Raw genomic sequence first — 57,671 nt, 5'->3', positions numbered from 1 at the left:
GGGTGCTGTCGCCGATCTGAAAAGACGTGGCTACAACCCGCAACCGTTACGAAGGGTACATATCAAGAAGAGTAACGGCAAACTCCGTCCGTTAGGAATACCTACAATGAAAGACAGGGCCATGCAGGCATTATACCTCATGGCTCTGAACCCGGTAGCAGAAACTACCGCCGACAGACACTCTTACGGCTTCCGTAGGGAAAGGTGTACGGTCGATGCGATAGTACAATGCCATACGATACTTTCAAAAGAGGTATCTCCGCAATGGATACTCGAAGGGGACATCAAAGGTTGTTTCGACCACATCAGCCATCAATGGTTACTCGACTATATCCCTATGGATAAGGTCATGCTCCGTAAATGGCTGGAAAGTGGATTCGTATTCAACCGGCAACTGTTTCCCACCGAGGAAGGTGCGCCGCAGGGCGGTATCATATCGCCGACACTCGCGAATATGGCACTCGACGGCCTGCAAGCAATGCTTGCAGAAAATTTCAAACTGAGACGTACCAAAATGGGATATTTCAATCCTATGGTAAATCTTGTGCGATACGCAGATGATTTCATTATTACCTGTTCCGACAGGGAAATTTTGGAATCGCAAATCAAACCCGCAGTCAGCGAGTTTCTTCAAGCACGGGGGCTTACCCTATCAGAAGAAAAGACGAAGATTACTCACATTGATGAAGGATTTGACTTTCTGGGTTTCAACATCAGGAAATACAAAGGTACGCTGCTTATCAAACCGTCAAAGAAGAACGTCAAGGAGTTCCTTGCCAAAATTAAAAGTATTGTTCGTAAGAACCAAGCTATTAGGCAGGACAAACTTATCGGACTTCTAAACCCCGTCATAACCGGTTGGGGCAACTATTACAAGGGTTGCGTAGCCGCCAAAACCTTCAAGAACGCAGACGCACAAATCTTCTACAAACTGTGGGCGTGGGCATTACGCCGCCACCGCCACAAGGGTAAGAAGTGGGTTTACAACAGGTATTTTCTGTCGAAGAAAGGCCGGGCGTGGACATTCGGTACGATGCTGAAGAACAACGGGAAACCATTTCCGTACACACTGAAGTATCTATCCGATATTGATACGAAGACCAAGCCTATCAAAATCCGCAGCAAAGCCAACCCATTCGACCCGGAATGGCGACCATACTTTGAGATGCGTAACAGGATGAAAATGTTAAGCTCTCTCAAAGGCAAACAGGGCTTTCTCAGAATGTGGGAGAAACAAAATCAGCGTTGTCCGTTGTGCGGCGAGATAATCGACGCGGATAAAATCTGGACTATTGCGGAGTTATCCGACAAGTCCGGCAAATCCAAAATCATCGCCCATGACAGATGCAGTCGTACACTTACCCGTAAAATTAGAGCTTATGAGCCGGTTTCATAATAGAAACTTTGAGTTGCTTGAGCCGTATGATGCGAAAGTATCACGTACGGTTCTTAGAGGGGAAGGGAGCAGTAATGCTCCCGACCTACTCGACCTGTTTTTGGATAACAGCGACGAAAACCTCAGGCAGTTCGAACGTACGGCCCGTAACATGCAGTCGCTCGCGCAGTACAGCCGTTCGAACCAAATCAACAAGGAATGGATCGACGATTACCTCAATGAGGCGCACTCCTTCTCTCTGACCTCGATACGCGCCCATTTCAATGTCATGGCATGGGGCGAAGGGAGCGAGGAGCTGAAGCAGATCCGTAACGATGTAGGGGCGCAGCTGGCGCTTATGGGGTGCACGCCGCGTCATAATACTGTGGATGTTCCGACGCTTTTCTGGGCGGCGATCCCCGGCAACGAAGGGGATTTTCCCGCCGAAGAAAGTTTCTATACGTTTCTCGAACAGGGCTTGTGTCTGTTTAACGAAGAGACGAACTATCGCTCATCTTTGTCGCCTTTCGGCATTAAGATGGCGGATCGGGTGAGCGGTATCCCCATTCACCTCGACATCTCCGACTACCCGATGAAAAAAGGATGGATAAGCAACCGGAACCGTGTGGTCATCGGGCCTTCAGGGGGAGGCAAAAGTTTTATCCTCAATCATATATGCAGGCAATATTATGAACAGGGCGCACATATCGTGATTGTCGATACGGGAAACTCCTATCAAGGATTGTGCTCGCTTATCCGGCAGAAAACCAAAGGTCGGGATGGAATATATTTCACCTATCAGGAGGATGCCCCCGTTGCCTTCAACCCCTTCTTTGTCGAAGACGGAGTGTACGACGTCGAGAAGCGCGAATCGCTCAAGGCGCTGTTGCTGACTTTGTGGAAGCGCGAATCCGAGGAACCGACACGTGCGGAAGAGGTGGCCTTGTCGAATGCCGTGAACCTATACCTCTCGCAACTCAAGACCGGCACTGCGGTCACACCTTCGTTCAACACCTTCTACGAGTTCGTCGCAACGGATTACCGCCGTCTGTTGGAAAAAAAGCGCGTCCGGGAAAAGGATTTCGATATTGAAAATTTTCTGAACGTTCTCGAACCTTACTATCGTGGCGGGGAGTACGACTACCTCTTGAACTCCGACAAGCAGTTGGACTTGTTGGATAAGCGATTCATCGTCTTCGAACTGGATAATATCAGCGAAAACAAAGTCCTTTATCCTGTCATTACACTGATTATCATGGAGACCTTCCTTACAAAAATGCGGCGGCTGAAGGGTATTCGCAAAGTTCTACTGCTCGAAGAAGCATGGAAAGCTATCGCCAAGGCGGGCATGGCGGGATTTATCAAGTATTTGTGTGCGCCCGTACAAGCTGCTTAGTAAATATCCCACTGGCAAGGGATTAGGTAAGTGTTCTTTGAAAAACCTATCATCACCCGACTTATCCGAAAGGGAAACCGGACGGGGAGTGTAGCATGTCGGGAACGTCGTAAGTCAGTCAGTTACCAGACTGCCACTGAACGGCAAGATGAAACGATGGATATGAGGATGAAAACCGAATTGTTTGAACGACAGTCCGAGCTGCTCTACTTGAAGGCTATGACGTAAGGTAACTGAAATCGTCATACTGCGGTACTGCTCCGGTGTATAGGTACGGACGCAAGCAAGAACTTGCCGCAGAGCAGCCATGATAAATGGTAAAGGACGGAAATCGCATCCGACAATCCATCATGCCAACAGTTACTAAGTAAGTAAACGGGGATTACCTAAACCGGAACGCCGTAAGGCTATGAGGTGCAGACCTCTGAATATCCGGCACGGTAACGGAGCCTCCGTAGTAGTCCGGGCAGGGTAACGCCCTGCACATGGCGAAGGGAGGCAGCTAATTTTCTTTAATACAATTTAATGGATAATGTGAGAGACATTATGAGAAGTCCGGAAGGAGTATTAAACAGTCTGAACGAACACAGTAAGGATTCGAGCTACAAGTTCGAACGCCTTTACCGGATTCTGTTCAACGAAGAGTTGTTCTATGTTGCCTACCAAAAGATCGCATCGAACGGAGGCAGTACGACCAAAGGCTCCGACGGTCGCAGTATCGACGAGATGAGCCTTGCCCGGATCGAAACGCTGATAGCCTCGTTGAAAGACGAAAGTTATCAGCCTCACCCGTCGCGGAGGGTGCATATCCCGAAGAAAAACGGGAAAACGCGCCCTCTGGGAATACCGGCTTTTGAAGACAAGCTGGTGCAGGAGGTAGTCCGCATGATTCTGGAAGCCATTTACGAGGGACATTTTGAGACCACCTCGCACGGTTTCCGACCTAAACGGAGCTGTCACACTGCATTACTTCATATTCAAAAGACGTTCAGCGGGGCGAAATGGTTTATCGAGGGCGACATCAAAGGGTTCTTCGACAACATTGACCATGATGTACTTGTCGGAATCCTGCGGGAGCGCATTTCAGATGACCGTTTTATCCGTCTGATACGGAAATTCCTGAAAGCGGGATACGTCGAGGATTGGACGTTTCACAACACTTACAGCGGAATGCCGCAGGGAGGTATCGTCAGCCCGATTCTGGCGAATATATACCTCGATAAATTAGACAAGTACGTGAAAGAGTATATCCGACATTTCGACATGGGAACCAAACGCAGGCCGGGCAAAGAGAGCAACGATTTGGCCAATGAACGAAAACGGACTGTGCGGAAACTGAAAAAGGTAAAAGACGGGACTGAGAAGGCGGCTTTGGTCGCAAGACTCAAAGCCATCGAACAGGAACGTGCAGCATTTCCAAGCGGAGATGAAATGGACGGAAGTTACCGCAGGCTCAAATACATCCGTTACGCCGACGATTTTATTCTGGGTGTAATCGGCAGCAAAGAGGATGCACTGCGGATAAAGGAGGATATTAAATCATTCCTATCCGAAAGCCTCGCCCTCGAACTGTCCGAAGAAAAGACGCTGATAACCCATACGGGTAAATCGGCGAAATTTCTCGGATATGAGATTACGGTAACACGGAACAATCATCAACGACGGGATGTGCAAGGACGTCTGCGACGCACCTACGGCAAGCGTGTCCGGCTGAATGTCAGCATGGCAACGCTGCGGGACAAACTTCTGGAATACGGAGCTATGGAAATCAAGCTCCGCAACGGGAAAGAGATTTGGAAACCCAAATGCCGTTCAGGATTGATATTCAACGACGATCTTGAAATCCTCGACCGATACAATCGGGAAACAGTGGGATTTTGCAACTATTACCTGATCGCCAACAACTGCGTCGTACTGCACAACTTCAGATATATCATGGAGTACAGCATGTATAAAACATTTGCGGGCAAATATAGGAGCACGGTACGAAAAATCAACAAAAAGTACCGTCTCAACAAACTGTTCACCGTAAAGTACGAGCAGAAAGGGGTAATCAAGTCCCGAACCTTTTACAAGACAAGTTTCAAACGCCGGACAACGGCGTTCAACGGAAGCTGCGACATCGAACCGTACTCTATTGCAGACGTGAGCCGAACCAATTTGACGGACAGGCTCAAAGCGGAAAAATGCGAATTGTGTGGGGCAACGGGCAAGCTGATTATGCACCATGTCCGCAACCTCAAAGACCTGAAAGGGAAAGAGAGTTGGAAACGGCTCATGTCAGCCCGAAAACGCAAGACCATTGCGTTGTGTCCGAGTTGCCACAGGCTGCGGCATCTGGGAAAAGTTTAGACTGAAAAAAAATTAGTGGAGAGCCGGATACGCCGAGAGGTGTAAGTCCGGTTCGGGGGCGAGTTCTTGGAAACCTGCCGTAGAAATACGGTAAGGCGCCGGGTACTTAGCCTACATAAAACCTGCCGCAAGTATTTCGGCGAGTGTATGTGCGTAACGCAGGAGTTGGACGACCTGCTGTCGTCGCCCGTCCTCAAGGAGAGCGTCATCGCCAACTGCGACTGCCGCATCCTTTTGGACATGCGTAAGTATGCTAACAAGTTCGACGAGATTCAGGAGTTGTTGGGATTGAGTGATAAGGAACGCAATCAGGTGTTGTCGATCAATCGGGCCAATGACCCCAAGCGCCGCTACAAAGAGGTGTGGATCGGACTCGGAGGCGTACACTCTGCTGTCTATGCTACCGAAACGAGTCTTGAGGAATACCTCTGCTATACCACCGAAGAGACTGAAAAACTGGAGTTGCAACGTCTCACGGAGAAGCTCGGCGGCAATATCGAGCTGGCCATACGCCAGTTGGCCGAGCAAAAACGCAATGAAGATCATTAACCTAAAATCCGAAAATCATGTTCATATCCAAAAAAGAACTCGCCGCGCGAGACGAACGGCTGCGCCGGGCGCAGGAAGAGATCGAGTCGCTGAAACAGACCATCCGGGAGTTGCAATCCGAGGTTGCCGATGACCGTATCTGCGGCTGCTGAAAGAACGAATACGGAGAGCGGATCACGATCCGCAAAACGGCTCCGGGATATGCCGCGACGCTTTTCTGCGGCGAACGTCCCGTGCGGGACATGGTCATTCTCAAACGCGATGACAGTCTGTGGCTCCATGTCTTGTACGGACAAACCGGCGGATGCGTCGTTCATCACACGACCAACGATATTCTGCATATCGGATGTTTCGGGCTTTTCGTCCGCGACGACCGGCCGCAGCGTATAGGGACGGAAGTAATCCTTCAGGCTCCGGTGCGATGGGACGGCGAATAGGCTTCGGCCTGCTGGCAGCGATGCTGCTGGCAGGTCATCCGCTTCGGGCGCAGTGGGTCGTGAGCGACCCCTCGAATCTGGCGCAGGGTATCGTGAATTCCACCAGGCAGGTCGTCGAAGCGTCCCGGAACGGAAGTACGCTGCTTCAGAGTTTTCAGCAGACGGTAAAGATTTACGAGCAGTCGAAGAAATATTACGATGCGCTGCGGTCGGTGCATAACCTCGTCAAAAGCGCCCGTCGCGCGCAGCAGACGATGCTGCTCGTGGGCGACATCTCCGACATATACATCTCGAACTTCCGGTCGATGCTCGACGATACGAACTATTCGGCCGAGGAACTCACGGCAATGGCCGCAGGCTATACGAAGCTGCTGTCGGCGAGTGCCGACCTGCTGAACGACCTGAAGCAGATCATCACTCCGTCGGGGCTTTCGATGACCGACAAGGAGCGGCTGGATATTATCGACAGGATCTATTACGAGATGCTCGAATACCGCAATCTTACGGAATACTATACGCGCAAGAATATCTCCGTGTCGTTCCTGCGCAGCCGTCAGCGCGGGGATTCGGAGCGTGTGCGGGCCTTGTACGGCGGCCATAACGACAGATATTGGTAACCTATGACGATGCCATTAGCCGTAGAGTGGACGAACCTGCATCAGATTCTCCGCTCGTTGTACGCCGATATGTTGCCGTTGTGCAGCGATATGATGGGCATTGCCAAAGGACTCGCCGGATTGGGCGCCCTGTTTTTCATCGCATACCGGGTCTGGAAATCCCTCGCCGCCGCGGAGCCGATCGAGGTATTCCCGCTGCTGCGGCCTTTTGTGCTGGGGCTGTGCATCATGGCTTTCCCGACCCTCGTGCTGGGGCCTTTGAACGGCCTATTGTCACCCATCAGCAATGCCACATCGCATTTGGTCGATCGACAGGCGTTCGATCTGGAGAAATACCAGACACAGAAGGATGAATTGCAGCGTCAGGCGATGCTCCGCGATCCGGAGAAAGCCTATCTTATCAGTAATGAAGAGTTCGACAAACGGCTTGACGAATTGAGCTGGAAGCCTAAAGACCTCATGGCGATTGCCGGGATGTATGCCGAGCGAGCCGGGTATCAATTCGGTCAGAAAGTCCGTGAGGCATTCCGAACGTTTCTGGAAACGCTCTTCCAGGCGGCATCGCTGACCATCGACACCGTGCGGACGTTTTTCCTGATCGTTCTGGCGTTACTGGGGCCCGTGGCCTTCGCCTTCTCCGTGTACGACGGCTTTCACAATACGCTGGCGTCTTGGCTGGCACGCTATATCTGCATCTATTTGTGGCTGCCCGTCAGCGACCTGTTCGGTGCGATCCTTTCGCGCATCCAGATTCTGATGCTCCAGCAGGACATCGAACGACTGCAAGACCCGACGTTCATACCCGACGGAAGCAATACGGTCTATTGCATTTTTATGATTATCGGAATCGTCGGATATTTCTGCGTGCCGACCGTTGCGTCGTGGATCATTCAGGCCGGAGGCGCCGGAAGTTACGGCGATAAAGTCGCAGGCGCAGGACGTGCCGTGGCGATGGGCGCTGCCGGAGTCGCCGGAGCGGCGGTCGGAAATGTCGGAGGCCGTATAAAAGGGGCTTTGAAGAAACGATAAAACGTAATAAAATATGGAATTCAAAACATTGAAGAATATAGAATCGTCCTTTCGCCACCTGCGGCTCTTCAGCATGCTCTTTCTGGGAGCCTGCACGCTGATCTCGGTGGCGGCAGTGTGGACATCCTACCGCTTCGCGGAAGCCCAGCGGCAGAAGATCTACGTACTGGATCAGGGCAAGTCGCTGATATTGGCCCTGTCGCAGGATATGGCCCAGAACCGTCCCGTCGAAGCCCGCGAACACGTGCGGCGCTTCCACGAGCTCTTCTTCACCCTCTCTCCCGACCGCGAGGCCATCGAAGGCAATGTCCGCAGGGCGCTGTACCTTGCGGACGGAAGCGCCATCGCCTATTACCAGAGCCTCGCAGAGAAGGGATATTTCAACCGCATCATCGCCTCGAACGTATCGCAGAATGTCGTCGTGGACAGCATCCGATGCGATTTCGACTGCTATCCTTATGCCGTGGAGACCTTCGCACGGCAGAAGATCGTCCGTGAAAGCAATGTCACGGAACGGACGCTCGTCACGACATGCCGTCTGCGGAATGCCGTACGCTCGGACAACAACCCGCAGGGATTCCTGATCGAAGACCTGCGCATTCTCGAAAATAAAGACCTCGGAAGTTATGAGCGCTAAGGATTTACAGACGCGGGCCGAAGCGTGGCTGAAGGCCCGCATGAAACGTCTTACGCCGCGCCAGCGGCTCGGGCTGGTTACTGTGCTGCTGCTCGTCTATGCGGCGGTCGCCCTGATGATTCTGTTCGGTGGAATGCGGAGTCGGGAGACGTCGATTCCCGCCGTCGAACACCTCCGGCAGCCACTACTGCCGGAAAGGAGCCTGTTACCTCTAAACACGAGTGAAGATGACACGCAGGAGCGATAACGGAGCAGTTGAAAAACTGTCGCAATTTCTCACACCGCAGCACCTCCGGCAACTTAAGTTCGCCGGCGTCGTGACGGTGATGACACTGCTGTGCGGCATTTTCCTATGGTACCTGTTCACCCCGAAACCGGCTCCGCAGCAGGCGGGAGCGGGCGGATACAATGTTACGATTCCGGAAGCGACGGTAAAGCCGGCGGAAACGGACAAACGCAAGGTCTACGAACAGGAGCAGTACGAGCAGCAGCGGCGCGAGAAACTACAATCGTTGGGTGATGTTATGGACGACCGCTTGCCTGTGACCGGGGAAATGGCGGATGCTACAGTTCCGGCAGCACCGACGGCGATCGACGAATCGGATGCTGCCTACCGGAGGATATCGGGTGAAATGGCGGCTTTCTACACCCCGGCCCCTTCTTGCGGCAATACCGAGGTCGAAGCACTGAAAGAGCAGGTCGCGGCCCTGCAATCCCAGCTCGACGCCGAGCGGCAGCAGCCCGATCCGCTGGAGCTGGCCGAGGAGCAGTACAAGCTCGCACGGAAGTATCTCGGCGGCGGAACGGCCGCGGACGAAGAGGCCGGGCCGACGAAGCAGCGAAGGGATTCGCGTCTGTCCGTCATGCAGCCCGTTCGGGAGGGTGAGGTCGAAGCCTCGACGCTCGATCCGCGGGCGGATTTCGCTGTCGAGCGCAACTTGGGATTTCTCACGGCGGCAGGTGGCGTTGCGCATGCCGATATTCCGACCGTCAAAGCCTGCGTAGCTCAGACACAGGTCATACGTGCCGGAAGCACGGTACAGCTGCGGCTGCTGGAAGCCGTGCGTATCGACGATACGGTGATCCCCCGCAACACCCCGTTATACGGTCTTGCGACGATCTCCGGGATGCGGCTGCAAGTCACGGTGTCGTCCGTCGAATACGGCGGACGGATCTTCGCTGTCGAAGCCGTAGCTTACGACCTCGACGGCCAGCCGGGGCTGAACGTCCCGAACTCCCGCGAACGGACGGCCCTCAAAGAGGCGCTGGCGTCCGTAGGACAGACTGCCGGGACGAGTGTAAACGTCACCCGTTCGGCCGGGCAGCAGGTGTTGTCCGAGCTGGCGCGCGGAGGATTGCAGGCTTCGTCGCAGTATGTCGCCGGGAAGCTCCGCGAGGTGAAGATAACCCTCAAAGCCAACCATCAGCTATTATTGATTTCAAAACAGCAGTAAAATGAAAAGAGACCTTATTTATCTGCCCCTGATCGTCTCCGCAATCTGGGCAGCACACGCTACGGCGAAGGCCATGCAGGACGGGCCGCAGCAGATCGAACCCCGAAAGATCGAAGCGGGATTCACCAAGACTGTACACATCCTCTTCCCGTCGCCCGTCACGTATATCGACATCGGCTCGATGGACATCATAGCAGGCAAGGCCGACGGGGCCGAAAACGTCGTGCGGGTGAAGGCGGCCGTGCGGAATTTCGCAGCAGAAACAAACCTGACGGTCATCACCGAAGACGGCGGATTTTTCACTTTCGATGTCTATTATGCCGAGAATCCGGCTGTCTCGACCGTCAATCTTACAGTGCAGGATCAGCAGACGGAAGGTGTGAAGAAACCGGATGCCGCAGGCGATTATCAGCCGACGGCCCCAGCATCCGAAAGCCGGGTGCTGCTGCGCGAGGTAGGGCGCGAGAAACCCGCGACCGTAAAGCGCATGTTGAACGACATATACCGGCAGAACCGCACGGATGTGAAAGGCATTCGCACGAAAAAGTACGGCATCGGGGTCGAAGTGCTGGGGATTTACGTGTTCAATGACGTGATATACATTCACTCCTGTATCTCGAACGACACGAATATCTCTTTCGAGGTGGATGCGCGGCGATTCATCGTAGCGGATCGCAAACTCGCCAAGCGCACGGCACAGCAGCAGACGCCGCTCGAAGTCCTGCGCGTATGCAACGATCCGGCAGTCGTGAGGGGACACCAGCGTCAGCGGACGGTATTCGCACTGCCCAAACTGACGATCTCTGATGACAAGGTGCTTTTGCTGGAAATCATCGAGAAGAACGGAGCCCGGCATCAGACGGTGGAAATACCAGCCGAAGAGTTGTTAGAAGCAAAACTGCTGTAACGGGAAAAATAAGATTCGATGCTCGTACACTTTCTAACGGCTATTTGCCTGACAATGGGAATATTGTCGGTACTGGTCGCCATCGGACTATGTTGGTTGATCCTCTTTCCGGAGTATCCGAAACACAGATATTGCTCCGGGGTTGAACCCAATTAAAAGTGCCCGGTAAAACCGGGCACTTTTAATATTTTACAACTTACAATTCTCTGGTGTGGCAGGCAGGTCATTCCACGACTTGTCCGCCATAGTGCAATGTGCATATTTCACGATGTATCTGCCGGCATAGCAGCTCGATAACCCGTTCGGAAAGATCGTGCCGCACCGTGTGCATGAAGCGGCGGTTCTCGATGCGGCTGAACAGGCTTGTGCCGTCTTCGGCGACGGCGCAGCAGATTTGCGCCTCGCGGAAACGGTCGTAATCGGTGAAATATTCCACATCGGGAGCGATACGTATATAAGATTTCATAGGTTCGTCAGATGATGTTTTGACACAATTCGGGGTGGCGGTATGGCGGGAGCCGCGGGCGTCCGCCCGTTCGCGTCTGCGGCAGTCATGCCGCAGACGGAAACCGGGACTTATTTATGGTGTCGCAAGGTCGTTGAATCGCAGTTCGATAGTTGTCAGCAACAATCCCGGCGGACAGGAATAAGTGCCCCTTATGTCCGATTCTTCGGAGAAGATATGCACGGTATAACGGTGTTCGCCTCGTTGCCGGGAAATCCGGATACTCCAAGTATGGCCGTTTCGGCGTGCGAAAAAAATGTGATTCCCCGCACCTGCCTGGATCAGATCGAAAACGGCGATTCCATGCCGGCGAAGATCGTCGATAAATTCTTTCAGCATGATTCTATTCGGTTTTATGGGGACGGCCTGCGGGCCGTCCCCGATCAGAATTTAGGCGGCTTTCTTTGTCGTTTTCTTGGTGCTCTTACCCGTTTTGCCCTCTTTCTTGGCGGCTTTGGTCTTGGCTTTCTCCTGTGCCTCGGCAACGGCAATACGCTCGTCGAGACGGTCGTTGCGCTTCGTGTATTCCTCGTCGAACTGCGCTTTCACAACCTCGTATTTCTCTTTGTGGTGCAAGGCTGCGAATTCCATCAGCAGTTGCTTCCCCGTTTTGTCGAAACCGATGTCGGATGTAAGGCTTTTTACAAGAAAATCGCGGGTGATGAGATCGCGTTGTTCGTCGGTCAGCGCATTGACGACAGCGATTTTCTGTTCGGATGTCAAATAATACGCTTCGGGAAATCCCACGGCGGCGAGGTGTTCGCGCCGCAGGCTTCCGAGCATGATGTAATAGAGAATGTTGTCTTCCAGCTGGGTAAACGGCGTCGGAGCGATCTCCTCGTCGCGGACGATCTGCCGGACGGCTTCGACGGTTTTTTCGTGTGCGAGTTCCGTGTTGCGGATTTTCTTCTCCTCAAGGCGGGCGATCAGTTCTCCGGTCGATTCCCTGCCTTTGGCGGCTTGGTTCACATAGACCAGCCGGGCGTTGTCGCGCGAGGTTTTGACGAAAATCCGGATCGCCCCGGCGTCGTGCTTGGCCAGCAGGTCGGCGGTCTTTTCCTCGGCGGCCTTTTTCTGCTGTTCATAGATCTGCATTGCCACGGTATAGTCGGCATCGGTGGCATAATCCGCCGGACATGGTTCTGCGGGCATAGCGGGCATTTCCTGCACCTGCCCGTATTCGAACGCCTTGCATTCGACCCCGTTTTCGGTCATATGCTCTACGGCCTTATCATGGTCGTCGCATCCGTAACGGTCTTTGCAAAGGATGAATTTCGGGTTTTGCGCGAGCAGTTCTCCGCTTTTTCGCTCGATGAATTCGCGGTTTTTGGCTTCGAGACATTCCCGGTTCGTACACCGTCCGCTTCCCGTGGCGAACATATCGTATAGATTGGTGTTGTGCTTGCATTTGGCGCACGCCGTTTGGTCGAAGCGGTACCGGGCCAGATCGTTCGTATAATGGGCGTCTACCATCCGCTTGAACTCCTTTACGGAGTATTTCCGCCACCCCTCCTCGTCTTTGAGGCGGTCTTTGCAGATCGTCTTTTGCAGGTCTTTCCCGTACCGTGCCAACTCCATGGCGAGACCCAATGTAATAGAGTTTTCGCGCAAAAGTTTTTTGATGTCGGGAATCAGTTCGTTGAGTTTCATCCGGTAGTAGATATACTGCTCGCTTTTGCCGAAGCGTGCGGCCACGGCGGCGGCGTCCCCGCCGAGGGTCTGCATGGCGGCTTTGTAGGCTTCGGCCTCGTCGAGCGACGGCATCTCCTCGCGCTGAATGTTCTCCGAAAGCGCGAGGTCGAAGATCGCCCGTTCGTCGGCGGGAGCGGCATCGACGATTGCCTCGATCTCGGTCTGGCCGAGCAGTTGCACGGCGCGGTAGCGGCGTTCTCCGCAGACGATGATATAACCGCCTTGTTCTGCGGCTCGCACCCGGATGGGCTGAATAAGGCCGTGCGTGGCAATGGAGGCGGCCAGTTCCGCGAGGGCATTCTCGTCGTAACTCCGCCGCGGATTGTTGGGGTTGGGGCGGATTTTGTCAATGGAGAGCAAAACGGTCGATTTCGTGCTCTGGGCGGCGGTTGCGGTCGTGGTGTCGGTTTCGTTCGTTTTCATGGTGTGATGGTTCATTAGAATTGATATGTTATTGTGGAATTAATTGATCAGATGATATGCTGTACCGCTGGCAAGGTATTCCCATGCGTTACTTTCAGCCAGTTCTGCGAAATACTCCTCGCTGCGGCAATACCGGGCATCGTCGCGGCATGCCCGGAAAAAGGTGTCCAGACAACATTCGATCAGATCGTAGAAAGTCGTATCGTCCGGATGCGTGAAGAAGCAGTATATCGGATCGAGGATCATATTGTCCATATAATACCCTGTCAGCGGACATTCCGTCGTACAGAATAGGCGGCTTCGGCGGCGTCTTCTCCCTTTGTAGTAGATTTTCGGGACGAACAGATGCGATCCGAAATTGTTGTGTAGATAGGCGGCGAGCCGTGCTCCATGCAGATTTTCAATAGTATCTTCGTAAGGCGAATACCAGCTGAAAGAGTAGGAATAACCGTCGTATTCCCATTTATTGCACCGTATGCCGAGTAGATCACAGAAGGCATTCAGCGTTTGTTTGTTCTCCGCATTCCATCCGTATTCCGGTTCATCGTTGAGCCACTTGCGATATGCCCGTGCCCGTGCTTCGGGCGAAAGTTCGCCCAGCGAGAAAATTTGGTAGGTTACGGTTTCCGTTCTCATGATCTTGAAAGGTATTTGATCAGTTGCTTGTGGCGGTCATACGGTATTTTGAACAGCAGGTAGGTAATGCCTATGCCGTTACGGGATGCGTTGTGAAGGAGTTGCCGCAGATCGGGGTCTTCCCCGGCCGTGACGCCGAACACCTCCGGCATGTATTTTTCCGGCAACTGCGTGCGCATCATGTAGTCGAAATCCGCCGTGCGCTGTATGATTTCTTCGTATGATTTCATAATAAAGTCGTTAAGAATGAGAGGATCGAATCGCCGGACATGGCATGCGCGTTGTCCCAATTCCGCCATTGCTGTCCGTCCTTGTTTTGTAACGAGAGGTTGAAAAGAGGGGCTTTCCCCTGCGACCATTTGCCGGAATAAATCCGGATGCTGAAAGTGCGTACATGGCCGCTGAAATCGAAAAAGGCGGTGTATTTTTCTTTGCCGTTGATCTCCAACAGGAGCGCGGCGATAGCTGTTATCTGTTCGTTCATGCTCTCGGGTGTTGTGGGGCGGGCGGATGCACGCCCCGGATTGAATGTTATTTGAGATAGGCGGCCAATGCGCTGCGCACCTCTTGTTCTCGGCGTTTGGAGAAAATCCACCCGGCGCACCGGGTGCCGTCGTGCGTAAGGTAGGCGCGGAACAGCCCGTTCAGATCGCGGAGCGTGTCACGCAGGGGTTTCGTATCGCCGAATACGGCGATCGACTTTTCGGAGTATTCCACGATCTCGACACGTGCGTCGGCCACGGTTTCGGGGGCAGCGGTCTGCACGGGTGCAGGGTTTTCGATACACACGTTCTCGGGATTTCCGGCCACGACGGCGAAACGCTTGATAATGCCCTCTTTGTCGCGGCACGATTCCTTGCTGACCTGCCAGCCCGAATAGCGGTGCGTGCCAAGGTAATAGCCGTGCCCCATGCTGTACTTTTCACGGTGTTCGTACTCGGCATTACGCTCGGCCAGGTGTGCCGTGCCCTCGAACCGTGCCGCGGCCTTGCGCATTTCGGGAAACAGATCGCGCGTGTGGGTCGAGAAGCCGAGAATCACCGTGCGCACGATACGCGAGCCGAAATAGTCCGTATAGGGGTCGCATTCGCTTTCATGCTGTTCACCGATGATGACGGCCACGGCATCGTCGGGAACGATCTGCCGCAGACGCTCCGCGCCGATGGTGCGTAACCGTTCCGCGTCTTCCGCCGCCGCACGTCGGGCGGCTTCCTGCTCGGCTTTGAGGGCGTCGGCACGAGTGCGGAGCGCCGCGACTTCGGCGGCATCCATAAATTCGGGGTGCTCGTCGTCGTAATAGTGCCCGATACCGAATTTGTCCCGCAAGGGGCGGATCAGATCCGCGGAGTGCTCCTCGGCGGTTTCGGGGTCGATCAATCGGTAATTGTAACCGGATTGTGTGTGTGCGATTCCGGCCACGACCATGCGCTGACGCATGTTGTAAGGGCCGTCGAAAATGACGATCTGATTCTCCCGCACGCTTTGTACGTCGGTGTCGTAACTCTTTCCTGCGAATAGCAATGTGACTTTTCCCATAGTTGTAAAGTGTTGAATGTTAGTAAAACAGCCGCAGAAGAAACCGCACGAGGACAACCACGGGGGAAAGGACGAGACGCACGATGTCCCGACACCGCCGCAAGAGCCATAACGAGAGGCAGAAACCCAAAAAACCGCCCGCACCGAGATAGATGCCCGCGAGAAATTTGAACGCCGCAAACGCGCCGAAAAGCACAGCCGCGAAACTTGCCGCAGACCTCCAAAACCCGCAGATGCCGGTGGGAGCGGTGCCGCTCCGTTTCAAAATTTCCCGTATGTCTTTGTGCTGTTTCATAACTACGACCTTTTTTTTATGCCGTATGGGCCGCGTTTGCCTTGCTTCCGTTTCTGTGGGCTATATTTCAGAGGGGCGGAATACAAACAAGATTTCAGGACAAAAAAATCAGCCGCAACTTACATATTGCGGCTGATTTATTTGTCTGAACCCGAAGGGCCCCGATCTTGGTTGTTTTCCGACCCCCTGCCATAGCTTCGCCCACGGAAACGGAAGCAAGGCAAACAAGACCCATAACGTGATAAACGGGGAGTAGGTAGTCTCGGAAACAGCACAAAGACATACGAGGAATTTTCAACCCGGATATAAAAAAGCAGATATATCTGAAACATATCTGCTTATCTGTCTTTGGCCGGATTGTATCTTGCTATCGGTAGCCAATAATTTCAAAATACTGCGAGCCGTAAATCCTTTGCCGTAGGCGGCGGTTATTTCCATTTTGGAAACAACCGATTCTGTATCGGGATTTTCAGCGTTCGACCGTTCCCAATGGCATATATTTATTCTAATTGGATATCCCATTTTGTGATTTCGAATTCGAGGTCACAAATTGCGGCCTCAAACCGATTGCGAACCGTCGGATCATTCTGTCGTATCCGCCTCCGGGTGTTCGATCCCTTCGGCTGTTTTTTCGGCCAATGCCTGTTTTGCCGTGAGCGGCGATACGATTCTTTTTCCGGTCTGGGCTTCGATCTCGCGGCGGGTATTCCCGGCGATACGTCCGCCCTGTGCCGCCACGGCACGGTTCGCTGCGGTCGTCCGCGGTTTTCGCTCTTTCGAAATTTCGGTGGTCGTCGCTTCGGCAAGCATGTTGAGCACCAGCTCCAGATTGGTCATGTTGTCGCGCAGGCTTTCGGTTTTCAGTCCCTTGTACTGCTTGTACTGGCGCGTGGTCATACCCGACCAGCCCAGCGTAATAATATCGGTCAGCGTGGCGTATTCCTGTCCCTTTTTGATGCCGCGGCGTTCCCATTCGTCGGTCAGTTCCTTGCGTACCTCGATGGATTTCAGCCGCTGGTTGATCCAGTTCTCGGAATAGCCTTTGCGGTGGTAGTATTCCAGCATCCGGTCGATGCCCTGTTCCGGGTCGTCGATCTCCTCCAACCGTTCGCGGGCAAGCGAAGAGAGCCACAACTTGAACGGCTCGGCTTTCGGCGAGGGAATCGACTGCACCAGTCGGAAAAGCTGCTCTACGTCAGCCACATCGGTTAGGCGCATCTTGCCATCCGGAGCGGTCATTTTCAAACCGTGACAATTTGTCACGGTTTCATTCCCTTCAGCTTTCAGCCGTTGTTTGAGTTTGCGCCAGTAGGCTGCGGCATCTTTACTTTCGGTCAAAACTGCGATAACATCGACAATCGAAACGTACCACTTGCCCGCTTCGTCGTCCCAGACGGTGCGTACCTTACGCTCTTCAAAAAGTTGTATCGCTTGCTTTTGGGTCATGGCTCTTTTTACTTTGATTGCTTAAAACCGATGGGCCGGGGCTGTTTGCGGGCCTTTGGAACTTTGACCGACAGGGCTGCGATGGCCTCGTAGATGTTGTCAAGCTCCTTGCGCATGTCTTCCGAAAGGTCGTTCACCGCCTCGGCATTGTCCTCGTCCGCCCGCTCCAGCAGAGCCAGCTTCGCCCGGATTTCAGCCAATTCCGAAGTAACGGTTGTAGCTGTCGTAATATAATTGCGCATGGCGACAAATGCTTTCATAATAGAGATACTTACTTGTATTGCCATTCCACTGCGCAATACCGCAGAAAGCATCGCAACTCCCTGTTCGGTAAAAGCATAAGGTAGGGATGTCTTCGGCCGCTTCACTCTGGATGTCGTCACAAATTGTGATGACATATTTTTCCATTCAATTTCGGAAATGCGGAACATGAACTCTTCCGGAAATCGTTCGATGTTACGTTTTACGGCCTGATTCAATGCACTGGTCGTAACTTGGTAGAGCGCCGCAAGGTCGAAGTCGAGCATCACGCGCTGGCCGCGGATTTCGTAGATTTTACTTTGTATGGTTGTGAGTTCTTCCATCAATAAGTTTGGGCAAGTTCTTTCCTTCAACACAAATATAGTCGCTTTTTTGCAAAAAGAAAGACGAAACCGCTCCGTTTCGTCTTTTCTATTCTTTTTTCGCAGGATAATTTATCGGTGCGAAGAATTCAGCGATTGTGATGTTATATAATTTACAGAGTTTCAGTATAGATTGTGTGTTTGGAATGGAGGTTCCTGATTCATACCGAGAAATATCTAAATGTGTAAACTCAATAACTTCTTCTTGAGAATACCCATGATCCGAACGTAATTGTTGCATACGTTCTATCAAGAGCCGTTGAAAAGTAGTATCTCTATATTTGGGAACCTTTGTTCGCATTTTTTGCAAAGGAAAGGTGATGTCTAAAATTTTATACACGTGATTTCACGTGTATTCGAAAAATTTGATTATATTTGCATACGTGGATTTCTAAATACAGAAATTATGCTACATTTGCGATTGAATAGTTCGGCGTAGCCGACGGACATAATCATAAAGGGTAAACAACTCTTTATACCTACTTGTAAACTTGGAGACCTCTTCGGAGGATGTTTAATCAGATGGTATAATGGTTGTCAGCTCCGGTTATGTCCTGTTTGTTGTTTGCAAGCAGGGCTTGACTGGGGCGCAGGACAGCTTCCATCTGAAGGTAACTCCAAGACCGACAAGTAGGGGCTGACACCGCGCCCCCTTTTTATTTTCTGCGGGCGCATCATCCACTAACCCGAAACCGTCATGCGCCGCCATTTGCCGAATACATTACCTCATACGGATTGCACCCGCCGAGCGACCGCCGGCAGACGGAATCGGTATGTGCGGGCGGCACATATTATATACGGAACGGCCGCCGGCAATATAATTCCCGCAACAACTGTGGCTCCTAAATATGGCAACGGTAGCCCGGTTCCTGTTTCCGGGATAAATTTTTCTTACCGGATCGACCATAAAAAAATAACGGATGCGGCTGCTATTCGGTTGAATTCTTCAAAAAACAGTGTGAAGTTGCGTCACTATCACGTCGAATATCACCGCATCCGTTTTATTATACGCCTCCTCGCTCCGTTATCGACTGCTACGAGGAGGGGCAATATTATAAAATTCAGTCGGAATAGTAGTTGTTTTCAGCAAAATACATCAATGCAATATGATTTTTGTATTTTTGCAGAGTCGACACTACGGACAATGCCGGTACCTGATACGGATTTACATCACCGTTTTTTCCGAACAAGAACGTCGCCTAACGTCACCGGCATTGTCCTTTTTTATTTTCGATATGTAGAGTTCTGGTGGAAATCGTTGTATTACGCCGAACTTTATCAGCAAATTATAGTATCAGGGCAGAGGACTATTTCCAATCATCAATACCCTTTAATCATTCGGAATCAGGACGAAAGGAATATTATGAAAACATGAATATTTCTGCTCTTTTTATCGAAAACATCCCGATTTCTTGTAGGAAAAAGGGACGGCCCCCGATCAGTTCACGGTGTTTCACGAAATTCAACCGCGATCGCAATCACAATCACGATTCGGCCGTCCCTTTCTTTTTTCTACGGTTTGCTGAGCAGGTTCGGGAATAGCAGCATTACCACTGGCAGGTAGTCGCCCAAGTCTTCGCGTAGCAGATGCAGGCATCGCTGGATTTCGCGTGTGACCTTGCGTACCGATATGCCATAGCGCTCGGCAATCTGCTGATAGGTTTGATCCTCGAAACGATTGGCAATGAAAATCTGCGCCGACAGTTCGGGCATTTCGGCCAGACGCCGCCGGAATATTTCTTCGACATCCTTATGAAAAAGCACCTTCGAGAGATCGCAATCCTCAAGTAGTCCGAGGCTTGTGCGGATGTTGCGCATGCCACGCAGGTACATCTGATGCTGTATTTGAAGATGGGTTTGACGCTCGCGCAATGCGTCAATACACTTGTGGCGCACAATACCGAGAATATAAGCCGGAAACTCATCTTGTGACAACTGAATTTCCCGTCTTTTTTCCCAAAGAAGCAGGAAGCTATCCGTAACAAGATCCTCGGCCAACGTCTTGTCGCGCAACAGGGCATAGGCGATCACGATGAACCGTGATTTATATTCGGAGTACAGTCGATCGAACTCATGCGTATCTAATATCGCCTGTGTCATTGAGTATAGCGGATTCGTAGTTTTTTGGGAATTCAAAGATAAGTTATATTCTGAAAAAATAAAATAGATTCGATATTTTTATGCAAATGAATGAATTTCAACAATTTATATTAATCAATATTTTATATAATTTCATAAAAATATTTATTTGCAAAAAAAGGGGTAAACATACCCACGCTCATTCGATATATTATTAAAGACCAAAAAATAACAACCGATCCGGGGAGATCGAACAAGAATTTTGACAACTATGGACGAGAAATTATTATTCAAATATTTTCGGGGCGAAACTACGTCGGAAGAAGAAGATGCGATATTGGCATGGGTCGAGGAGACCCCAGCCAACCGTAAGGAGTTCAAGACCGCTTTCATGATTTTCTCCGGTCTGGCGGTGTATGCCGCCAAGCCGAACGCTATGCCGACAGCCGCGCCGCAGCGCCGCCGAATCTGGAGGCAAGTCGTCCGTTATAGTCTGCGTTCGGCAGCTGCCGTCATACTGATGATCGGAGCCGCGTATACGGGTAAAACGCTTTATCGGAATGCGTTGTCGCAGCAGAATATGTCGATTGTCGTTCCTGCCGGACAGCAGATGTCTCTCACGCTTCCGGACAATTCACAGGTACAGCTCAATTCGGGTACTCGACTGGAATATCCGGTCGTCTTCGGCAAGACCCGCAGCGTGAAACTCTCCGGTGAGGCGTTGTTCGATGTTGCACCGGACAGGAAGCATCCGTTCATTGTCCAGACCTTCGCGTCGGATATCCGGGTACTCGGAACGAAATTCAACGTGCTGGCCGATGCCGAGCGTGGTGAATTTACCACCACGCTGATCGAGGGACAAGTACAGGTGACAAACCGCGCCAATTCTAATGAGCGAATCACCATGTATCCGCACGATGTTGTCTCACTCTCTAACGGGCGCCTGTATAAAGAACGTGCCGAAGATTTTGCAGAACTCTGCTGGACGGAAGGGTTAGTTCATCTGAAGAGGATGCCATTCGACGAGTTGATGGCCAAGTTCGAGCGGGCGTTCAATGTCGAAATACGCATCGAATGCGAGCGGATGCCGCAGATTAACGTGATGAGCGGAGAAGTCCGCATTTCGGACGGTGTAGATTATGCGCTCCAGATTTTACAGCAGGTATCTACCGGCTTTAGTTATACTCGTGATGAAAAAACGAACGTGATTGTAATTAAATAATAATGTGATTGTAATTGAATTTCGTGCAAGCACTCATGTTGCACTAAAAACTCTAAAATCTATGAGGAAATGACCGCGTGACTTAATACACTAAAGCGTTGACTATAATAAAGAAAAGTCTGCGAAATCGCCTATTCGCAGACCAACGATAATAGTCAGCAAAATACTAATCGAGAAAACTATTATCTAAATTTACAAAAGTATGAAAAAAACAGTATTCCACAAAATCAGAAGACTGTTTCGATTTACTTTACTTGTTTGCCTGAGCCTCGGCGTATTATCAGCCAAGGCACAGACTGCTCGTGTGACGCTTAAAGTACAGAATGCGTCGCTTGGACAGGTTATGGACGAGATCAAGAACCAGACCAGATATCTTTTCATCAATCAGGATGTCAAGGATCTCAATAACCACAAAGTAAGTCTGAATGTTTCGGATAAAGCTATTGCCGAGGTGTTAGATCAGATTTTTACCCCTTTCAATATCGGTTATCGCATCGAAAAAACAAGCATTATTATTTTCAACCGACCGAAATCCACATCCAACTCAGTTCTGATTGGAGGTAAGGTCAGCGATGTCGGCGGCGCACCGATTATCGGCGCCACGGTGCTGGTCAAAGGTACGACGAATGGTGTTTCAACCGATGCCGACGGTCGTTTTACGCTAACGATCGCTTCACCTGCCACTGCACAGCTCGAAATAAGCTACTTGGGCTACGAACCTCAAACTTTAGCTGTCGGCAACCGCACCTCTTTTGAGATTACACTGGCGGAATCGGCTTCGGAAATCGAATCGGTAGTCGTTACTGCCTTAGGTATCAAACGTGAAGAGAAGGCGCTGAGTTATAATGTACAACAAGTTGAAGCTGAAGACATCACGACTGTCAAGGACGCCAACTTCATGAACTCGCTGACAGGTAAAGTCGCTGGCGTTACGATCAATGCTTCGTCGTCAGGTGTCGGCGGTGCATCGAAAGTCGTGCTGCGCGGTAATAAATCCATTTCGCAGTCGTCGAATGCCCTCTATGTGATCGACGGTATTCCGATGTATAACTTCGGCGGTGGTGGCGGTACGGAATTCGATTCGAAGGGTGCTACCGAAGCCATCGCGGACATCAATCCCGAGGATATCGAATCCATCTCGGTGCTGACAGGTGCAGCAGCCGCGGCTCTTTACGGCTCGAATGCTGCCAACGGTGCTGTGATGATCACCACGAAAAAGGGACAGGCTGGAGCTTTGAAAGTGACGCTTTCGAGTAATACAGAGTTTCTGAACCCGTTCGTTCAGCCGGAGTTCCAGAACCGCTATGGCACGGGACTAAACGGTCTTCAGTCCGGGTCGGCCATTTACAGCTGGGGCGAGAAATTGGCACCTGCGGCGCGTCTGGGATATACGCCGGATGATTTTTTCGAGACAGGACACGTCTACACCAACGCCGTGACGGTATCGGGCGGTACGGACAAGAACCAGACTTACTTTTCGGCAGCCTCGGTCAATTCGGACGGTATCATTCCCAATAATGAATACGACCGTTACAACTTCACATTTCGCAATACGTCCTATTTCCTGAAAGACAAGCTGCGTCTGGATGCTTCGGCCAGCTATATTTACCAGCAGGATCAGAACATGACCAATCAGGGTGTCTACTCCAACCCGCTGGTTCCTGCTTATCTTTTTCCCCGCGGGACGAACTTCGACTCCTATCGTATTTTCGAGCGTTACAATCCCGCCTCTAAACTTATGGAACAGTTTTGGTCGGACGACCTTGAGGGCGGTGACCTGCGTATGCAAAATCCTTATTGGATTGCCCACCGCAACCTACGCAATACCGATAAGAAGCGTTACATGCTGTCGTTCTCGGCCTCCTATGACATTCTTCCGTGGTTGAACGTTGCTGGCCGTGTGCGCATCGACAATGCGAACTCGCTCTATACGCAGAAACTTTATGCTTCGTCGAATACGACGATTACCGACGGCGGTAAGAACGGTCACTATACCGAACAGCGCGAATACGATACGCAGACTTATGCTGACATTATGGTGAACATCAACAAGACCTTCGGAGACGATTGGTCGCTGCAAGCCAACGTCGGCGCTTCGATCAACAACGTCAAAATCGACCAATTGTCGTACCGCGGCCCGATTCAGGAAAATGGATTGCCGAACGTGTTCAATGTTTTCGACCTCGACGATTCGAAGAAGCGCGCCGAAAAATACGGCTGGCAGGAACAGACGCAGTCGATATTCGCCTCGGTGGAAGTGGGTTGGAAACAGATGCTCTACCTGACCCTCACGGGCCGTAACGACTGGGCTTCGCAATTGGCCAACTCCCCGCAATCGTCGTTCTTTTACCCGTCGGTGGGTCTTTCGTGGGTGCCGACCTCACTTTGGGATATGGGCAATGCGCTGACATATCTGAAGATTCGCGGTTCGATCGCTTCGGTAGGTATGCCTTTTCCGCGTCACCTGACCGTTCCGACCTACGAGTACGACGCAACGAATAAAGTTTGGACAGCCAAGACACACTATCCGATCGGCGATCTTTATCCCGAACGCACCCGCACTTATGAGTTGGGCCTCGACGCGCGTCTGTGGAAGCACTTCAGTTTGTCGGCTTCGTGGTATTGGGCCGATACCTACAACCAGACGTTCGACCCGCAGATTTCTGTATCATCGGGTTATTCGACGATCTATCTCCAGACGGGCCACGTCCGCAATACGGGTGTCGAAGCGTCGCTCGGCTATCAGAACCAATGGCGCGATTTCGGTTGGTCTACGAACTTTACCTTCTCGTGGAACAAGAACGAGATCGTGGAACTGGTTCACAACTATGTGCATCCCGAGACCGGCGAACTCATCACCAAAGAACGACTGGAGATCAAGGGGCTGGGTAAGGCCAAATATATCCTTAAACCGGGCGGAACACTGGGTGACCTCTATACCAATTCCGATTTGGTCTATAACGACGACGGGTATATCGAAGTGGACAAGAACGGCAACGTAGCCGTCAAGGACGACTATATGGATGACATTTATCTCGGTTCGGTATTTCCTAAATACAATCTCGCATGGCGTAATGATTTCAACTATAAGGGTATCAATCTCGGCGTACTGTTCACGGCCCGCATCGGCGGTATCTGTTATTCGGCTACGCAAGCCAATATGGATTTGTACGGCGTGTCGGAGGCCTCGGCCGCAGCCCGCGATGCCGGTGGCGTGATGATTAACGGCCGTGACATGATCGACGCACAGAAATGGTATCAAGTAATCGGTTCGCAGTCGGGATTACCGCAGTATTACACTTATTCCGCCACGAATGTCCGCTTACAGGAGCTCTCGCTGGGTTACACGCTCCCTTCGAAATGGTTCCGCGACAAGATGCGTATGACCGTTTCGTTCGTAGGCCGTAACCTGTGGATGATCTACTGCAAGGCCCCGTTCGACCCCGAAGCCGTAGCTTCGACAGGCATGAACTATCAGGGTATCGACTACTTTATGATGCCTTCGATGCGTAATCTGGGCTTCAATGTAAAATTCCAATTCTAAAGAACAGCAAAACCATGAAAAAGACAAACAACAAAATGCAGCTACTGCTGCTTTCGGTGGTGCTGCTCGGTACGACTGCCTGTACGGGCGATTTCGCGGACATCAATCGTAATCCGAATGAAGTGACCGACGAACAGTTGCAGGCTAACAACTATAAGATCGGTACGAACCTCAAGACCCTTCAGGGCCTGGTCGTTCCGACGGAAGAGCACCGGTTTCAATTCGTCGAGAGCATCGTCGGATGCCCTTACGCTGGCTACAACGGTAAGACCGTCGATACCTGGCAGGCGACATTCGAAAACTACAATCCCTCGGCTGACTGGCGGAAAGTTCCGTTCGTGGATATGATCTCCGATACCTATCCGGCCTATCGTGCGATTATCAACGGTACGGAGGACGTAGTGGCGCAGGCATTGGCCAAATTGTTCCGCATTGCCATCATGCAGCGCGTCACGGATAGCTACGGCCCGATTCCCTATACGCAGGTCATGGCCAGTAAGACCGAATCGCTGGAGGTAGCCTACGATACACAGGAAGAGGTCTACACGGCGATGTTTACAGAATTAGACGACGTGATCGCTTCGCTTCAGGACAACCTTTCACTACCCTCGGATGCCTTCGGCCGTTACGACGGTGTTTATTCGGGTAATATCTCGCAGTGGCTCAAATTCGCCAATTCGCTCAAGTTACGTATGGCCATGCGTCTAACGGAGGTTAAGCCCGATCTGGCGAAGTCGAAAGCTGCCGAAGCCATTGCCGCCGGGGTCATCACGACCAACGCAGACAATGCCATGATGCACACCTCGGACAACCGAACGACGCTCATTTACAACGACTGGGGCGACCATCGTATTGGTGCCGACATCATCAATTACATGAACGGCTACAACGATCCGCGCCGCGAGAAGATGTTTACGACTGTAACCCTTGTGGAGAACGGACAAGAAATACAGGGATATGCGGGTATTCGCATTGGTATCAACGTGACGAGTAAGGCGCAGGCCGTGTCGTCCTACTCGAACATGCGCGTTACGGGTACGGATCCCTATCTGTGGATGAACGCCGCTGAAGCGACGTTCCTACGTGCCGAATATGAACTGCGCTGGGGCTCGGCCGAAACTGCCGGAACACTCTATGAGCAGGCTGTCACGCTCTCGTTCGAGGAGCGTGGTGCCGATAACGTGAAGGGCTATCTTTCCGATGCGACAAGTACTCCGGCAGCCTACAAAGATCCGTTGAACAAGCACTCCATGGCTTCTCCGCAGAGCACGATCACCGTGGCATGGAACGCCGCGGCGGATTTCGAAACCAACCTCGAACGGATCATTACCCAGAAATGGATTGCCATTTTCCCGCTGGGAACCGAGGCGTGGACAGAACACCGCCGTACGGGTTATCCCCGTCTGCTGCCAGCCGTGGTGGATAACAGCGGTGGCGCCGTGAACGTGGCGCTGGGCGCACGCCGTCTGCCTTATCCGGTCGAAGAGTACACCGAGAACCCGACGAACCTGCAAGCCGCCGTTTCCGCACTGAACGGTGAGTCGGTAAACGGAGCGGGCGATACGCAGGGAACCCGAGTATGGTGGGATCGCAAAAACTTAAATTAGTATGGATATGAAACGAAATAAATTGATCGGGCTTCTCTCCTTATGCCTGCTGGCCGCGACGTTCGCTTCGTGTGAAGACTGGAACGAAACGGAAGCCGTCAAACAAAAAGTCGAACGCCCGGAGGATCAAAATCCGGAATTGTGGGCGGAATATACGGCGGCGTTGCGCGACTACAAGCAGTCGGAACATTTTATCGTCTACGCCCGTCTGTTTAACTCTCCCCAACCGGGTACCAGTGAAAAGGATTTCATGCGTTGCCTGCCCGACTCGCTCGATATCGTGTCGCTGACCAATGCCGACAACTTCTCGAAGTACGATGCGGAAGATATGCCGGCTATGCGTGAGAAAGGTACGAAAGTGCTCTATCAGGTCGATTATGCAGGCCGCAGCGGGGAACTGACCGATGAAACAAAACTCGGCGCTTACCTCGATAAAGTTATCGCCGCGGTCGAGAAGAATGGACTGGACGGTTACTCGTTTACGGGTATCCCCAATGCGGGCGACGCAGCGACCGCAACGGCGGCTGCACTTATCGTCGAACGACTTTCCGCGGCAAAGACCGAAGGACAACTGCTCGTTTTCGAAGGTAATCCGCTTTTCTTGACGGAGGACGCTTTGTCGAAGGTCGATTATGTCGTGCTCGACACCGAGGCTACGGAGAATGTGACCGACCTGAAGATGCAGGTACTCAACGCTACGGGGTATGCCGGCGTTCCGGCTACGAAGTTGCTGCTGGCCGCTGCCGCAGGCGCTCCTCTCTATGACGAGAATGTCGAGGAACATGCCGCTATCACGGAAATGGCCGAGCGGGTTGTATCGCTCGGGCCGCTGGCCGGACTGGGAACCTACGACATTTATAATGACTATTATGATCTGGACATGAACTATAAACTTGTTCGCAATGCCATCCAGACGTTGAACCCCTCAAAATAGTGAGCAATGAGAAGAATTAATAAATACTTATGGCTGATCGCTTCGGCCGCTTTCTGCTCCTGTCAGTCCTATGATGCCGACGACCACAAGTTCGGTAATGTGGTCTACCTCGACGTGGCGGAAACGACTGACGTGCAGACGGCAACGATCAAAAACACGCTCGATGAACTCGATCGGACATTCTCCGCAACGCTGGCTTATCCGTCCGGTGGCGACGTCACGGTCTCCATTGCAGTCGATCCATCGCTCGTCGATACCTACAACGCCCGTCACAACACCTCGTGGCCGATGCTCGATGCGAAATACTATTCGCTTTCCGACGAGCGGGTAACCATCCCGGCCGGCAAGACCGCTTCGGATGCCGTGACGCTCCATCTGCAGGAGTTGCTGGGCGAGGGCGAAGACCAGACAGGTGCGCTGACCCTCGATGCTACCTATCTGCTGCCCGTGACGATCACGAATGCGTCCGTTCCGACGCTGGACAGTTCTTCGACCGTCTGGTATGTTATCAAACGATCGTCGAACATCACTACGGCAGCGCAGCTTACCGACAACTGGATCAATTTCCCGACACTCGACAAGGATACGGAGCAGGCGATGGCCCTCAACAACTTGACGGCCGTGACCTACGAGGCGTTGATCTATATCGACAAGTTCGCCACCTCGGCTCTGAACTCGGCCGGTGTCGCCAACCCCGTCAGCATCTCCACCATCATGGGTGTCGAGGACTACCTACTTCTGCGTATCGGCGACACGAATTTCGAGCGCCAGCAGCTGCAGTTCGACGGTTCGGGCAGCGGTTCGGCCTTCGGTAAGTTCCCGGGGCGTGATGCCGGCAAGATCCTGAACGAAGGCGTATGGTACCATATCGCATGCACTTATGACCAGGCGACGCGCACGGTACGGATTTTCGTCAATGGCGAGTTGCAGAGCGAGGGCAAGGATATGGGGCTTGCGTCGATGAGCGACGACACGCGCATCAATCTGGCCATGCGTGCTTTCTACGATCGTTACCTCAATAATCCGACGCCGGAGAACGAAGAAAAATACGGCGGTTGGGCCGATGCCCGCCAGTTCTTCATCAGCTATTCCTACGACGCCTACCGCCCGCTGAACGGCAAAATCGCCGAGGCCCGTGTCTGGTCGGTAGCCCGCACGCAAGAGCAGATCTGGGAGAACATGTACGAAATCGCCGATCCCGAAAGCGACCCGACGCTCGTCGGTTATTGGAAGTTCAACGAGGGAGCCGGCAATACGATCAAGGACTATTCGCGCTACCATAACGACGGAGAGGCCGAGTACGATCTGGTATGGCCCGACGGTGTGGAGATTCCGAAAATTAACGAAACGGAGGAGTAAACTATGAAAACAAGGATAAATAATGTAAAGAAGGGAGTAGTGACGCTTCTTTTCGCGGCGGTCATCGCGGGCCTTACGGCCTGCGAGACCGATCCCGTGAAATCGCAGCGCGGAGAACTTCCCGACAAAGATTTGTTGGAGAATACCTATGTCAAAATCCGCAGCATCAAATCCCCGACTGAATTTGCCGTTGTCAATCTGTCGGAGGGAACAACAGTAACAGAAGATCGAATTTACTGCCGGCTGACCCGCCCGGCAGAGAGAGCGATGACTATCACGGCTGCCGTGGACGAATCGCTGGTCGAAGCCTGTAACGAGGAGTACGGTACGGATTTACTCCCGTTCCCGGCAGGGAATGTTACCATTGCCGGTAACGGTACGATTGCCGTAGCGGCGGGAGAGCGTATCTCCGACAAAATTCAGGTATCGTTCAAGTCGGACGGACTGGCTGCCGGAACGTACTTATTACCGATTGCGATCTCATCGAATGATGCGGCTCTTACGGACGGAGGCAAGGCGGTCTATTACGGCGTGAAAGTCCGCGGGATTGATATAGGCAACTACGAACTGGATACGGAATACCTGAACGTATTCTATCTGAACACGACCGAATACCAGCCGCTGTTGGCCGACATTTGGATATTGCAGAAAACCGAAGCCATGCCGCCGTTCAATACGCTCTGGGAGCGGACTTACGGCAATATCGTCAATCTGCGCATCGTGCAGATAGGTTACGAGGCCGATACGGAGCGTGCCTTGTTGGTGCTTAACTCTGACATACGCTATGTGCTGGAACATGCGGACAAGTATATCCGTCCGTTGCAGGACAAGGGGCGCAAGGTCTGTCTTTCGCTGGAGGGAAATGGCTCGGGACTCGGATTCTGCAACCTGACCGACAGCCAGATCGCCGACTTCACGGCGCAGGTGAAAGCCTGTCTGGAGTTGTATGATCTGGATGGCGTGAATTTCTTCGACCGCAATGCCGGTTACGGTCAGGTGGAAGGAATGCCGGAGATGAACACGACTTCCTATCCCAAGCTGATAAAGGCCATGCGCGAAGCCATGCCCGACAAACTGCTGACGCTGGCCGATTACGAAGAGCCGACCGAATATTTCGGGGACACCGAGGCGACGGGCGGCATCGAGGTCGGACAGTACCTCGATTATGCATGGTCGGGATATATGTCGGAGAGCGAGGATATCCAGTTGCTCGATCCGTGGGAAGTAATCGACCTCACACCGGACGATGCGGCCGATTTGGGCATGATGCTCCCGACGACGAACCATCCGCGCCGGCCGATCGCCGGACTTTCACCCGAAAATTTCGGATACTTCGCTGTGCCGTGGTATCCGGCGGCAAGCGATTTCCTGATGACGGCACAAGGTTTTATGAATGTGGCCATCTGGGATATGATGGGCTATGCGCCGAACAATACGATCGTATGGGCCGACCTTATCTCCAATCAACAAAATGAGTATGAAATGTCTTGGGGCATGGTTCCGGGTATGTTATGGGCCATATTCGGCGATGAAGCTATGGATGGAACGTATATGTATAATGTCCTCGTAAATAACGATCAGGGAGGTTTACACTACGGAGAGTTGGCGAAAGACTGGTAAAAACGATAAAATACGGATTTGCATCGTGCAATCACAAATTACAATCACCATTTTAAAATTATTAACTATGAAAAAGACTTTATTTATTACGACTCTGCTCCTTTCCGCGGGTGCAATGTTTACATCCTGCAACAAAGACGTGGAAAATCCCGACATGCAGGCACAACCGGAAGAAACGGCTCAGGTAACGCGGGCCTACGGCGACAAAACACCGCTGATCGAGGTGTATTACGAGATCAACGACACCAATCCGCTCAACGCGTTGTCGTACGAGATGAACGGCAAGAAATTCATCGATCTCGTACAGCTTTTCGCTTCGAATATCCAGAAAGACGCGAATGGTGATCCCTGCATTTTCTTCAACGACAAGCTGGCTCCGGTGATGGCTGCGAAGGCGACCTATATCGAGCCGTTGCAGAATGCCGGAATCAAGGTGATTCTGAACGTTCTGGGCGACCACAAAGGGATCGGCATCTCGAACCTGACGGATGATCAGATCGAGAAGTTCGCCGCTATTCTCACCTACATCGTGAAGGAATACGGCCTGGACGGAATCGGATTCGACGATGAATATGCCGACTATTCGACTCCTATTGATCCCACTTCGGCCAGCAAACTCGTTCTCAAACTGCGTGAAAAATTCAATGCTGAATTCCCCGGCGAACGCAAAATCATCCAGATGTTCCAGTGGAATTATGTGTCTAACATTTCCGCAGCGGCAGGCGCGGAGATCGATTTGGCCGATCACGGATCGTTTGGCCCGAATGTTTTCCAGACTTCCAGCGCATTCGCCGGCGTAACGAACGATCGCTGGTGCCCGCAGGCTATCCAGATGGGACAATCGTACAATGCAATTTTCCTGAATCAGATCAAGACCCGCTCCTCGCAGGCTGCCAGCGGCAACTACGGCGGTATTATGATGTTTAACGTCCGTAAGGCATCGAATGTCAATCCGCTGCCTGTATTCCAGAAGATCGCAGAAGGTGCATTTGGCGCAACTGTAACTTATACCGGTACGGAGTATTCTCAGGATTGGACATTCAACCCTGCGGGATACACGATTACTTATGCAGATATTCAGTAGCACTCACTCGATGTAAATCCGTATAGGATAGACGTTAGGCGACGTCATCTGGCCCGTGCATCGACCGAAAGGCGGTGTACGGGTTTTTCTTTAAGTTAAATGGAAAATAAATGGATTTTGCAAAGGATGTAACGATAGCGCGATTTAAACACTCGATTACTAAAGAGTAAATTCAAAGTTATTCATACTGCTTTTATCATTTTTCGGTCTATTATTTCGTCATTAGTAACGGTCATATGCATTGATGACATAGGTAAGTGACAATCTCTATTATGTCTGTATCTAAAAAATATTTTAATCGCATATGATTAAGAATATTGCAATGTGACCCTATAGATACGGAATCCTGTCTTATGAAAACGCTTATTCATACCCGTATATACGCGTTGCTAACTCAAAATGAATCGAATCCGTCGGAATTAGCCCATGCATACGAAGAGTTTATCGAGACGATGACCGAGATGGTTGCTAATTTCGATAACCGGGATGATATTTTGAGAATACTGTATTACAGCCGGGTTGAATTCGACGTATTGTCCCATCCATCGTTTAATCGATATTCGAACAATGTTTTAAGGACGACGTTCATCTATAAAATCATGTATATTCTGGATTGCGAAATCAATATCGTCAGCAATAGTACGAAATATAGCTCGAACCAAGACTATTCGTTTCCTTTATCCTATCAGGACGGCGAGTTGCTGTGGACAGGGACGCAGCAAGAGTTGCTGGAGCTTGCCGTTGCCCTTCATAAAAACGGGATTATCATGTACGGCAACCGCAAGGCGCGTTTCATCGAGATCGTCCGTGCCTTGTCTTCTACATTCCATATCACGATCAACGATGTCTATGTCAAGAAAACCAGGATGCTTGACCGCAGCACGGCGGTCACACCTTTTCTGGATAAATTGAAAAAAGCCTATGAGCAAGTCGTCGAAAGACACCTGCGATAGAGAGAGCGGAGACCTGTCAAGGACGAGAAAATCAGAAAGTTTTTCTCCGTTTGCAAAGTTTCAACAGTTTATTTTTCAGTTGATTATATTTTCATACTTTACAAAAAACTTTTTGATTTTTCCCGAGAGGCATCCGGAAAAGTGTACTTTTCAGTGATTTTGTATTATACATTTGCAGCAGAAAGCGACGCATAGTGCATCGCTGCATTCAAAATCCAAATAACATGAAAAACATCCTTTTAGCCGTTGCAGTCTTCGCTGCCGCATTCGTTTCCTGCAACAAGGAGACCGAAGTCGTACCTTCCCCCAATTCTTTCACCGATGGGGCACGTATCGCACTTACGCTTACCGATGATGCTGCCGACACCCGCTCCTTCTTCGATTCGACAGCCTCGGCCGAGGCATGAGAGTCTTCGTTGTCGTCACTGTCGATTTTCGTCTTCGATAATGCCGACAACTTCGTTATTCGCCGGGATTTAACATCCAGCGAGCTGGCCGCGAAATCGGCGACATTCTCCCTACCTAAATCTCTTGCCAGCACCCCCTGTTCATTCTACGCCATAGCGAACTACGACGCCTCGTCGGCCAAGACCCGGGCGGCCCTTACGGCCCTTGTGGAGAAGTCGGCCGCCGACTATAACGGCACCTTTGCCGAGGTGTCCACCGCAGCCAAGCGTTCGGGCGGCTTCGTGATGTCGGGCATGAAATCGCAGACCGTCGGGGCCGTGAACTCCACGACCAATGTCGGCATCACACTCAAACGCACTGTCGCTAAAGTAGTCCTCCAGACGACCATCGACCCGTCGTTCGCCGACAAATATGCAGGAACGCTTACCATCAACTCGGTAAAACTCTCCAAAGCCGCCTCGCAGTCGCTCGTCGTGGCCGGAACGCCGACACCCGGGGCCATGACCTTCAGCCACACGCAGACTCCCGCCACGGCTTCGGGAAAATGCAATGCGCTGTTCTACTGTTTCGAGAATGGAGCTTTGCCCGCGGGCAGCCGCGTTCTGCTGGAAATTAACGCCACATACGATTCGGACGGCAGCACCTCGACTACGGACGACCGCTCGGAGGTGACCTATTCGGTCGAGTTGACGGGTAAGGCCGCGGGCGAGATTCTCCGAAACGGCTACTACCGTGTCGCGGCCAATATCACGGGTCTCGTAGGTCAGGAGTGCGCCGTATCGGTCACCGTCGCCGATTGGGAGACGCCCGTGACGCAGAACGTCGAGCTGGGGGCATAGCCCTCTTGTTTTGGCAGCTCCCGTCCCTCGCGGGCGGGAGCTGTTTTCAATCCCTTTTTCAGATTTTTCCGACTATGAAAAAATATCTGTTGATACTCGCTGCCATCCTGTTGCTGTGGGGCTGCATCGCCGAGGACAGGACAGAATGTACAAATCCCCGCGGTGTCTTCGTCAGCCTGACGGTACGGCCCGAAAGGATGTCCTCCGTAACTCGCTCTGCGGATGAAACGGCCATCCGCGACCTGAACCTCTACCTTTACGACGATAACAGCAATGTTGTCCTGCACCGTTACCAGACCTCTGCGACGCTGCGTTTCGAATGCCTACCGGGCGACTACCGGATCTGCATTGCCGCCAATCTGGGCCGCGATCTGGGCGACAATCTGCTGTGGAAGGATTTTACCGTTACACACGCCGACAAGTACGATGTATTGCCTATGGCCTATGAGGGCGATATAACGATAATTCCCTCGGCAGACGGGATGCTGACGCTGCCTGCCGTCGAAGTACAACGCTGCGTGTCGAAAATCTCCTATCACATTACCGTTACTCCGGCCGTTGCCGACATCGAACTGCGCTCCGTGCAACTGTTCTCGGTACCGCGTTTTGTATCCGTGTTCGATATGGCGGCCGCACCGTCGGATGATCCCGACGACTATACGGATTGTCCGGAGGTGGAACTTTCCGGACAGCAGGCTGCGGGCGACTGCTATCTGTTACCCAATATGCAGGGCATGGTGGCGGCCATTACCGACCAACGGCAGAAGAACCCGGAAAATGCCCCTGCGAATGCCTCGTATCTGCTGATCCGCGCCGTGCGCGGGTCGAAAATATTAGCTTATTATATTTACCTCGGAGGAAACAACACCTCGGATTTCAATGTCCGGGCCAACACGCATTACAGGCTCAATATCTCGATCTTGGGCGACAGCGAGGTCGATACCCGCATTAGCAGCTATGCCGTCAATGTGCATGACACCTACGAAGAAAACTCGGTCGGCGGATATTGCACCTACAATCCGTTTCAGATGCTTGCCGTGGAGATCGACGGGAGTCCCGCACCCCTGACGCTTCGGGGACGTATCGGTGTCGCGCAAGGCAACGCCGGAGCGTTCTGTCTGAACGGCTCTCCCGTAGGGGAAGGCCGCGACCTTATGCTTCCGGAACAGCCCGGCCCCAATATCTTCGGCGTGAACTACGCTCCGGGAATCTATACGACAGTCAATTCGCAGGTGGTCTATACCGTCACGGTCGAGGATGATGCGGGATTTGCACAGTCGTTCGACATCGGACACCGCTTCGCCAACCGTCTCGACGTATATATTCACCCCGCGACGGCTGAAAACGGAAACGGTACGGTAACCGTCGCCGGAGCGTTGTATGACGCTGAACCGTCTTTCCTGACGCACGACCGGGTCGTCTTGTGCCATGAAAAGGGATGCACGCTGACAGCCGTACCCGAAGCCGGATACCGCTTCGAGGGATGGTATTCGGCAGCCGACTACAAGACACGGCTTTCGACCTCGGCTTCGTATGCCTACATTCCGACCTCGCCCGAAGCCGCGATCTTCCCGAAATTCACGGTCAATACCCGGCCGCTCGACGACGGGGGCACGGCCAACTGCTATATCGCGCCGGAATTGAATACCTCCTATTCGTTCGACGCTACGACGATGGGCAACGGCCGTGCGACGACGAACATCCGCCCGGAGCCCCTGCGGGGTGCGGAAGCACGGGTGCTTTGGGAAACGGGCACGATCCGAGGCGCGATCGTTGAAAGCGCGAAACTGACCGGCGACGGACGTATCGTCTTCCGAACCGGCATGACCTATGGCAATGCCGTAATCGGACTTCTCGACAGCCGCGGGGTATGCATATGGTCGTGGCACATCTGGTCGGTGGATTACGATATCGAGGCCACGGCCCAGACCTATGCTTCGGGAGCCGTCTTTATGGATCGCAACCTCGGGGCCCTGGCTACGGACTGCACGCAGGCCGCTGCCAAAGGACTCTATTACCAGTGGGGCCGCAAAGATCCGTTCCCGTATCCGGCGCTGGCCACGGACGCCTACACGCAGGCTCCGACCGTCTATGCTCCGGGATTCGAGTATGCTGAAAGCAATCCCCGAACCTCCGGAACTGAATCGCCTTACGACGTGATGACCCTCGAATGGGCCACAGCGCATCCAACGACCTATATGGACGGTGTATTTTACGAGGATTGGGAAGAGTGGACGTCGGTCGCCGACTGGCTCTACGACCACCACCCGAACCTCTGGGGCAACGTCACGACCGGGAAGAACAATATCAGCCGCACCAGCCATAAATCCATTTACGATCCCTGCCCTCCGGGATGGAAAGTGCCCGGTGCCGAGGATTTTGCGGAAATAGAGCGGATAGGCGTATCGACACCTTATTACATTACAATCCGCTGTAACAGCACGCAGACAGCGAAGATACCTTTGGGCGGAACATTCTACGAAGGACGTTACGACCGCAACGGGTCGCTCGGAAGGCTCTACACGAACGCTCCGTATTATCTTCATTGGGGAGACTCGACCGGCGTGTTCCATGACGTAGCCTGCACCTCGATCCTATTCGATACGAGCAACTACCCGCCGTTCGTCAACACAACGGATTTTTACCGCTATGCTGCCAATCCGGTGCGCTGCATCCGGGAATAAAACCGAAATAATAGCTAACGATAATGAACAAACAACGAGTCATACTGTTCGTGCTGCTGTCGGCGGCCTTGTGGGGGCTGCCCCGCAGGGCTGCGGCGCAGATCTTCGCCGTAAGGGCCAATGCTCTTGCGGTGTGCAGCGCGACGCTGAACGTCGGGGCCGAAGCGGCCCTGACGGACAACTGGTCGCTGGAGCTGTCCGGCTACTGGAATCCGGTGCAAACCGCATCCCTCTCGATGAACTTCCACGCCGTACAGCTCGGCGGCCGCTACTGGTTCTACGAATCCTTCGTCGGACACTTTCTCGGACAACACCTTACCTATGTCGGTTACGACCTCGGAAGCCGGACAAAACGCTATAAGGGTCATGCCTATGGCCTCGGTGTCAGCTACGGATATGCGTGGATGCTCTCGAAACGATGGAATATCGCCCTCGAAGCCGGCATAGGGCTGTTCCATACCGAAGACACACGCCACGACCCGACCGTCTCTGACTGGGAGGATGAATACATCTACCGTTACCGACGCTGGACGCTGGCGCCGACAAAACTGGAAGTCTCATTCTCTTATATCTTTTAGCCATGAAGATATGCAATAAGATATTGCAGATAGGTCTGCTGTCGGCAGCGCTCGGAAGCCTGTTCGGCTGCTCGGTAGCCGGACGGCTTCAGCGGCAGCAGATGACTGCCTCGCTCTCGCAGCTTACCCGCGCCGAGCGGCAAGAGCGGCAGCAGGACTACCGCCCGCAGGTCGTAAAACTCCAGCGTGACAGCAATACATTCTTTCTTGCACCCGTGGATACGCTTGCCGACGGTGAGCGTGTCATGGCCCTTCAGATCGAGCAGGTGACGGTCGTGGCGAAGATGCGGTCTATTCCCGAACGCAACGGGCGCGTCGTGCTGGATTTCATCGTGACGCTGCCCAAGCAGTTGTTGGGCAAGAGCCGCAGCGTCGTAATCACACCGATACTTCACAAACCCGACGAATCCGTGGCGCTCGAAGATCTGGTGATCCGCGGCGGCCGCTTCTCGCTGCTGCAAGAGCGCGACTACTGGCAGTACGAAACCTACGTCGAACGATTCCGCCCCGATACCGTAGGACGAGAGGCGGCCTTCAACCGCTTCGTGAAATTTCCCTATCCCGAAGACGTCCGGCTCGACTCACTGGTTGAAGGTCGGAGTACCGTCACGTACTATTACTCGCAGGAGGTGAAGACCGATGAGACATCGAAGAAGATGCTTGTAACGCTTCAGGGACAGGTCTTGGCCGTGGACGACAGCGCCTATCGTCTGCCGCCATCCGATACGTTGAGCTACATCGTATCCTCGATGCTCTCCTTCGTAGATACCATACCGAGGTATCGCATCAAGGTCGTCGACAAGTTTGTGACCGTCGAAGATCGCAACTACATTCAGTTCTTCGTGGGCGATACCCGTGTGGTCGATACGCTGGGCGATAATCGGCGGCAGCTGGACAAGATCACCGGCCTGATGCGGCAGATCGTCGAACAGCAGGAATTTTGGGTCGATACCATCACGCTGACGGCGGCATCGTCTCCGGAGGGAGCCTATGCCTTCAACGACCGGCTCTCGCAAGGAAGGGCCGCGGCGCTCAAACGCTATCTTGTCCGCCGATACGGCAGAAGCATCGACACGATGCTGACCGTGCGGTGGGTGGCCGAGGACTGGCAGGAGTTGACAAACCGCATCCGAACAGACCGGGAGGTCGTAAGCCGTGACGCTATTCTGGAGCTGATCGTCGCAGAAAAGAATCCCGACCGGCGGGAGCAGGCCATCCGGCAGCGGTTTCCGAAAGAGTATGCCTATATCCGTTCGGTGATCTACCCGCAGCTGCGGGCCGTGAATTTTCGCTACAGCCTGCGCCGCAAAGGAATGGTCAAGGATACGATCCATACCACGGAGCTGGATACGGCCTATGCCCGCGGCGTGCAACTGTTGCAGAAACGCAAATACGCCAAAGCCTTGTACATTCTCAACGACTACAACGACCGCAATACGGTCGTGGCGCATCTGTCGCTGGATCATAACGAGCGGGCGATGGAGCTGTTGGCAACGATGCCCAAGGATGCCGTGACGGAGTATCTGCGGGCCATCGCCTGCTCGCGGCTGGGACGCAAGGCGGAAGGCCGGGAGCATTTCCTCGAAGCATGCCGCTTGGATGGGCGTATGGAGTATCGGGGCAATCTCGATCCGGAGATTGCTGAACTCTTAAAACAATAGTCATGCGGATCGGACTGGTGGATGTGGACGGGCACAACTTCCCGAACCTTGCGCTGATGAAACTTTCGGCATGGCACAAGTGCCGGGGCGATACGGTGGAGTTCGCCGATCCCGCGGCGAGGCGTTATGACAAGGTCTATATGTCGAAGGTCTTTACCTTTTCGCGCGATTGTACGGATCGCTACGACTGCGAGGTCGTGCGTGCCGGGACGGGTTACAGGGACTATGCGACGATTCTTCCCGAAGAGATCGAACATATATGCCCGGATTACTCGCTTTATGGGGTCAAGGAAGCCTATGGGTTTCTGACGCGCGGATGCGTGAACCGCTGTTCGTGGTGCGTCGTGCCCCATAAGGAAGGTGAAGTCCGGGCACACGCTGACATCGAAGAATTTCTCGACGGGCGTAAGCGTGCCGTGCTACTCGACAACAATGTCTTGGCTTCGGAGTGGGGACTTATGCAGATCGAGAAGATCGTCCGCATGGGCATCCGGGTAGATTTCAACCAAGGACTCGATGCCCGGCGTATCGCCCGCACACCGGAGATCGCTGCGCTGCTCGCACGGGTCAAATGGATACGTTTTCTGCGCATGGCCTACGACAGCCGTGCCATGCAGGATGACGTTCATAAAGCCATAGAACTCCTCCGTAAGCACGGCGTTCCGGCCCGGAGACTATTTTTCTATGTGCTGATAAGGGATGACACCGAAGATGCGCTCGGACGTATCCGGGAGCTGAAAGCGTTGGGGTGTCAGCCTTTCGCGCAGCCGTACCGGGATTTCGAACACGAGGGGAAACCCTCGTGGGAGCAATGGCGGCTGGCCTACTGGTGCAATCGCAAACCGCTGTTCCACTCCGTGGATTATGAGGAATACCGAAAAAACCGAACTTAACAATCGAACTTATGAACAGACTGAAAATCAAATATGCCGTCGCGTACGGCTTTCTTGCAACAACGGCGGTCGCGCTTATCGCATCGCTATTTACAGGCTGCCATGTCTACGAACATGAAGAGGTGGAAATTATCCGCTGCCCGGTGATCGAAGCCGATACGATCGACATTCCCGGCTGGGATAAGGAAATCGCAACCCCCGAATTTTAACCGCTGTCACGATGAAAAAACTGTTGATTTGGCTCCCGGGCATGCTTTCGATGCTCGCAGCCTGCACCGAAGCGGTAGAGATACCGGCTCGGGCGCCCGAAAAACAATCGCCCGTCAGGGTCGAACTGCATCTGACGACCGAGCAGCAGGCCGCCACCCGCGCAATGGATGAAAATTGCATTCGGGATGTGAATTTGTATCTGTACGGAGATACAGAATATCATTTTTATTTCCCCTCCGTTTCCTCGCCGCTGGTGTTCAACGTCCTTCCCGGCAATTATCGGAGTTATGCGATTGCGAACGCCGGACAGGATCTGGGAGATAAAAATGCGTTCAAGATCCAGTTTTACGAAACAGCGGTAGACGTGATGGAGTCTTCGGACGCTATCCCGATGACGGATCGGGGAACATTGGCGGTCGATGGCGCTGGCCGGTGTACCCCCTCATCGCTTCGCGTAACGCGCAGTGCGGCGAAGATCGCCTATACCATCGAGGTCGCCGACGCCGTCGCACCGTCGCTCCGTCTTCGCTCTGTGCAGTTCTGCAATCTGCCGCTGACGATACGTCCCTTCGATTCGGGCAGTATTTCTTCGACGGTCGAGGCGAACTACTATGACGGCGAGGCGATGCCTGTCGGCAATGAACGGAGAACCGCGGGTACAGCGTATCTTTTCGAGAACTTGCAGGGCTCGGTAGACACGATCACCGACCAGAAGGACAAGTGCCCTGAAAATGCTCCGGCCTGTGCCACCTACCTGCGGATTCTCGCGGAACGGAGTGCGGACAAAGCCCTTGTCGAATACATCGTTTATCCGGGTGAAAATAACACGTCGGATTTCAATGTCCGCCGAAACACGTGGCATAATCTGGAGCTTGTTATCAGGGGCGAAAATGAGATCGACAACCGGGTTCTCGTCTACGACGGTCTGTATTACGGAACGGCGAACTGCCATATCTGCACCGGCGATCAGGTTACGTTCGATGTTACCCCGTATCGCACGTCTCGCAGCCGCAATTACGCCTATCTGGGAATCGAGGCGGGCGATGAATACGCTCCGGCATCCGCCGGGCTGCTGTGGCAGGACAACAAGATCGTGACGGGATTCACGCTTGCGGACAACCGTCTTACGGTGCGCACGAACGGTCAGCGGGGCAATGCGCTCGTCGCGGTGTACGATGCTGGCGGGACGATTCTCTGGAGCTGGCATATATGGTGCCTGCCCAACGATCGACCGCAGGACGACCGGTATACGAACCGAGCGGGCGAACAGTTCCTTGTCATGGATCGGAATCTGGGAGCCATCGGTACGGATTTGAAAACCCGCTACGGACTGGTCTACACATGGGGGCGCAAAGATCCCTTTACGTCGAACGAGGTCTACAACGCCGCAGGACGTAAGGATCGGTTCATAAACCATTGGCCGACAATCTACACCTCGAACGGATCCGAAGCCAAAACATACGATCTGACCTATATGACCCGGCACCCGACGACGTATGTCTATACGGGGTGGTACGCCAAACTTTATACCTATTACGACAATGCCCTTTGGGGCGATCCCGCGCCTGTGGACACTTACGGTTGGGCGAGTGCGAAAAGCGTGTATGACCCCTGTCCCGAAGGGTACCGGCTGCCGAGCCGTTATACATGGACGGCTTTCGAGAATTACGTTTTTCCCGGAGAACCATATGTGGTCGGAGCGTTCGACAACGGCTATTGGTTCCAGCGCTTCAGGGGAGATACGAAGGGGACGTTTTATCCCGTACCGGTCGGGAACGACGATTTTCGGCTGGATCGTGACGGCGTTGCCGTCATGCTGACCGGAGCGGCGTCCGAACCGACATCCGCTACGCCGTATCCGACCGTCTATTTCAAATTCGAGATCAACAGCGGGTGGACGAACTTCGAAGGCGGAAAAGGCAAAGGGCTGGTGCGTTGTGTCAGGGAATAGATATTATTTCCGATTCTGTCTTGTAAAATCCTCTGAAATTTACCGTTCATGTCCCGAATCGCAGATTTTTTAGACCGCCTCATGAGGCGCAAGGTTCCGGCGAGTGTTTTCGTTACGATGAATCCGCAGATGCAGGCCGTGCGTATCGCCGTCCGAGAAAACGGACGTCAGTCTTTCGAAGATTATATACGCGAACAGGTTGCCGCCTGCTCCCGTTCATCGGTCGTTCCCGACCACACGCTGCTGCATCTGACCTTTCCCGACAGCAAAGCGATTCCGTCGCGCCGAAGTACGACGAACGAGTATTTTTACGGGAAGCTGGCTCCGGCTTTTATCCGGCAGGATATACACCCCGAGCCGGCCGTTTCGCTCCGGGATGCGGCTTTCGCACTCTCGAAAGGTCTTTCGCCCCTCTCTCCGGCAGGGCGGCGGGAACAGCTGATGCGCGATTCCGAATACCGGAGATTTACGATGCATTGTGCCCGTACGGCGCCCGACGATGCACCGCTCTATCGGGCTGTAACCTCTTCACAGGGAACTTATCTCTTCAGCGATACGCCCAAGGGCCGGCGGGCCATGTACTGCTATATGCAATACATGACGGATCGTTTCTTCGGAATGCGGACTGATGCAGATACGCTGAAAATCTATGAATTGAAACATTTGCCGCCCCGAATCGCCGCGATGGCGGACAAGTGTATCGACAAATTCGTGAAAAGCGATCTGAAAAGCGAGTATCCGGGACTGGAGAGATCCCGATACAGTTTTACCGAGGAGAAGTGGATTCCGACATCGGTACTTTCGGAAGGCATATGTTCGGCAGCATATTCCATATCGCCGTGCTACGAGGACTTCGAGAGGTTCGTTGCCGGGAACCGGACACAGGTATCGTCAGGCAATCACGATCTCGCAACGCTGTTGTATATCGCGGAAAACGGGTACGCCGCATCTGTAGCCGACGACGGGTTGCATCGTTTCAGACATCGGGAGTTCTTCTCCGAGGTGGCGTCGAAACTCCGGGATTGCGACCGGGCGCGTATGGGAAACCGGCAATCGACGCACGACTTCGGGTACGGTGCCTTGCAGCAGCAGGCCCGTGAAATCGCAGCGGGTATTCTTCGCACGGAATACAACATTCAGAACGGGAGATTCCTGACGGAATACAAAGAGTCATCGCCGGATGCGAAACAGCATGTTTCCCTGCCCGGAACGGGCACCGTAACCAAAAGGCGGGAAACGGAACGCAGGCTGCGGCATTCCCGTCCTGTCAGCGGCAAACGTGCCGCAATAAAAATGTAACGAATATGCGGGAAGACCGGATACGAAGTATTTACCTGACGCTCGACTGAACGCTGCATGCCGTACGTTTCGCTGTCGGAACGAACGGCGAAGAGGGTTTCAGGCATCACATCTCCGAAGAGTTGAAAAAGACGACACCCGGACGGGCGCTCGAAAACCTGTTCTATCTGCAATACGATCTGCCTCCGGAAGCATCCTTCCATGCGACGACGGAAGAAGCGAAGCGGCCCGATGAACTATACATGCGGAAATTATTGCCGGAATTGACTCGTCTGAAGTTACAGCCCCGTCATGTCGTGGCGAATGACGAGGCGTATTATGCGGTGATGAAAGGCGTAATGCTCTTTACACCGGAAGCAGAAAAGCTGATGCTGACGGAGGATTACTTTTCGGCACGACGGCAAATCCGGCTGTGTGCACCGGATTTGAAACGACGAAATGAAACACGACGGCATCCGATGCCGGTGCTTAAATTATACTAAATACTAATTCATAAAACATTCGACTTATGGAAGTAACCATGATGGAACACGATGCCTATCTGGAACTGAGAAGGCGTCTGTGCGGCCTGTCGGTCGCCGTAACGGAATTGTATCGTAAGGTAGCTCCGCCCACACGGGAGAAATGGCTCAGCACGCAGGAAGTATGCGAGGCGCTGCATATCTCGCAGCGGGCTTTGCAGAATTACCGCGATCGGGGAATCATCCCATATTCCACGATAGGTTCCAAATTCTATTACCGGGAGACCGACGTCGAACGCGTCATCCGCGAAGCTCTGATCCGCAGATAGTATGTCGGACATTATTACGAAGCGATCCGAAGAGTTCAAGGAACTGACGGATTGGATGGTGCAAACCACGCGCGAGATCGAAACGGCCATGAAACATTTGCGGCCGACGATCGGTCAGGAGCATTATCTGACCGGAGATGAGATTTGCAGACGCTTCCATGTGTGCAAACGGACGTTGCAGACCTTGCGGGATACGAAAGCGATTCCCTATACGACGCTCGGCGGGAAAATCCTCTATCCCGAATCCGGTATCTTCGAGGTGCTGAAGAAAAACTACCGCGACTTCCGGCCCTGGAATAAGTAAACGAACGGCGACCAGACTGATCTGGTCGCCGTTCGTTTAGGGTTAAGCCTCTTGGGAAAGCAGCCGGGTCGTAGGCTGTGTGAGTTCATACAGATTGCCGATGCGCTGCGTAAGAAGACGTACGTCTTCCTTCATCTTGTTGGCAGTTAATTTGGCATAGATCTGAGTCGTCGTAATCTGCTTATGTCCGAGCATCTCCGAGACAGTCTCGATGGGAACGCCTTTCTCCAGCGTGACCGTCGTTCCGAACGTATGCCGACCGATGTGCGTCGATAGGTTTTTGGTAATGCCGCATTTTTGGGCAATACGTTTTATCGTTGTACACATACTTTTCCGATCTTTCACGGGAAAGACCCGCGTTTCGTCGATTTTACCCGGATACCCTCTATATCGTTCGATAAGCTCTTGCGCAATGGGCAGCAACATGATGTGATAAGGCGTACCGGTCTTCTGACGGCGATTATAGATATATTGTTCTCCCGTCGGAGTTGTTACGATATGATCGTAAGTCAGATTCTTCAGATCTATATAAGCCAGTCCGGTGAAACAACAGAAAATAAACATATCCCGCACGGCCCGCTGCCGATGATAACGCAATTCTATATTCATAAGCCGTTGTATTTCTTCGTCGGACAGGAACATGCGGGGCTTATAATCCGGAGCACATTTGAACGCCAGAAAGGGATGACGGTCTATCCAGCCTTGCTCAACGGCTACATATAAAACACACTTCAACGTCTGGGTGCGTTTGAAAGCCGTTGTCTTGCCGCAATGTCCGTCTGAGAGCATCCATGCGTAATATCTTTCGATGAACGTGACATCCAACTCCTTCAAAGTCACATCTTCCAGTTTTTTCAGAACCAGATACCGCATCAGGCAACGGCGTTCTTCCATCAGCCTATCGTAAGTACGTTGCGCTCTGTCACGTCCGATTCTCGCTTTTATAGAATCGGCATGGTAGTCGAAAGCTGCGATAAGCGTTTTATATCGGTCGCCGAAACCATGGTAAGCATTCTTGACCTTATTGGCCGTGACATACGCATCACGGTCACTGATCGACTGATAGTGTTTGGCAATTTGAGCTTTGATGTTTTCAAGCATCTGGTGAATTTCGCGCGAAAGCGTATTTCGTTGCGATTTCAGATAATTGGTTTTCTCATCCCATAGCGCCGGGTCGATATTCAACTTGCAACTGAAACCGGCTTGCGTGCCGTTAACCGTGATGCGGCCCATGACCGGAACTTTCCCGTCTTTCGAGATTTTATCCTTTTTCAGATAAAACAGAACTTTGAACGTACTTTTCATAACTCAACAATTTTTAATGTGACAAAGGTATCGGTTGTTGAGTTCTCAAGAATTACGTATATTTGCGCAAGAAATTGTAATTCAGTCGCATATATGCTATTATAAAGCAATTCGACGGGGTTACGATTTGGTAACGAAACTCCCGTCGAATTCTACTTTTAATAGCCTTTGCATCCGAAATCCGTGTAAATAACGGAATTTTAATATATTGATTTTCCGTTATTTACATTTTGCCTATTCCAATTATAAAAAAACACTCATCGTATTGGCGAAAGGACGGTTTTTCCACACCGGGCAGCGAAGCCGGATCAATCTTCCGGTTCGATGTAAAGCTGGAAAATAAGGGGCGTGAACGACGGGATCTCGGTGGTGATGGTCGTCACGGTGGTACCCGTGCTGGAACTGTCGTAGCCGTAGCCGTACATGCTGTCGTAGTAACCGCCGTAGTAGTTGCCGTAATAGCCGCCGTAGTACCCCCCGTAGTAGCCGCCGCTGCCGTAGTAGCTATTGGCGTAATTGAGGTAGTTGAGATAATCGAGGTAACTCGACGAATAACCGCTCGACCCCGAAGTGGACGAACTCGACGAGCCGCTCTTGCCCGACGAACCGTAGGCGTTGGTCGACGTGGTGATGAGCTCCGCCCACTGACCGAACTTGAGGTTGGGAATGGTATAGTAGAACGCCTGGATCATCCCGCCGCTCGACGGGGTGTAGTCGAGCGCCGTGCCCTTTTGCGCGACCTCGCCGTAGATGATCTTCTTCACCTCGTCGATGTTCGTGTCGAAGATGAACCCGTCGAGGAAACGGCCGATATACCAGATTTTGGCCGTACCGTCGAGCGTCACCGAGTCGGCTTCGAGCGCCTTGACCCCCTCGTACTTCTGGTAATCGTCGCCCTCGCCGTGGAAACGCTTTTTGAGCGCCTCGGCGATCTGCATGTCGATGTCCCTGACCGAAGCCTCGCTGACATAGGGCTCGTAGCCTACGTGGTAGGGCGCAGGGAAGGAGAGCTGATCCCGGGGCTCGGCCGGGTTGTAGCGCACGTTGACGTAGACCTGGGGGATCGAGTCGCAGGCGCTGACCCAGCGCTTGGACGTCTCGTTGTAGGGGTGTTCGGGATCCTCGGGGTCTTCCGGCACCTCCGTGGCGGGCGTGTCGTCGTCGCCCTTGCTGTAAATCTGCAGGCCGCCGTTCAGTTCGCAGAAATCATCCACATCGGTACCCTCGCGTTCGAGCGGGTTGCTGACCGTGTCGCGGATCTCCATGGTCACGATGAACGGACGTTTGGAACTGAGCGAATAACCTTCCTGCCCCTCATATCCGCCCGTACCCTCGACGCCGTTGCCGACCACCGACGAAGGCATGTAGAGCCGGATTTTCGAGCCGTAGCGCAGCGTCACCTCGGGGGAGGTGATGCCCAGCCGGTCTTTGTTATTCCGGAAATAAGTATCGCCGAGCGTCAGCGTACGGCGCATGGCCAGCCACGTCCCTTCCATCAGTCCTGAGTTTTCCGAGCCGCAGTAGCGGTAGAAAGGCACATAGTGGGTATACTTGGAGAAAGACCCGGCCAGCACGGCATCGTCGGCATTGCGCGTGAGGATGATGTTGCCGCTCAAATCGCGCCCCGAAAAATCGAAAGACACCCAGATGTCCTCGGTGTTGATCGGATCGGACGCAAGGTCGCCCGCATCGAGCAGGTCGACATAGTACAGCCCTTCGGACTGGAGGTTCTCCACCAGGTCACTGCGGTGCTGGGTCATCCATGCCTCGAGCGCCTGGTTCTCGAATTTGTCGTAAGATTCCGTTTCGTCTTTCGCGCAGGACGTCAGCACCAGAAGGCCGGCGAGCGGCACGTACAGAAAACGAGCGATAAATTTCATATATTCGGTTTGTATTTTACTCAACTTTTAATTCGCCGGTTCCACAGGGGCGTCCGCGTCGACCGGATCCACTGCGTCCACCGTAAAAAACCAGGCTATGGGACTCTCATTCGGGATAAGGCCGAAATAATCGTCGCCATAGGCCATATTGTATGTCATATACACCTCGACGGCATCGCCCTCGCGGCAACCAAGTAACGCATCGGCCAGCCCTTTTATTATGTCAGGGTGCCGCATATCCACCGTCAGCGGCTCGAACTTCCACCACTCGGTATTGAGCCCCCGCCCTTCCAGAAAACTTTTCAGGGCGGCATCGTTCGTATAATAAGGTACTGTCCAGTTGTTTTCCGAGCCCGTCGTCACGATATTCGCATAGGTGAAGACGTAGGCGCGGAACGTGATCTTCACGGTCGAGGCCGGGGTTACCTCCGGCCAGTTGACCCGGTCGGGATTGTAGATGTCGGTAATGTAGCGGTATACGGCATCGCCCGAAACCGTGTAGTAGGGCTGGTTGCTGCCTTCCTCCAGGTTCTCCTCGGCGACGAGCCGGGGTGCGTGCGTCCCGGTCAGGAAAGAGACTATCCTCTCCTTCTGCGCGGGCTGGACGTCCTCGTCGTCGGAACAGCCGGCCAGCGACACGAGCGCAGCGGATATGCATATGACAAATAGTCTTTTCATCGTCGTATTATCGTGCAAATTTACAAAAACAATCCGATTTCAAAGCATGAAACGCAAAAAAAGCCCCGGTTAGCGTGCCGGGGACAAAAAAAAGACGACCGAAGCCGTCTAAATCCCTTCCTGCCATCAGCGGTAATAGTCTTTCCGCGGGTCTTTGAGCCGCTGGAGCCGCCGCTGCTTCAGCACGTAGATACCTATCGCTACGGCGACGGCACCACAGACGATGCAGAGCAAGAGGATAATAAATCCGAGTGGGAGCGCCTCTTCCATTTACAGAGCATGCAAGTTTAACAAAATATTGCGGTGTATAAAATACGATGCCGCAAATGTATAGCAAATAATCTGCCCGGCCAAATTGTGGGGGGGGGAATTTTTACACTTTTATTGATTAAAAAAGCTTTTTCATAGGATTTTTAAGGCCATCCGCACCAGATCCTCGACCGAAACAGCCGGATTATCGCGCAAGATGCCGCGCAGGGCCTTCTCGGCGGGGGCCTTGGCGAATCCCAGCATGACCAGCGCCGAAAGCGCCTCGTCGAGCGATTCCCCGCCCGCAGACGGCATCGCCGGGGTATCGCCCTCGGCCAGTCCGGTGAGTTTGCCGCTCAGCTCGACGATGATTTTCTGGGCGGTTTTCAGCCCCAGTCCCTTGACGTTTTTGAGCAGCACGGCATTGCCCGAGGTGATGATCCCCTGCAGTTCACGCGGCGAATAGGTCGAAAGGATCATGCGCGCCGTATTGCCTCCCACGCCCGAAACGCTGATCAGATGGCGGAAAAATTCGCGTTCGACTTTCGTTGCGAAACCATACAGGATCTGGGCATCTTCACGCACGATGTAGTGCACGTATAAACGGGCGTTTTGCGCATGCTCGACGGCCGAAAATGTTTCGAGCGAGATATGGAGGTAGTAACCGACACCTCCGGCGTCGATGACCGCATAGGCCGGGGTCGCCTCGGCGACCGTTCCGCTGATGTATTCGTACATGAAATTCAAAATTTACAAGGCGTGGGGCAAAAATAAAGATTTTTTTTTACCTTTGTGGTTCAAAAGCCGAATATTTAACTAAAACAGATAAAAAACGACATGAAAAAAATGCTTTTTACGGCGCTCGTTGCGGCTTGCGCCATGACAGCCTGCGGTACGAAGACCACCGAGACGGCCACCGCCGAGGAGGTTGCCCGCGAAGTCGGATCAAGCGATATCGCTTATGTGCAGGTTGAAGCCGTGCTGGCACAATGCGACCTTTTCCTGAACGAGGGCGCAGCCCTGCAGGAAAAGACCCAGAAAGCACAGAAAAGCTGGGCCCAGAAAGAGCAGAACCTGCAGGCCGAAGCCGCCCAGCTGCAAGAAAAATACCAGAAAGGGCTGATTACCACCAACGATGCACAGGCCCAGCAGCAGAGCATCGAAAAGCGCGTGGCTTCGTACCAGAGTTCCGCACAGAAAGAAGCCCAGGCGCTCGACGAAGAGAACTACGTGTTCACCAACCGTGCGCAGGATCTGTTGCACCGCGCCGTGCAGGAGATCAACGGCGACAAGAAATACAAGCTCATCATCAACGCCACGGCACTGATCGACGCCGATTCGACGCTCAACATCACGCCCGCCGTGCTTGCGAAGGTCAACGAGCTCTACGCAGCGGACAAGAAAGCCGCCAAGAAATAAGGGAGCGTGCATATTGCACCCTGGCCGAGCCGTCCCTTTTCGGGGCGGCTTTTTTTTCGGACGGCGGCGCGTCCACGGGGCCCCGGAAGACAGCGTACCGCGCCGGGCAGCGGGCAGAAGCAGGCACAGCCGGCAACGGGCGGACGACAGGTACCCCAAGCGGAGGGCGGCAGGCCGCGAAGGACAGAGGACAGCAGGCAGAAGCGGGCACCGCGGGTAACAGGCGGACGGCAATCGCAGGCAACAGGCTGACAGCGGGTACCGCAAGCGGAGGGCATCAGGCCGCGGAGGAGAAAGGGCAACAAACGACGGCTACCGCAGGCAACAGACGGCGGATCGCAAGCAACTGGGGACGGCGGGTATCGCAAGCGGAGGGCGGCAGGCCGCGGAGGACAGAGGACAACAGGCAGCGGAGGATACTGCGGGCAACAGACAGCGGGTACTGCTGGCGGCGGGCAACCGGGAGACATAATCGCGGCGCAGAAGCGGAATGTCCGTAATTTTTTATACATTTGCAGGAAAACTAACAGCAACACACAAGCAATGGGTTTCGTTCCGTTCACATTCGTCGATTTCATAGACATCATCCTGGTCGCCGTGATCATGTACTGGATCTACCGCATGACCAAAGGCACCAACGCGCCCTATATCCTCTCGGGGATCATCGCCATCTACCTGCTGTGGGTGGTGGTGCGGACGCTCAACATGGAACTGCTGTCGACGATACTCGGACAGCTGATCTCGGTCGGGGCCATTGCGCTGATCATCGTATTCCAACCCGAACTGCGGCGGTTCCTGCAGGTGATCGGGATGCGCCAGAAGCACTTCAATTTCATCACCCGCATCTTCTCGACGGGTGACGACACGGTGCAGACCAACGTCGTGCCGATCGTCACGGCCTGCCGCGAAATGTCGGAAACGAAAACCGGTGCGCTGATCGTCATCGGCCAGCAGAGCGACCTGCGGCTGATCGCCGAGGGCGGCATCGCCCTCGACGCCAAGGTTTCGACGTCGTTGTTAAAAAACATATTTTTCAAGAACGCCCCCCTGCACGACGGCGCCGTACTGATCGAAGGCGACCGCATCGTGGCTGCAAAGTGCATCCTGCCGGTGACGCAGAGCGACGTCCCGAAATCCTACGGCACACGCCACCGCGCCGCGATCGGCATGAGCGAAATCTCGGACGCAATCATCATCGTCGTCTCGGAGGAGACGGGCGGCATCTCGATTGCGCAGGGCGGGGAGCTCCGCCGCAACATCGACCCCGTGCGTCTGCAGCAGACCCTGCAACGCTATCTGACGATCAACACCCGCAAGCGCTCGAAAAAAGAGGTGGCCGAGTAAGGCCGGAGCCAGGAAAAACCGGGGAAGGGCGATAGTTTCAAGGAACGGCATCGGGCAGACGACGGTCGGGTAACGGAAGCCGGGTGACAGCAGCCCGATGACGGCCAGCCGGACGGCAGAGACCGGAAACCACGGCGGCATGACGGCCAACGGAGGACGGCGATCTGTAACAGCCGGCTGATGACGGCGACTGGGTTAAGACGACCGGGTAACGGCAAGCAGATAACGGCAACCGAAAACCAATCGCTTAAGGACAGCGACGGATGGCGGCCAGCAGATGACGGCGACCGGACAACACGGCAAAATCCCGGGCGGAACCAAAGCTCAGGTTCACGGCTTGCGGCAGACCCCGCATCCATTCGAAACGCAACATTCACACGATAAAAATTAAAACCATGATTTTTCCCGCACAGACTTCCCGCCTCCTACTGCGCGCATGGAGGGAGGATGATTTCGACGCATTTGCGGCCATGAACGCAGACCCGCGCGTAATGGAGTATTTCCCCGCCCCGCTGACCCGGGAAGAGTCGGCAACATTCTTCGGGCATATCCGCGAAGAGTTCCAAACGGAAGGGTTCGGGCTTTACGCCGTGGAAAGGATTTCGGACGGGTTGCTGCTCGGCTACACAGGGCTGCACCGCGTGACGTTCGACGGACTGTGCGGCCAGATCGAGGTTATCTGGCGGCTGCGTGCCGACGCCTGGGGCAACGGCTACGCCCCGGAAGCCGCACAGGCGTGCCTTACGCTCGCGGCAAAACTCGGCATCGAGGAGGCGATAGCCTTCACCGCCGTCACCAACCGGCGCTCGCAGCGGGTCATGCAAAAAATCGGCATGGAGTGCGTGGGCCAGTTCAACCACCCTACCCTGCCGGAAGGACATCCCCTGCGGAGGCATGTGCTTTACTGGATCGGAATCAAGGGATAGATTCCGTTAACGGGCAGGCCCGCAGTCGCATTGCGGCGGAATACCCCGGGGCTGCTGATGCCGGCAACGACAACCCCCGCAAACTCGATGGTTTGCGGGGGTTGTTGCCATTCCGGGCAGAGGGAAACGCGCCCCAGGGAGGTCTTGCCCGCGGGAAAGCGGCCGCCGCCTTTCCGCTGCACGCATTCATTCCGCAGCGCCGGTTCCGCGACGCCCACGCAGCGGGGATTATTTCAGCACGAAATCGACAGTTCCGCGGATGTCGTCCGACGCGGCGCCGACATAAGCGGTGAATTCACCGGGTTCAGCGACCCAGGCCCCTTTCGCATCGTCGTAACAGGCGAGCATCCCGGGGTCGATTTCGAACGTGACGGTTCGGCTCTGGCCGGGCGCGAGGTGTACCTTTTCGAAGCCCTTGAGCTCCTTCACGGGGCGCGGCAGCGACGAGAGTTTGTCGCCGATATAAAGCTGCACAACCTCGGCGCCGGCACGTCCGCCCGTATTGGTCACGTCGGCAGAGACCCGGAGCCTGCCCGTCGTTGCAAGCGACGTGCGATCCGCCTGCACGTTGGCAATGTCGAACGTCGTATAACTCAGGCCGTGGCCGAAGGCGAACAGGGGTTCGATCCGCTCCTTCTCGATCCAGCGGTAACCGACGAAGATCCCGTCGCGGTAGACGACCTGCCCGTCGCCGGGATACTCCCCGGCGGAGTGGGCGCTGCAATCCTCCAGACGTACCGGGAAGGTGAAGGGCAGTTTACCCGAAGGGTTGACGGCACCGAACAGTACGGCGGCCAGCGCATTGCCGGCCTCGGAGCCCGAATACCAGGCCTCCAGTACGGCGGGCACGCGGTCGATCCACGGCATCGCCACGGCATTGCCCGAGACGATCGCCACGGCCAGGTTGGGGTTGGCTTCGGCCAAAGCCCCGATCACGGCATCCTGTCCGTAAGGCAGCCCGAGTTGCAAACGGTCGGCGCCTTCGGAATCCTGATGGTCGCCCTTGTTCAGGCCGCCGATAAACACCACGGCATCCACCTTGCGGGCTGCGGCGATGGCATCGGCGAGGAGCTGAGCCCCGGAGCGTCCTTCCGAGAGATCCTGTCCGGTCACAACCCCGTTGTAGTCGCCCGTCACGTCGCCGACGTAACCGCGCTCGTAGAGCACCTCGGCCTTGTCGCCGACGGCCGCACGGATGCCCTCCAGGGGGGTACACTCGTGTTTCACCTTAAGCGACGAGGAACCGCCGCCGACGGTCATCATCTTCACGGCGTTCTCGCCCACGACAAGCAGTTTCTTCGTTTTCGAAAGGTCGACCGGCAGCACCCCGCCGTCGTTCTTGAGCAGCACCATACCCTCGCCCGCGATGCGGCGTGCGGCGGCATTATGCTCCGGCGAGCAGAGCGACCCGAAGGGTTTGCGGCTGTTCATCGCCGTGCGGAAGATCAGGCGCAGCACGCGGCGGGCCTTGTCGTCGAGCTCCCCAGTACCCACCTCGCCCCTGCGGAGCAGTTCGAGGTAGGGATTCGCCAGGTAGTAATTGCCGTAGGCATTGGTCGCGCCCCAGTTCAGGCCGTCCGTCCATGTGCCGAACTCCATGTCGAGCCCCTTGAAGATGGCCTCGCGCGTATCGTGCACGCCGCCCCAGTCGGAGATGACCACGCCGTCGAACGCCCAGTCGCGCTTGAGGATGTCGTTCAGCAGGTATTGGTTGTGGCAGCAATGCTCGCCCTTGTATTTATTGTAGGCGCCCATGATGGCCCAGGCACCGCCCTCTTGCACCGCAGCCTTGAAGGCCGGGAGGTAGATCTCGTGCAGGGCACGGTCGTCGACCACCACGTCGACCTCATGGCGCCGCAGCTCCTGGTTGTTCACGGCAAAGTGCTTCACGCAGGCGGCAACCCCGTTCTGCTGTACCCCCTGCACGTAAGGCACGACCATGCGGGCCGACAGGAAGGGGTCTTCGCCCATATACTCGAAGTTGCGCCCGTTCAGGGGCGTACGGTAGATATTGACCCCGGGGCCCAGCAGCACGTCCTTATCCCGGTAACGCGCCTCCTCGCCGATGGATTTGCCGTAGAGGGCCGACATTTCGGGGTTCCACGTCGCGGCGAGGCACGTCAGCGCGGGGAATGCCGTGCACGAGTCGTTCGTCCAGCCGGCCTGATCCCACTCGTCCCACAAGACCTCGGGGCGGATGCCGTGCGGGCCGTCGGTGCACCACACTTCGGGGATGCCCAGCCGCGGGACGCCCGCCGACGAGAATTTAGACTGCGCATGCAGCAACCCGACCTTCTCTTCGAGCGTCATCCGCGAAAGAGCGTCCTCGACACGCTTTTCAAGCGGCTGCGACTCGTCCAGATAGACGGCCACATCGCCCCGGGATTGCTGGACGCCCGTGCAGGCGACCGCCGCGAGGGCGCACAATGCGGCAACGCCCTTTACATAAGTTTTGGCTTTCATTCGAAAATATATTTAAAATAAATCTGCATATACATATATTTTTTTAATCAATCACTTGGAACAACAAAGATAAAAATTATTTTAAGACCCGACAAAAATAAAGTTATTTCTTTACAGACAGAACCATTAAAGGCATTAATTAGGATCCGAGACGGACACAGCAGGAAGAGGATTCGGAGGGGTGGAACGCGGAGAGGAGGACACGGAAAGGGATGCCCGAAAAAGAGGTTCAGGAAGGAGGCTCGGAGAGGATGCAGGACGGGGTGCAGGAAGAGGATACCCGTGGAAGGAGGCTCAGAAAGGATGCAGGAAGAGCCGCAGGAAAAGAACAGCAGAAAAGGAGGGTCGGAGAGGATCGCAAAAAAGAACGAAATGAAGGAACGCACGTGAACAAGCTGTGCCGGAAACAAGAAGTACAGGCCGGAAGGACAAAGCCAGAAAAGCAGGGGCATAAAAGGACGGAGGGACTAAGGACAGGAACAGACAGGAACAGACAGGAACAGACAGGAATAAAACAGGGATAAACAGGGATAAACAGGGGACGGAAGGACGGAAAAATTAAAGGCAGAGGCAGAGGAGAGGGGCTGGACGGGGCAGAGAGCGAAGGCGAGTGAAGGAAACGGCGGGGGGGGGCGAGGACGGGTGGTGGACGGGCGAGGACGGGTGGTGGACAGGCGAGGACAGGCGAGGACAGGCGAGGACAGGCGAGGACGGGCGAGGACGGGCGAGGACGGGCGAGGACGGGCGAGGACGGGCGAGGACGGGCGGAGACGACGGAAACGGCGGCGGGGACGGAGACGGGGACGGAGACGGGCGGAAACGACAGAAACGGCGGAAACGGCGGAAACGGCGGAAACGGCGGCGGGGACGGAGACGGGGACGGCGGCAGGGACGGCGGCAGGCGGTGGGCGGCGAGCGGTGGAAGCAGAAAAACAAGAAATGCACGATACAAAAAAGACCGCGGAATCGCTTCCGCAGTCTTTTATCGTCTGCTTTCCGTCCGTCAGGGGCGGCCTCCGGGATACTACCCTATTCGGCGGGCTGCTCCGCAGGGGTTTCAGCCGGAGCCTGTGCCGGAATCTCGGCCTGGGGCATCGTGGCGGGCGCCTCGGTCTCAAGGACACGCTCCTGAAGTGCCTTGGCGTCCTTCGAAATTTCGCTGTTGCTCTCTGCGACGCGCCCCTTGTCCATGGCGAGCGTAGCCACGAGGCTCAGCACAACGATAGCGATAGCCATCGTCCAAGTGAATTTCTCGAGGAAATCCGAAGTTTCACGCACACCCATGACCTGGTTGGACGCGCCGAAATTGGCGGCCATGCCGCTCTTGGGGTTCTGCACCAATACTGCAAGGATCACCAAAACGCTGGCAATGAGTATCAAGGCAATGCAAATCGTGTATAACATATCGTTGAAATTTAATTATTGTTTTCCAATTTGCCAATTAGCTCGGCAAAGTAAACACTTTTTTCGGGATTTCGCAAACTTAATTTGCGATAAATCGCTATGGCTTTGTCCCGAAGCCCCTGGGCAAGATAGATTTCCGCCAGTTCCTCGCTCACGACCTGGTCGTCATCGTCCAGCACGGCCTCGGTGCACACCTCCTCCTCGGGTTCGCCGTCGGCGGCCACGATGCGCAAATCCTCCTCGCGCAGGAAACGGTCGATGATGTCGTCGGACGACAGCCGGCACAGGGCATCGGCATCGACCGCAGCCATGCGCAGCGAACTCTGCGCACGCCACGGTGCGGTCACGTCCAGCCGGGGATCGGGCCTGCCCGTGGCGATTTCGCGCACGATACGCGCCAGGTCGAACCACTCGCAGCGTGCGAGCAACGCGTCGAGTTCCGCCGCCGCGGGAAGCTCACCCGCGCCGGACGATACGATATATTGTTTCAAATCTGCCATAACCGCACGGGTTTACCAGTTCGAAGCCGAAGCCTGGAAGATGTCCGTCACCAGCTTGTCGACGATCTGCGGGATCAACTCCCCTTCGACTTCGGTCAGCAGGCGCGTGGATTCGTAGTCCTCGTAGGCCGTGAAAGTCCTGTTCCAGGACTGTTTCTCGTCGAGGGCATTCGTGAAACGCACCTTGATGGTGATCGTCAGGCGGTTCAGCAGGGCGTAATCGTCGCTCGACACCGACGCCGTGGTGGAAGTGTAGTTGATGATCTCGCCCTCGAAAGCGAAGTCGCCGCCCTCTTCGACCTGCATCAGGCGGGTACGGCGGGTGAACATGTCGACGAGCGCATCGGTGAGCGTCGAGCTGAGGATGGGCGCAACCATCGTGGCGTTGTTGGGGAAATAGGCCACGCTGAAAGTCCTGGCATCGGGCGGGATCGAGGCGCCCGAGAGCGAATATTTGATGGCCACGCCGCACCCGGTCAGCAGGGCGGCACAGAGGGCCGTGACAGCAAATTTTATCTTCATAGCACAAAAATTCTCTTCTCCGGGCGGCTCCGGCACGGATACGCCGTGCCCGGGCGGCCTAATTATCTTCGATGCCCAGCTCCTTGATCTTGCGGTAGAGCGTACGTTCGGACATGAACAATTCGGCGGCGGCCTCGCGGCGGCGCCCGTTATTGCGGCGCAGGGCGCGGATGATCTGCTCGCGCTGCATGTCGGCCTTGGTCATCTCGCGCGGCGGCTCGTCGGTGACATCCTCGCTCTCGGCATAGACCGCCGCAGGGGCATAGGCCGAAGCGGAGCTCTGGGCCGTGGTCGGCAGCAGCGCCTTGACGTCGTGCACAGGCCCGCAGGGTGCCTGGGTGTTGTGCATCAACTCGGACATCATCCGCTTGAGGTCGTTGATGTCGGCCCGCATGTCGAACAGCACCTTGTAGAGCAGTTCGCGTTCGGTGGACATCGTATCGTCCGCGCGCATCCCGCCCATCGGTGCGGGCGTCCCGCCGTCCTGCGGCGGAAGATAGCGGGACAGCACGTCGGCCGTGATAAGGCGAGTCTGTTCGATGGCCGAGATCTGCTCGGCCACGTTTTTGAGCTGGCGGATATTGCCCCGCCAGTAATAATGCATCAGCATCTCGCGCGCCGCGGCATCGAGCGTCACGGCAGGCATACGGTACTGTGCGGCCACGTCGGCGGCGAATTTGCGGAACAGCAGCGGGATGTCCTGCGGCCGCTCGCGCAGCGAAGGCACCGTGATCGGCACCGTGCTGAGGCGGTAGTACAAGTCCTCGCGGAAACGCCCCGAGGCGATGGCCTGCTGGAGGTTCATATTCGTGGCGGCAACGACGCGGACATCGGTTTTCTGCACCTTGGACGACCCGACGCGGATGAACTCGCCCGTCTGCAACACGCGCAGCAGGCGCGCCTGGGTCGGGTGCGGCAACTCGGCGACCTCGTCGAGGAAGATCGTCCCCCCGTCGGCCTCCTCGAAATAGCCCTTGCGGGCTTCGAGCGCCCCGGTGAAGGAGCCTTTCTCATGCCCGAAGAGTTCCGAGTCGATGGTACCTTCGGGAATCG

55 protein-coding genes and 2 pseudogenes (2 of these 57 cut by a window edge) are annotated in these 57,671 nt (G+C 54.2%); 34 read left to right on the top strand and 23 right to left on the bottom strand.

What is annotated here, in order from left to right; translation table 11 throughout:
* From ltrA to NQ559_RS12610, 4 genes and pseudogenes are all read left to right on the top strand, one after another.
* On the top strand, positions 1-1,396 hold the 3' portion of the coding sequence (gene ltrA, locus NQ559_RS12625) for a group II intron reverse transcriptase/maturase (RefSeq protein ID WP_026318569.1). Its footprint begins 281 nt before the window's first position; 1,396 of the gene's 1,677 nt are visible here — the last part of the coding sequence; its start codon lies beyond the left edge, outside the window; the stop codon is at positions 1,394-1,396.
* A 94-nt stretch (positions 1,397-1,490) separates the two neighbouring features.
* A pseudogene (locus NQ559_RS12620) lies at positions 1,491-2,762 on the top strand (TraG family conjugative transposon ATPase); the annotation flags it as partial.
* Positions 2,763-3,317: 555 nt separating this feature from the next.
* A complete protein-coding gene (locus NQ559_RS12615) occupies positions 3,318-5,123 on the top strand; it encodes a reverse transcriptase domain-containing protein (protein WP_244062016.1) in 1,806 nt (601 codons plus the stop codon).
* Between the two features lie 111 nt (positions 5,124-5,234).
* Positions 5,235-5,672, top strand: a pseudogene (locus NQ559_RS12610) (TraG/VirB4 family ATPase); the annotation flags it as partial.
* On the opposite strand, the gene NQ559_RS12605 reads toward NQ559_RS12610, so the two are convergent.
* A complete protein-coding gene (locus tag NQ559_RS12605; protein WP_018696885.1) occupies positions 5,669-6,013 on the bottom strand; it encodes a hypothetical protein in 345 nt (114 codons plus the stop codon). The pseudogene NQ559_RS12610 and the gene NQ559_RS12605 sit on opposite strands and share 4 nt — an antisense overlap.
* Positions 6,014-6,093: 80 nt before the next feature.
* Here NQ559_RS12605 and NQ559_RS12600 point away from each other — a divergent pair, with 80 nt between their 5' ends.
* From NQ559_RS12600 to traN, 6 genes are read left to right on the top strand one after another with little or no spacing between them, the layout of a single operon-like run.
* Entirely contained in the window at positions 6,094-6,726 is a 633-nt protein-coding gene (locus tag NQ559_RS12600; RefSeq protein WP_018696886.1) for a DUF4141 domain-containing protein, read from the top strand.
* Between the two features lie 9 nt (positions 6,727-6,735).
* On the top strand, positions 6,736-7,755 hold the full coding sequence (gene traJ, locus NQ559_RS12595) for a conjugative transposon protein TraJ (protein WP_026318572.1): 1,020 nt from the start codon (positions 6,736-6,738) through the stop codon (positions 7,753-7,755).
* 13 nt (positions 7,756-7,768) lie between these two features.
* Entirely contained in the window at positions 7,769-8,392 is a 624-nt protein-coding gene (traK, locus tag NQ559_RS12590; protein WP_018696888.1) for a conjugative transposon protein TraK, read from the top strand.
* Positions 8,382-8,639: a hypothetical protein gene (locus tag NQ559_RS12585; protein WP_018696889.1), complete on the top strand. Its 258-nt coding sequence runs from the start codon at positions 8,382-8,384 to the stop codon at positions 8,637-8,639. Before traK ends, NQ559_RS12585 begins: the two co-directional genes overlap by 11 nt.
* A complete protein-coding gene (gene traM / locus NQ559_RS12580) occupies positions 8,620-9,846 on the top strand; it encodes a conjugative transposon protein TraM (RefSeq protein WP_026318573.1) in 1,227 nt (408 codons plus the stop codon). Before NQ559_RS12585 ends, traM begins: the two co-directional genes overlap by 20 nt.
* Before the next feature lies 1 nt (position 9,847).
* The gene (traN, locus tag NQ559_RS12575) at positions 9,848-10,753 is read left to right on the top strand and encodes a conjugative transposon protein TraN (RefSeq protein WP_018696891.1); all 906 of its coding nucleotides are present in this window, start codon (positions 9,848-9,850) and stop codon (positions 10,751-10,753) included.
* Between the two features lie 223 nt (positions 10,754-10,976).
* Here traN and NQ559_RS12570 read toward each other — a convergent pair whose 3' ends face one another.
* The 12 genes from NQ559_RS12570 to NQ559_RS12515 form a co-directional block, all read right to left on the bottom strand.
* Positions 10,977-11,219 carry a hypothetical protein gene (locus tag NQ559_RS12570; protein WP_015547838.1) on the bottom strand — a complete coding sequence of 81 codons (243 nt, stop codon included), beginning with the start codon at positions 11,217-11,219 and terminating at the stop codon, positions 10,977-10,979.
* Positions 11,220-11,333: 114 nt separating this feature from the next.
* Positions 11,334-11,597, bottom strand: coding sequence for a hypothetical protein (locus NQ559_RS12565; RefSeq protein WP_026318574.1), 264 nt, complete (start codon positions 11,595-11,597; stop codon positions 11,334-11,336).
* A gap of 51 nt (positions 11,598-11,648) precedes the next feature.
* On the bottom strand, positions 11,649-13,373 hold the full coding sequence (locus NQ559_RS12560) for a ParB/RepB/Spo0J family partition protein (protein WP_018696892.1): 1,725 nt from the start codon (positions 13,371-13,373) through the stop codon (positions 11,649-11,651).
* A 39-nt stretch (positions 13,374-13,412) separates the two neighbouring features.
* Positions 13,413-14,009, bottom strand: a complete 597-nt coding sequence (locus NQ559_RS12555) for a hypothetical protein (protein ID WP_018696893.1) — start codon at positions 14,007-14,009, stop codon at positions 13,413-13,415.
* Complete coding sequence (locus NQ559_RS12550) at positions 14,006-14,239, bottom strand: hypothetical protein (protein WP_018696894.1); 234 nt, start codon at positions 14,237-14,239, stop codon at positions 14,006-14,008. Before NQ559_RS12550 ends, NQ559_RS12555 begins: the two co-directional genes overlap by 4 nt.
* Positions 14,236-14,493, bottom strand: coding sequence for a hypothetical protein (locus tag NQ559_RS12545; RefSeq protein WP_015547834.1), 258 nt, complete (start codon positions 14,491-14,493; stop codon positions 14,236-14,238). The genes NQ559_RS12550 and NQ559_RS12545 overlap by 4 nt, the downstream gene beginning before the upstream one ends.
* Positions 14,494-14,540: 47 nt before the next feature.
* Positions 14,541-15,545 carry a hypothetical protein gene (locus tag NQ559_RS12540; RefSeq protein WP_026318575.1) on the bottom strand — a complete coding sequence of 335 codons (1,005 nt, stop codon included), beginning with the start codon at positions 15,543-15,545 and terminating at the stop codon, positions 14,541-14,543.
* Positions 15,546-15,564: 19 nt separating this feature from the next.
* Positions 15,565-15,840, bottom strand: a complete 276-nt coding sequence (locus tag NQ559_RS12535) for a hypothetical protein (protein WP_018696896.1) — start codon at positions 15,838-15,840, stop codon at positions 15,565-15,567.
* Between the two features lie 582 nt (positions 15,841-16,422).
* Positions 16,423-17,286, bottom strand: coding sequence for a BRO-N domain-containing protein (locus NQ559_RS12530; protein WP_015547832.1), 864 nt, complete (start codon positions 17,284-17,286; stop codon positions 16,423-16,425).
* Positions 17,287-17,294: 8 nt separating this feature from the next.
* Positions 17,295-17,870, bottom strand: a complete 576-nt coding sequence (locus tag NQ559_RS12525) for an ORF6N domain-containing protein (RefSeq protein ID WP_018696897.1) — start codon at positions 17,868-17,870, stop codon at positions 17,295-17,297.
* 88 nt (positions 17,871-17,958) lie between these two features.
* The gene (locus NQ559_RS12520; RefSeq protein WP_229028890.1) at positions 17,959-18,150 is read right to left on the bottom strand and encodes a helix-turn-helix domain-containing protein; all 192 of its coding nucleotides are present in this window, start codon (positions 18,148-18,150) and stop codon (positions 17,959-17,961) included.
* Positions 18,151-19,421: 1,271 nt separating this feature from the next.
* Entirely contained in the window at positions 19,422-20,009 is a 588-nt protein-coding gene (locus NQ559_RS12515) for an RNA polymerase sigma-70 factor (RefSeq protein WP_018696898.1), read from the bottom strand.
* 250 nt (positions 20,010-20,259) lie between these two features.
* Here NQ559_RS12515 and NQ559_RS12510 point away from each other — a divergent pair, with 250 nt between their 5' ends.
* From NQ559_RS12510 to NQ559_RS12415, 20 genes are all read left to right on the top strand, one after another.
* Complete coding sequence (locus tag NQ559_RS12510) at positions 20,260-21,210, top strand: FecR family protein (protein ID WP_026318576.1); 951 nt, start codon at positions 20,260-20,262, stop codon at positions 21,208-21,210.
* A gap of 202 nt (positions 21,211-21,412) precedes the next feature.
* On the top strand, positions 21,413-24,754 hold the full coding sequence (locus NQ559_RS12505) for a TonB-dependent receptor (RefSeq protein ID WP_026318577.1): 3,342 nt from the start codon (positions 21,413-21,415) through the stop codon (positions 24,752-24,754).
* Positions 24,755-24,768: 14 nt separating this feature from the next.
* Positions 24,769-26,361, top strand: coding sequence for a SusD/RagB family nutrient-binding outer membrane lipoprotein (locus NQ559_RS12500; protein ID WP_018696901.1), 1,593 nt, complete (start codon positions 24,769-24,771; stop codon positions 26,359-26,361).
* A 7-nt stretch (positions 26,362-26,368) separates the two neighbouring features.
* On the top strand, positions 26,369-27,295 hold the full coding sequence (locus NQ559_RS12495) for a glycoside hydrolase family 18 (protein ID WP_033395341.1): 927 nt from the start codon (positions 26,369-26,371) through the stop codon (positions 27,293-27,295).
* A gap of 6 nt (positions 27,296-27,301) precedes the next feature.
* Positions 27,302-28,654, top strand: coding sequence for a BT_3987 domain-containing protein (locus tag NQ559_RS12490; RefSeq protein WP_018696903.1), 1,353 nt, complete (start codon positions 27,302-27,304; stop codon positions 28,652-28,654).
* A gap of 3 nt (positions 28,655-28,657) precedes the next feature.
* Positions 28,658-30,274 (top strand): BT_3987 domain-containing protein, encoded by a 1,617-nt coding sequence (locus NQ559_RS12485; protein WP_083923885.1) that lies wholly within the window; start codon positions 28,658-28,660, stop codon positions 30,272-30,274.
* A 67-nt stretch (positions 30,275-30,341) separates the two neighbouring features.
* Positions 30,342-31,358: a glycoside hydrolase family 18 protein gene (locus NQ559_RS12480; RefSeq protein ID WP_033395329.1), complete on the top strand. Its 1,017-nt coding sequence runs from the start codon at positions 30,342-30,344 to the stop codon at positions 31,356-31,358.
* Between the two features lie 353 nt (positions 31,359-31,711).
* A complete protein-coding gene (locus tag NQ559_RS12475; protein WP_015547825.1) occupies positions 31,712-32,311 on the top strand; it encodes an RteC domain-containing protein in 600 nt (199 codons plus the stop codon).
* A gap of 224 nt (positions 32,312-32,535) precedes the next feature.
* Entirely contained in the window at positions 32,536-32,718 is a 183-nt protein-coding gene (locus NQ559_RS12470; protein ID WP_015547824.1) for a hypothetical protein, read from the top strand.
* Between the two features lie 9 nt (positions 32,719-32,727).
* Positions 32,728-33,558, top strand: a complete 831-nt coding sequence (locus tag NQ559_RS12465; RefSeq protein ID WP_018696907.1) for a DUF4906 domain-containing protein — start codon at positions 32,728-32,730, stop codon at positions 33,556-33,558.
* A 74-nt stretch (positions 33,559-33,632) separates the two neighbouring features.
* Positions 33,633-36,242: a DUF4906 domain-containing protein gene (locus NQ559_RS12460; RefSeq protein WP_026318579.1), complete on the top strand. Its 2,610-nt coding sequence runs from the start codon at positions 33,633-33,635 to the stop codon at positions 36,240-36,242.
* A gap of 23 nt (positions 36,243-36,265) precedes the next feature.
* Positions 36,266-36,820 (top strand): DUF3575 domain-containing protein, encoded by a 555-nt coding sequence (locus NQ559_RS12455; RefSeq protein WP_018696909.1) that lies wholly within the window; start codon positions 36,266-36,268, stop codon positions 36,818-36,820.
* Between the two features lie 2 nt (positions 36,821-36,822).
* Positions 36,823-38,481 carry an OmpA family protein gene (locus tag NQ559_RS12450; RefSeq protein ID WP_018696910.1) on the top strand — a complete coding sequence of 553 codons (1,659 nt, stop codon included), beginning with the start codon at positions 36,823-36,825 and terminating at the stop codon, positions 38,479-38,481.
* Between the two features lie 2 nt (positions 38,482-38,483).
* A complete protein-coding gene (locus NQ559_RS12445) occupies positions 38,484-39,374 on the top strand; it encodes a radical SAM protein (protein WP_018696911.1) in 891 nt (296 codons plus the stop codon).
* An 11-nt stretch (positions 39,375-39,385) separates the two neighbouring features.
* A complete protein-coding gene (locus NQ559_RS12440) occupies positions 39,386-39,583 on the top strand; it encodes a hypothetical protein (RefSeq protein ID WP_018696912.1) in 198 nt (65 codons plus the stop codon).
* 11 nt (positions 39,584-39,594) lie between these two features.
* Positions 39,595-41,535, top strand: coding sequence for a DUF4906 domain-containing protein (locus NQ559_RS12435; protein WP_018696913.1), 1,941 nt, complete (start codon positions 39,595-39,597; stop codon positions 41,533-41,535).
* 48 nt (positions 41,536-41,583) lie between these two features.
* On the top strand, positions 41,584-42,834 hold the full coding sequence (locus tag NQ559_RS12430) for a DUF6047 family protein (protein WP_244062014.1): 1,251 nt from the start codon (positions 41,584-41,586) through the stop codon (positions 42,832-42,834).
* A gap of 122 nt (positions 42,835-42,956) precedes the next feature.
* Positions 42,957-43,316 carry a hypothetical protein gene (locus NQ559_RS12425; protein WP_018696915.1) on the top strand — a complete coding sequence of 120 codons (360 nt, stop codon included), beginning with the start codon at positions 42,957-42,959 and terminating at the stop codon, positions 43,314-43,316.
* A gap of 26 nt (positions 43,317-43,342) precedes the next feature.
* Complete coding sequence (locus NQ559_RS12420) at positions 43,343-43,624, top strand: helix-turn-helix domain-containing protein (RefSeq protein ID WP_015547818.1); 282 nt, start codon at positions 43,343-43,345, stop codon at positions 43,622-43,624.
* 1 nt (position 43,625) lies between these two features.
* Positions 43,626-43,928, top strand: a complete 303-nt coding sequence (locus tag NQ559_RS12415; protein ID WP_015547817.1) for a helix-turn-helix domain-containing protein — start codon at positions 43,626-43,628, stop codon at positions 43,926-43,928.
* A 42-nt stretch (positions 43,929-43,970) separates the two neighbouring features.
* On the opposite strand, the gene NQ559_RS12410 is transcribed toward NQ559_RS12415, so the two are convergent.
* The 5 genes from NQ559_RS12410 to ruvA form a co-directional block, all read right to left on the bottom strand.
* On the bottom strand, positions 43,971-45,233 hold the full coding sequence (locus NQ559_RS12410; protein WP_018696916.1) for a site-specific integrase: 1,263 nt from the start codon (positions 45,231-45,233) through the stop codon (positions 43,971-43,973).
* 308 nt (positions 45,234-45,541) lie between these two features.
* Entirely contained in the window at positions 45,542-47,113 is a 1,572-nt protein-coding gene (locus tag NQ559_RS12405) for an FKBP-type peptidyl-prolyl cis-trans isomerase (RefSeq protein WP_018696917.1), read from the bottom strand.
* 27 nt (positions 47,114-47,140) lie between these two features.
* On the bottom strand, positions 47,141-47,791 hold the full coding sequence (locus tag NQ559_RS12400; protein ID WP_046517951.1) for an FKBP-type peptidyl-prolyl cis-trans isomerase: 651 nt from the start codon (positions 47,789-47,791) through the stop codon (positions 47,141-47,143).
* 126 nt (positions 47,792-47,917) lie between these two features.
* Positions 47,918-48,061 carry a hypothetical protein gene (locus tag NQ559_RS12395; protein ID WP_018696919.1) on the bottom strand — a complete coding sequence of 48 codons (144 nt, stop codon included), beginning with the start codon at positions 48,059-48,061 and terminating at the stop codon, positions 47,918-47,920.
* A gap of 132 nt (positions 48,062-48,193) precedes the next feature.
* Positions 48,194-48,778, bottom strand: a complete 585-nt coding sequence (gene ruvA / locus NQ559_RS12390) for a Holliday junction branch migration protein RuvA (RefSeq protein WP_026318581.1) — start codon at positions 48,776-48,778, stop codon at positions 48,194-48,196.
* A gap of 99 nt (positions 48,779-48,877) precedes the next feature.
* On the opposite strand from ruvA, the gene NQ559_RS12385 reads away from it, so the two are divergent.
* The 3 genes from NQ559_RS12385 (at position 48,878) to NQ559_RS12375 (ending at position 51,729) form a co-directional block, all read left to right on the top strand.
* Positions 48,878-49,459 carry an OmpH/Skp family outer membrane protein gene (locus NQ559_RS12385; protein WP_018696921.1) on the top strand — a complete coding sequence of 194 codons (582 nt, stop codon included), beginning with the start codon at positions 48,878-48,880 and terminating at the stop codon, positions 49,457-49,459.
* 543 nt (positions 49,460-50,002) lie between these two features.
* Entirely contained in the window at positions 50,003-50,803 is an 801-nt protein-coding gene (gene cdaA, locus NQ559_RS12380) for a diadenylate cyclase CdaA (protein ID WP_018696922.1), read from the top strand.
* 395 nt (positions 50,804-51,198) lie between these two features.
* A complete protein-coding gene (locus NQ559_RS12375) occupies positions 51,199-51,729 on the top strand; it encodes a GNAT family N-acetyltransferase (protein WP_018696923.1) in 531 nt (176 codons plus the stop codon).
* Between the two features lie 228 nt (positions 51,730-51,957).
* Here NQ559_RS12375 and NQ559_RS12370 read toward each other — a convergent pair whose 3' ends face one another.
* Positions 51,958-54,192 carry a glycoside hydrolase family 3 C-terminal domain-containing protein gene (locus NQ559_RS12370; protein WP_018696925.1) on the bottom strand — a complete coding sequence of 745 codons (2,235 nt, stop codon included), beginning with the start codon at positions 54,190-54,192 and terminating at the stop codon, positions 51,958-51,960.
* A gap of 212 nt (positions 54,193-54,404) precedes the next feature.
* Here NQ559_RS12370 and NQ559_RS12365 point away from each other — a divergent pair, with 212 nt between their 5' ends.
* Positions 54,405-54,716 (top strand): hypothetical protein, encoded by a 312-nt coding sequence (locus NQ559_RS12365; protein WP_026318582.1) that lies wholly within the window; start codon positions 54,405-54,407, stop codon positions 54,714-54,716.
* A 505-nt stretch (positions 54,717-55,221) separates the two neighbouring features.
* Here NQ559_RS12365 and secG read toward each other — a convergent pair.
* The 4 genes in view from secG to NQ559_RS12345 are tightly spaced (at most 58 nt apart) and all read right to left on the bottom strand, a layout consistent with a single transcriptional unit that may run on beyond the window.
* A complete protein-coding gene (gene secG / locus NQ559_RS12360) occupies positions 55,222-55,596 on the bottom strand; it encodes a preprotein translocase subunit SecG (protein ID WP_018696927.1) in 375 nt (124 codons plus the stop codon).
* 11 nt (positions 55,597-55,607) lie between these two features.
* Positions 55,608-56,096 (bottom strand): hypothetical protein, encoded by a 489-nt coding sequence (locus NQ559_RS12355; RefSeq protein WP_018696928.1) that lies wholly within the window; start codon positions 56,094-56,096, stop codon positions 55,608-55,610.
* Between the two features lie 12 nt (positions 56,097-56,108).
* On the bottom strand, positions 56,109-56,618 hold the full coding sequence (lptE, locus tag NQ559_RS12350; protein ID WP_018696929.1) for an LPS assembly lipoprotein LptE: 510 nt from the start codon (positions 56,616-56,618) through the stop codon (positions 56,109-56,111).
* Positions 56,619-56,676: 58 nt separating this feature from the next.
* Positions 56,677-57,671, bottom strand: the 3' portion of a protein-coding gene (locus NQ559_RS12345; protein ID WP_018696930.1) for a sigma-54 interaction domain-containing protein. Its footprint extends 214 nt past the window's final position; only the last 995 of its 1,209 coding nucleotides appear in the window; its start codon lies off the right edge, out of view; it ends in the stop codon at positions 56,677-56,679.

Source organism: Alistipes onderdonkii (assembly GCF_025145285.1).
GTDB lineage: Bacteria > Bacteroidota > Bacteroidia > Bacteroidales > Rikenellaceae > Alistipes > Alistipes onderdonkii.
This window is presented reverse-complemented; position numbering and strand designations above follow the sequence as displayed.

Bases quoted from the DNA above. Each gene is read 5' to 3' on its own strand.
- NQ559_RS12615 (WP_244062016.1), top strand. From the start codon at position 3,318: ATGAGAAGTCCGGAAGGAGTATTAAACAGTCTGAACGAACACAGTAAG.
- NQ559_RS12605 (WP_018696885.1), bottom strand. From the start codon at position 6,013: ATGCAGAATATCGTTGGTCGTGTGATGAACGACGCATCCGCCGGTTTG.
- NQ559_RS12600 (WP_018696886.1), top strand. From the start codon at position 6,094: ATGGGACGGCGAATAGGCTTCGGCCTGCTGGCAGCGATGCTGCTGGCA.
- traJ (WP_026318572.1), top strand. From the start codon at position 6,736: ATGCCATTAGCCGTAGAGTGGACGAACCTGCATCAGATTCTCCGCTCG.
- traK (WP_018696888.1), top strand. From the start codon at position 7,769: ATGGAATTCAAAACATTGAAGAATATAGAATCGTCCTTTCGCCACCTG.
- NQ559_RS12585 (WP_018696889.1), top strand. From the start codon at position 8,382: ATGAGCGCTAAGGATTTACAGACGCGGGCCGAAGCGTGGCTGAAGGCC.
- traM (WP_026318573.1), top strand. From the start codon at position 8,620: ATGACACGCAGGAGCGATAACGGAGCAGTTGAAAAACTGTCGCAATTT.
- traN (WP_018696891.1), top strand. From the start codon at position 9,848: ATGAAAAGAGACCTTATTTATCTGCCCCTGATCGTCTCCGCAATCTGG.
- NQ559_RS12570 (WP_015547838.1), bottom strand. From the start codon at position 11,219: ATGAAATCTTATATACGTATCGCTCCCGATGTGGAATATTTCACCGAT.
- NQ559_RS12565 (WP_026318574.1), bottom strand. From the start codon at position 11,597: ATGCTGAAAGAATTTATCGACGATCTTCGCCGGCATGGAATCGCCGTT.
- NQ559_RS12560 (WP_018696892.1), bottom strand. From the start codon at position 13,373: ATGAAAACGAACGAAACCGACACCACGACCGCAACCGCCGCCCAGAGC.
- NQ559_RS12555 (WP_018696893.1), bottom strand. From the start codon at position 14,009: ATGAGAACGGAAACCGTAACCTACCAAATTTTCTCGCTGGGCGAACTT.
- NQ559_RS12550 (WP_018696894.1), bottom strand. From the start codon at position 14,239: ATGAAATCATACGAAGAAATCATACAGCGCACGGCGGATTTCGACTAC.
- NQ559_RS12545 (WP_015547834.1), bottom strand. From the start codon at position 14,493: ATGAACGAACAGATAACAGCTATCGCCGCGCTCCTGTTGGAGATCAAC.
- NQ559_RS12540 (WP_026318575.1), bottom strand. From the start codon at position 15,545: ATGGGAAAAGTCACATTGCTATTCGCAGGAAAGAGTTACGACACCGAC.
- NQ559_RS12535 (WP_018696896.1), bottom strand. From the start codon at position 15,840: ATGAAACAGCACAAAGACATACGGGAAATTTTGAAACGGAGCGGCACC.
- NQ559_RS12530 (WP_015547832.1), bottom strand. From the start codon at position 17,286: ATGACCCAAAAGCAAGCGATACAACTTTTTGAAGAGCGTAAGGTACGC.
- NQ559_RS12525 (WP_018696897.1), bottom strand. From the start codon at position 17,870: ATGGAAGAACTCACAACCATACAAAGTAAAATCTACGAAATCCGCGGC.
- NQ559_RS12520 (WP_229028890.1), bottom strand. From the start codon at position 18,150: ATGCAACAATTACGTTCGGATCATGGGTATTCTCAAGAAGAAGTTATT.
- NQ559_RS12515 (WP_018696898.1), bottom strand. From the start codon at position 20,009: ATGACACAGGCGATATTAGATACGCATGAGTTCGATCGACTGTACTCC.
- NQ559_RS12510 (WP_026318576.1), top strand. From the start codon at position 20,260: ATGGACGAGAAATTATTATTCAAATATTTTCGGGGCGAAACTACGTCG.
- NQ559_RS12505 (WP_026318577.1), top strand. From the start codon at position 21,413: ATGAAAAAAACAGTATTCCACAAAATCAGAAGACTGTTTCGATTTACT.
- NQ559_RS12500 (WP_018696901.1), top strand. From the start codon at position 24,769: ATGAAAAAGACAAACAACAAAATGCAGCTACTGCTGCTTTCGGTGGTG.
- NQ559_RS12495 (WP_033395341.1), top strand. From the start codon at position 26,369: ATGAAACGAAATAAATTGATCGGGCTTCTCTCCTTATGCCTGCTGGCC.
- NQ559_RS12490 (WP_018696903.1), top strand. From the start codon at position 27,302: ATGAGAAGAATTAATAAATACTTATGGCTGATCGCTTCGGCCGCTTTC.
- NQ559_RS12485 (WP_083923885.1), top strand. From the start codon at position 28,658: ATGAAAACAAGGATAAATAATGTAAAGAAGGGAGTAGTGACGCTTCTT.
- NQ559_RS12480 (WP_033395329.1), top strand. From the start codon at position 30,342: ATGAAAAAGACTTTATTTATTACGACTCTGCTCCTTTCCGCGGGTGCA.
- NQ559_RS12475 (WP_015547825.1), top strand. From the start codon at position 31,712: ATGAAAACGCTTATTCATACCCGTATATACGCGTTGCTAACTCAAAAT.
- NQ559_RS12470 (WP_015547824.1), top strand. From the start codon at position 32,536: ATGAAAAACATCCTTTTAGCCGTTGCAGTCTTCGCTGCCGCATTCGTT.
- NQ559_RS12460 (WP_026318579.1), top strand. From the start codon at position 33,633: ATGAAAAAATATCTGTTGATACTCGCTGCCATCCTGTTGCTGTGGGGC.
- NQ559_RS12455 (WP_018696909.1), top strand. From the start codon at position 36,266: ATGAACAAACAACGAGTCATACTGTTCGTGCTGCTGTCGGCGGCCTTG.
- NQ559_RS12450 (WP_018696910.1), top strand. From the start codon at position 36,823: ATGAAGATATGCAATAAGATATTGCAGATAGGTCTGCTGTCGGCAGCG.
- NQ559_RS12445 (WP_018696911.1), top strand. From the start codon at position 38,484: ATGCGGATCGGACTGGTGGATGTGGACGGGCACAACTTCCCGAACCTT.
- NQ559_RS12440 (WP_018696912.1), top strand. From the start codon at position 39,386: ATGAACAGACTGAAAATCAAATATGCCGTCGCGTACGGCTTTCTTGCA.
- NQ559_RS12435 (WP_018696913.1), top strand. From the start codon at position 39,595: ATGAAAAAACTGTTGATTTGGCTCCCGGGCATGCTTTCGATGCTCGCA.
- NQ559_RS12430 (WP_244062014.1), top strand. From the start codon at position 41,584: ATGTCCCGAATCGCAGATTTTTTAGACCGCCTCATGAGGCGCAAGGTT.
- NQ559_RS12420 (WP_015547818.1), top strand. From the start codon at position 43,343: ATGGAAGTAACCATGATGGAACACGATGCCTATCTGGAACTGAGAAGG.
- NQ559_RS12415 (WP_015547817.1), top strand. From the start codon at position 43,626: ATGTCGGACATTATTACGAAGCGATCCGAAGAGTTCAAGGAACTGACG.
- NQ559_RS12410 (WP_018696916.1), bottom strand. From the start codon at position 45,233: ATGAAAAGTACGTTCAAAGTTCTGTTTTATCTGAAAAAGGATAAAATC.
- NQ559_RS12405 (WP_018696917.1), bottom strand. From the start codon at position 47,113: ATGAAATTTATCGCTCGTTTTCTGTACGTGCCGCTCGCCGGCCTTCTG.
- NQ559_RS12400 (WP_046517951.1), bottom strand. From the start codon at position 47,791: ATGAAAAGACTATTTGTCATATGCATATCCGCTGCGCTCGTGTCGCTG.
- NQ559_RS12395 (WP_018696919.1), bottom strand. From the start codon at position 48,061: ATGGAAGAGGCGCTCCCACTCGGATTTATTATCCTCTTGCTCTGCATC.
- ruvA (WP_026318581.1), bottom strand. From the start codon at position 48,778: ATGTACGAATACATCAGCGGAACGGTCGCCGAGGCGACCCCGGCCTAT.
- NQ559_RS12385 (WP_018696921.1), top strand. From the start codon at position 48,878: ATGAAAAAAATGCTTTTTACGGCGCTCGTTGCGGCTTGCGCCATGACA.
- cdaA (WP_018696922.1), top strand. From the start codon at position 50,003: ATGGGTTTCGTTCCGTTCACATTCGTCGATTTCATAGACATCATCCTG.
- NQ559_RS12375 (WP_018696923.1), top strand. From the start codon at position 51,199: ATGATTTTTCCCGCACAGACTTCCCGCCTCCTACTGCGCGCATGGAGG.
- NQ559_RS12370 (WP_018696925.1), bottom strand. From the start codon at position 54,192: ATGAAAGCCAAAACTTATGTAAAGGGCGTTGCCGCATTGTGCGCCCTC.
- NQ559_RS12365 (WP_026318582.1), top strand. From the start codon at position 54,405: ATGCCCGAAAAAGAGGTTCAGGAAGGAGGCTCGGAGAGGATGCAGGAC.
- secG (WP_018696927.1), bottom strand. From the start codon at position 55,596: ATGTTATACACGATTTGCATTGCCTTGATACTCATTGCCAGCGTTTTG.
- NQ559_RS12355 (WP_018696928.1), bottom strand. From the start codon at position 56,096: ATGGCAGATTTGAAACAATATATCGTATCGTCCGGCGCGGGTGAGCTT.
- lptE (WP_018696929.1), bottom strand. From the start codon at position 56,618: ATGAAGATAAAATTTGCTGTCACGGCCCTCTGTGCCGCCCTGCTGACC.